Origin of the sequence: Longimicrobium sp. (assembly GCA_036377595.1) — a bacterium.
In the GTDB taxonomy this organism is placed as follows: Bacteria; Gemmatimonadota; Gemmatimonadetes; order Longimicrobiales; family Longimicrobiaceae; genus Longimicrobium.
Genome location: DASUYB010000133.1, coordinates 1 through 56343 on the forward strand (window position 1 = coordinate 1; position 56343 = coordinate 56343).

Consider the following 56343-nt stretch of genomic DNA (forward strand, 5'->3'; position numbering starts at 1 on the left):
AGCTTCGCGTCGCTGGCCGAGCTCGAAGCGACGCTGAGCAAGCGTTGCTGCGAGCTCGGCGAGCAGACCGAAATCATCCGAAGTACCACCTGCTTCCGGTGGTGGCCCACGGACGCAAATGCGTCAACTGTATAGCCGGATCTGGTATGAGAGATTCGAAGCATTCAGGACACCGCGCTCATTCGCGCCGAACGAGAACGGGCCGCGCCTCCGTCGGGAAGCGCGGCCCGTCCATCTTTGCCGAATCCGTGACCGTCAGCCGGCGGCGACGGGCTCGGGGGCGACGGCGCGGTTCAGGCGGTTGCGCAGCTCGTCCTCCTCGATCCCCAGCATCGTGGCGGCGCGGCCGTGGTCGCCGTCCACGAAGGAGAAGGTCTTGAGCACCAGCGTGCGCTCGGCCTGCTCCAGGCTGGTGCCCACGGGCAGGCGCACCTCGCGGTCGTCGCTGGTGATCAGCTCGTGCGCGCGCAGGTCGCCCAGCGTCACCTGGTCGGTGCGCGCCAGGATCACCGCGCGCTCGATGGCGTTCTTCAGCTCGCGGACGTTCCCCGGCCAGCGGTAGGTGTTGATGAACTCCAGCGCCTCGGCCGCGAACCCCTTGAGCGGCTTCTGGTTCTCCTCGGCGAAGCGGCGGAGGAAGTGCTCGGCCAGGATGCGCACGTCGCCGCGGCGCTCGCGCAGCGGCGGCAGCTGCAGCGGGATGACGGCCAGGCGGTGGTAGAGGTCGTCGCGCAGGTCGCCGTCCTCCAGCGCCTTCTGGATGTTCTTGTTGGTGGCGGAGACCACGCGGATGTCCACGTGGATCTCCTTCTTGCCGCCCAGGCGGCGGAAGGAGCGCTGCTCCAGCGCGCGCAGCAGCTTGACCTGGATGTCGGGCTCCATCTCGGCCACCTCGTCCAGGAAGAGCGTGCCGCCGTCGGCCAGCTCGAAGCACCCGGGCTTTTCGTTGATGGCCCCGGTGAAGGCGCCCTTCTCGTGCCCGAACAGCTCGTTCTCCAGGATCTCGCGGGGAAACGCGGCGCAGTTGATGGCGATGAACGGCCCCTTGGCGCGCCCGCTCTTGTCGTGGATGGCCCGCGCGACCAGCTCCTTCCCCGTGCCGCTCTCGCCCACGATGAAGATGCTGGCGGCGCTGGGGGCGGCGGCCTCGACCATCGAGTAGATCTCGCGCATCTCCTCGCTCTGGCCGATCAGGTCGCCGAAGCGGGTGAGGTTCTTGAGCTTCTCCTCGAGCTGCTTGTTGGCCTGCTTGACCCGGTACGCCTCGAGCGCCTTGGGCAGGAGCGCCTTCAGCCGCTCCACGTTCAGCGGCTTCTCCAGGTAGTCGTACGCGCCCTGCCGCATGGCCTGCACGGCCGTGTCGACCGAAGCCGAGCCGGTGATGATGATCATCTCCGAGGGCACGCCGGCCTCGCGCATCTTGCGGAACAGCTCCAGCCCGTCGAGCTCGGGCATGCGCAGGTCGGCCAGCACCACGCCGTAGCCGCCCTGGCTCACCATCTCCCACGCCTTCTTTCCGTCGGTGGCCGTGTCGACCTCGAAGCCGTCGTCGGCCAGGAGCATCTGCAGACCATCAACGATGTGGCGCTCATCGTCCGCCACGAGGATCTTTTCTGCCATTGCGGGCCGTGCTTCAGCTGGGTGGTTTGTGACTGAGACGTGTAGTATACCCGCCGCCGCCGCAAAGGGTCAACCCGTTGCGGCGGAAGCATCTGCGCGGCGCGTGGAGCGCCGCGCGACCGTCATTCTACGCCCGCGCGAGCGGAAGCGCGAACACCAGCGCCGGCGCGCCCTCGGCCTCGCCGGCGTCGACCCGCCCGCCCACCGATTCGGCCAGCGTCCGCGCGGCGGCCAGCCGCGTGGCGGCGGCGTCGCCGTTCAGCGCGGCCACCACGGAGCCGCTGTCGGCCAGCGCCAGCCGGCTCTCGCCGCCCTCCTCGGCCACGGTGATGCGCAGCGTGGCGCCGCGCTGCATCCGGTCGATCACCTCCAGCACCAGGTTCAGGATCACCTGGCGGCTGGGCTCGCGGGGGACGAACACGCGGGCCATCCCCCCCCGCGGGCGGTAGTCCACCTGGATGTCGCCATGGCGCGCCTCGAGGAGGATCAGCTCCATCACCTCCTCGGTGAGCTCGTTCAGCGTGGTGTTCTCGGCCCCGCGCCCGGGGCGCGACAGGCGCAGGAGGAGCTCGATGCGGCGGTTCACCCGCTCCAACTCGCCCGCCAGCACGCCGATGTAGCGCTGCACCTCGTCGGCGCTGTCGGCGCGCGCCACGCGCCGCTTGAGCACCTCCAGGTTGATGACCATGGAGTGCAGCGGGTTCTTGATCTCGTGGGCCAGGTCGTCGGCCAGCCGCTCCAGCAGGTCGAGCTTGTTGGCGCGCAGCGTGGCCGGGTCCGCGGCGGTGCCGGGGTCCTGGGTCTGCGCGGGGGCGTCGGCCGGGTGGAGGCTGGGGGTTTCGGTGATCACGGATCTCGGGTGTACGGCGCCCCGTGGCCGCGCACCCGTGAGGGTGCCCGACCGGCCGGACGTCGTCGTCAGCTCGTCTCAGGAGTTTCCCGCCGCCAACAAACGCCCGTTCACATCAGAATCGGGCTTTCCTGCCTGTCTAGCACAAACCGTTCCCACGGAACCCGCGTTTCCCGCGCCGGAGCAAACGGTCTCTGGTGGCGCCGCTACACTGCTTTCCCAGCTGCCCCCTGCGACCAGCTGAAGGACCTGGGGGGTTGCGCATCCGCCGGGCGAAGCGAATTCTATTCGCACCCCGCCAAGAAGTGCGCTTAGAATACATTTCATACCATTAACTTGCTCTGAAATTAGTTCTAGAGCACGTGCTCGCCAATGGCCGTATGAATCCTGAAGCGAGGATCAATGGGCGTAACGAACATCTGGCACGTGCTCAACCTCCGCTCCATGCCGTTCTTCCAGGACGCGCTGGAGCCGGGCACGGGAGTCCGCTATCCGCTGTCGCTGTTCGTGGGCCGCCGGCGCGAAGCGCGGACCGTGCTCAGCGAGATCGGCGGATCGCCGCACAGCCGCACGGCGGTGCAGGGTGCGCCCGGCGTCGGGAAAACCACGCTGGTGAACTACGTGAAGGCGGAGCTGACCGCCGACGCCTACATCGCGGACGCGAACCCGATCAGCGTGGTGAGCGCCGCGACCGCCGAACACCTCCTCCTGTCGATCCTCACCTCGGTTCACGATGCCCTCGTGGCTCGCGACGAGACGCTGGCGTATCTCGAGCCCATGCGGAAGGTGAGGCAGCTCCTCGGCATCGAGCGGTCCCGCACCTTCAACCTGAACCTCGGGTTTGCGCACATCGGCACCGCCGGCGCCGGAACCGGGCAGCAGCGCCATACGGGGCCGGGGGCGCTCACCGTGCAGCCGCAGCGGCTCCTGCGGGAGCTCAGGGACGTCGCGACGGATCGGCTCCAGACGCCGGGCGTGCTCATCCACCTGAACAACCTCGAGAACGCATCCGAAGCGGACCAGGCGAAAGCGGCGCAGATCATCCGCGACCTGCGCGACACCGGCCTGATGTTCGACGGGTTCCACTTCCTCCTGGTGGGCACCGACGACGCGATCCGGACCGTGGTGGCCGCGCAGGAGCAGCTCCGCAGCGTGTTCTACAACCCCGGCGCGCTGCTCCCCCTCACTCCGGCGGAAGTGGACGAGCTCCTCGCCGCCCGCTACGAGCATCTCCGCGTGGACCCGGACCGGCCCTGGCTCCCGCCGGTGGAGACGGAGGCGGTGCACGAGCTGTACGGCCTCTTCAGGGGCAACCTGCGGGGTACGCTCCACGCGCTGAACCAGGCGGCCAAGGAGCTGGTGGGGCACGGGAACCGGCCGACCGACCCGATGACGGCGAAGGAGATGCGGCCCGTGCTCGCCGGGGTCTACGCCCAGAAGATGGCCGCCGACCTCACGCCCGCCGAGCTGTCGTTCGTGGACCGCATGCTGCGCGGCGGCGTGCACTCCGCGGTCACCCAGGCACAGGTGGCGAAGGCGCTCGATACGAGCCAGAAGACCGTGTCGGAGATGTTCGGCGCGCTGCGGCGGAAGGGCTACATGATGGAGTCGGACGCACCCCGCGTCGCGCGGGGACCCGGCCGCCCCGCCCTGAGCTACGAGCTCACCGCCCCGGCCCGGATCGCGTTCGGCGAGTTCGCGGCCTAGGACGGAGGCGAGACGCCTGGTGAAAAACGGCACCGGCACGCATGCGTTGCGTGCCGGTGCCGTCGCGTCTCGCTGAAGAGCTGCCGATCGGCAGTGCCTCGCCCGCTCAGTCCGACAGGTCCCAGTCGTCGGCGGCGGCCTTCATGCGCATGGCGGCGGGGCCGCTGCGGCGGAACTCGGGGAGCGGCACGATGCGCTTCACCATCTCCTGCGTGTCGTTCACGCGCAGCTGGCGGAAGAGGAAGGCGAAGGTCTCGCGCAGCACGCCGCGGATCTTCTCGCGGTCGCCCTCGGGGAGCTCCCACAGCTCGCGCTTGAACGCGCCCAGCGCCTTCTTGCGCGCCTTGTAGATGAACTGCTCCTCGGTGTCGCCCGACTTGCGCTCGTCCTGGAAGTTCTGGCGGCAGTGCTCGTACATCCGCTCGCGCAGCTCGGCGGGGACGGCGTCGTAGACCAGGTTCTGGAAGTTGGTGGCCAGGTGGATCTCGGCCGTCTCCACCTCGGGGAACTTGCCGAACGCGCTCTGCGGCAGGGTGCTGGCGCCGTGCTGCACCGCGCCCGCCATCCCGTACTCGTCGCGGGCGATCCGAGACAGCGTGCGCAGCGTCTCGAAGTCGATGGCCACGTCGGCGATGCTCCCGTCGGCCAGCACCACGCCACCGTGCGTGGTCCCGCTCTGCACGCTGATCTTGCTCAGCCCGTCGATCTGCCCGCCCACCGTTTCCGCCAGCCGCGCCAGCTCGCGGTTGTAGCCGTCCATGTAGGCGCGCAGCTCCTCGGGGGTGCTGTTCTCCGTCCCCACCTCGCCGATCTCGCCGCCGATGGAGACGGTGATGCCGTCCGGCTGGTAGTGGCGCACGTACGCGGTCAGCTCGGCCGAGAGGCGGTAGTTCGTCGCCTGCTGCGCGTCGAGCCCCTCCTGCGACAGGTCGACCAGCGTGGACGTGTCGATGTCGATGTTGTAGAAGCCGGCGTGCAGCGCCTCCTTGATGAGGTCCTTGACCGCGCGGACCTCGGCGTGGGCGTCGGCCTTGTACTTCTTGGCGTTCACCTGGAAGTGGTCGCCCTGCACGAAGAGCGGGCCCGTCCATCCTTCCTTGATGGCCGCCGCCGTCATCACCGCCACGTACTCGTGCGGGCGCTGGTCGGTGTAGCCGATCTCGCTGCGGGCGATCTCGAGGATCATGGCGCCCACGTTCAGCTCGCGCGCGGCGGAGAAGAGCGCCCGCGCGCTGTCGAACGAGCTGGCGCGGATGTTCATCGCGGGAACGGTGAAGCCGTGCACCTCGCCGCGGCCGCGCGCCATGTACAGCTCGTGGATCGACGCGGGCGCCACGCCCACCGCGCGCCCGGCCTCGGCGATCAGCCAGCGGGCGGTGTCGCGCACGTCGGCGTCGGCCTCGAACACGGCGGCGTGCGCCAGCCGGTCGATGCCGCCCCGCCGCAGCGCGTCGGCGTCGACCAGCGAGAACGCGCCGTCGGCGACGCGCACGGAGCCGGCGACCTGCGCCAGCAGCGCCTGCACCGCCGCGCCGGAGAGGATGGCGAGGTCGTCGGCGGGAGTCGTGACGGTGGCCACGGGGATCTCCTTCGGTCTATGGATGAACGGAATTCGTCACTTGCGAATCTGCCGAGGATGCCTCGGGAGGGCGCCCAATCTGCACGCAATCGCCGTGCTGCGGCAAGTCGGGAAAGGGTCAATCACACGGAGGGAACGGAGGGAGCGGAGGAACTCATCTCATCTCCATCATCCCTCCGTTCCCTCTGCTTCCTCCGTGTGACTTCCATGGTCAGGGAGATCTGGTCTGGCGATTGCTTTCTCTGCCGCGTATGAGAATCGGGAGGATGGCGATGGGCGCCGCGGCGGCGGCCGGGGCGCTGGGGGCGTACGCGTTCCTCGTCGAGCCGCGCTGGCTGCAGGTGACGCGGACGAAGATCCACGCGCGCGATCTCCCGCCCGCGCTGGAGGGCTTCCGCATCGCGCTGCTGACGGACCTGCACGCGGGGGAGGGAACGCCGCTGTCGGTGGTCCGCCGCGCCTGCCGGATGGCGGTGGCCGAGCGGCCGGACCTGATCGCCGTGACGGGAGACTTCGCCGCGGACGACGCGCCCGGGTTCCGCGACGTGCTGTCGGCGCTGGCCTGCCTGGACGCGCCGCACGGGGTGTACGCCGTCCCCGGCAACCACGACCACATCGTGGGGATCGAGCGCTGGCACCAGGACGTGGGCGAGCACCCCGTGGTGCGCGACCTCACCAATCGCGCCGTCATCCTCGACGTGGGCGGCGCGCGGCTGTGCGTGGCGGGGGTGGACGACTACTCGATGGGCCAGCCGGACATGGGCGTGCTGCCGCCGCCGGACGAGCGCGACTTCACCCTGCTGCTGGCGCACGACCCCGACCAGGCGGAGCGCGCGCGCCGGGTTTGCGACGCGGTGGACCTGATCGTGAGCGGCCACACGCACGGCGGGCAGGTGCGACTCCCCTTCGTCGGCGCGCTGAGGAACTCGGCGGAACGCGAGGATCTGTACGAGCAGGGGCTGCGCCGGAGGCCGTGGACGCAGGTCTACACCTCGCGTGGGGTGGGCACGGTGCACCTGCCCGTGCGCTTCCTCTGCCGGCCCGAGGTGGCGGTGCTGGAGCTCACCGGCCGACCGCGCCCCGCGCGCCACTTCTGATCGGGAACACCTTTTGCTAGGCGGAAGGGTCCCAAACAGTTCCGGAGCGCCGTCGGACGGGACGACGCACCCGGCAGCCAAGGACCGGTTCCGTCCCCGCGGAGGCAGGCATGGCAAGACAGACTGGGATCGTGGAGTTCTTCAAGGACGACAAGGGGTACGGCTTCATCCGGCCGGATGGCGGCGGGAAGGACGTGTTCGTTCACCACTCCGTCATCCAGATGGAAGGCTTCAAGTCCCTGAAGCGTGGCGACCGGGTGGAGTTCGAGATCCAGGAGGATCCGAAGGGCCCCCGCGCCGCCGACGTCCGCCGGGTGGAGGACGACGGCAGCGGCGGCGCCAGCGAAGGTGACGACGTAGCCGCCTGAGCCGTCCACGGGCCCCGCAGCGGGCCCGGACCGGGATCGGCGCTGCCCCGAAGGGCCGGCGCCGATTCGGCGTTCATGCGCCCCTTTGCAGCAGGTTTGTAGAGATACAAGTTACCTGTCGTATATCCGCTGGTCGCGCTTATCGGCCGCAGTCTTCGCAGCACTAATCGCTTCGCACAGCTGTTCCATTCCACCTTCACCATAAAGCATGATACAGTGCCACTTCGCCAATTGCCTTGGGATCTCACATTCTTCCAACATTACAGGAATGACGAATATAGCACCGAAGGGTTGCCGGTCTGCAACTCGTAACGCCTTATGGATCTCCGTTTGTACAATTCCAACCTTTTCCGCACTTCTTCGGCTCAGACAAACTACAAAAGCGACAGAGGCTTCAATTGCCATTTCTATTTCCTCCCACCAGTCTTGACCACCGATTAGTTTCTTTTCATCCATCCATGGATCCAAATCACGCTCTGACAGAAATTTATAAATATCGCGAACCTGTTCCTTGTCTTCAATAGCATGACAGAGAAAAGCGTAGTGCCGTTCTCTAGTATGGGAAATACGAAGAGGAGCAGCACGCAGGTTTTCACCATTGTTAAGCCGAGCATCTCCAACGGATTCTATGAGGCCAGAAGCTAGATTGTTATTGACCGGGGATTCCTCGGGTGACTTAGTGTGTAGCTTAGCTTCCAAATCAGACTTCTTAACTGATAGCAGGGGTGCACGTCGAACGCGAACCATCAACCAAGGTACTAGGATTCGGCGTACAGTTTCTAGCAACTCCCTCCGCAGTTTCGTGTATGATTCCACCGCAGCTTGCGCGCGGCTTCGTTCTCTAATCAACTGTTCATTCAACTCTTCCAAGAAGCGCAATTGCTGTCCCAAGAGGTCTCCCCGCCCAAGGAAAGCCGCTGCTGCAATGAAAGTATTGAACGTATAAGCGATCACGGCACCTCGGATTAATGCACTCGCAGCCCAATAGGTAATTTTGATGTCAAACAACGCAAGAGTCACAGCAAACGATAGAACAACCACGAATAAGGTGGTGGGAAGGGCGAGCAAAAACAGCACGTTTCGAAGAACGCGATGACGTCGCGGGATTGTGAATTGCTCAGTGATAGCATTATAAGCAGCCCGATATGCCGGCTCGAAGGCTGTGTGGATATTGAGCTTCGCTGCTTTTACCACTTCAATTCCAGCCTCTATCTCCGCTAACTCGTTCTTTGCCTCCTTGCAGACCCGCTGCCGTAGACGTTCAGGAGTAATCCTCCTCCTATCGATTTCTGCAGCGAGAGTCTTTTGCAGCAATGCAAGGTTAATCAGCCGTGACAATGATGGAACCACCTCCGCCTGTGCACCACGACCGCTTAGTTCCACAACAGTTTTTTCCAACAGCGAGGGGGTGCTTCGGACGCTTTCACGTTCATTCCAGAGATCAACCAGAGCATTATTGTCTAATTCGTGCCAGTTATATGGAGGACGCCCAAGATGGCGCTCATTAAAATACAACACTGCGACCACCAAAGGCCATCCAAAGAAAAGGATTACTCCGAGTCCCAAATACAACAGCCCGTTGAGAAGCCGCTGCCCTGAAGTAAGCAAAAACGCGCCAATCCAACGTAAGATTCTCCGGGCCTTTGAAGGGCGAGGGTCGATTCGTCTGAGCATCAGCGGATCACAATCAGTCTTCGCCTGAGTAACGCCGAGGTAGCCTATTAGGCTATAAAATAGTCTGTCGTACCCTGTGTTCAAGTAGCTGATGTGGGGTAACCATGCTTTCTACGCCCAGTGGTATTCCGATTAGACACTGGGATAAAGCACGATCTTCCCGAACTGGCCGCCGGCCTCCATGCGCTCGTGCGCGGCGCGCGCTTCGTCCAGTGGCATCACCGTGTCGATGATGGGGTCGAAGGCGCCGGAGAAGGCGGCCTGGAGCATCGCCTCGAACTCCGCCTTCGAGGCCATGGTGGAGCCGAGGATGGACACCTGCTTCCAGAACACCGCCCGCAGGTCGATCTCCACCTTCGGCCCGGTCGTCGCTCCGTAGGTGACCAGGCGCCCGCCCTGCGCCAGCGAGCGCAGGCTCCCCTTCCACGTCGCCGCGCCCACGTTCTCCACCACCACGTCGACGCCGCGCTTGCCGGTGTCGGCGTGGACGGCGGCGGCCCAGTCCTGCTCCGCGCGGTCGTATACGAACGACGCGCCCAGCGCGCGCACCCGCTCCATGTTCTCCGCGCCGCTGGTGACGGCGAACACCCGCGCCCCCATCCCCACCGCGATCTGCACGGCGGCCACGGCGGTGCCGCCGGACGCGCCGAGAATCAGCACGTCCTCCGCCGGCTGCAGGCGCGCGCGGGAGTGGAGCGCGCGCCACGCGGTCATGTACGAGATCGGCAGCGCGGCCGCGGACGCGAACGAGTAGCCGTCCGGCAGGCGGTAGACGTGGTCGGCCGCGGCGGCCACGTACTCGGCGAACCCGCCGTTGGTGTGCTCGCCCAGGATGCGGAAGCCGACGCACATCGATTCCTGGCCGCGCCGGCACCACTTGCAGGTGCCGTCCCACAGCGACGGGTTGATCACCACGCGCTCGCCCACGCGCGCGGCGTCGACGCCCGCGCCCACCTCGGCAATCACCCCGGCGATGTCGGAGCCGCCGATGTGCGGCATGGTGGTGTCGATCGGCAGGCCGCGGCGGATCCACAGGTCCAGATGGTTCATCGCCGCGGCCTTCACCTGCACCAGCACCTCGCCGGGGCCGGGGCGCGGCGTGGGAACGTCTTCGATGCGGACCACCTCGGGGCCGCCGTGCTCGTGGAAGATGGCTGCGCGCATGACTGACGGTGCTGAGTGCTGAGTGCTGAGTGCTGAGTGCTGAGTGCTGAGTGCTGAGTGCTGAGTGCTGAGTGCTGAGTGCTGAGTGCTGAGTGCGAGGTGAAGGTAGCGGCCGCCGCCGCTCGCCGCCTCTCTCCGTCGATGACAATCGACGCAAGTCGAAAGATCTGTTGCAGTTACCTCTCCCAGCAGTTTGGGAGAGGTCGAAAAAAGGAGCAGGCGAGACGGCAGTGTTGTCTCGCCTGCTCCTTTTTTCGGGTGAGGGCCCAGCGCGCCGGAGCTACTTCCCCGCCATCGTGATGCTCCCCGTCATCGTGGGGTGATAGGCGCACTTGTAGGTGCCTGCCTTGCCCACCCGCACCACCGCGGACCCGTTCGCGGGGATGTTGCCGGTGTCCCACGACCGGTCGGCCGCGGTGGCGGTGTGCGGCACGGCGTCGTGGTTCAGGAAGAGCACCTCGTCGCCCTCGCGCACCGCCTCCGCCGCGGGGACGAAGAGGAAGTTGCGGATCACCACCGTGTGGCGCTCGGGCTGGTGCTCGCGCGCGCCGCACCCGGCGAGCGCCAGCAGCGCGGCCGCCACGAGCGCCGGGTGCGGGCGCGGCGTGCGCATCATCCCCCCGCCAGCTGCGTCTGCAGGTCCTTCGCCATCTGCAGGTGCGCGGCGACGGCCGGGCGTACCTGCTCCAGCAGCGCCTTCAGCTCCGCGTTCTGCGCGCTGGGGATCAGGGTGCTGTCGATGGCCTGCAGCACCGTCTCGTGGTACTCCACCTCGCTGTCGATGTAGGCGCGGTCGAACGCCGTCGGCGCCAGCTCGTTCAGCCGCTGCCGCGTCTGCTGGCCGCCCGCCGCCAGCTGCCGGCTGGTGTTGTTCTCCTCCGGCGTCAGGTTCAGACGCCCCGCCAGCGCCACCGCCTGCTGATTGACGCCGCCGTGGTCCGTCACCATCCGTTGCGCGAACTCCTTCACCTTCGGGTTCTGCCCCTTCTCGCGCGCCAGCTCGCCCGCGGCGCTGTCCGTGGCGTTCGCGGAGACGACGATCGCCGCGATCTGCGCGTCGCTCACGGTGGACGGCTGCACCCCCGGCGGCACGCCCGGGGCGGCCGGCGGCGGGGGCGGCGGGGCGACGGCGGTGGTGTCGGTGCCGCCGGTGTCGTTGCCGCCGCTCTTGGCGCACGCGGCGGCCAGCGCCACCAGCGCCGGCGCGGCAAGGGTCAGGGCGATCATCCGGGTGCTGCGGCTCATCTGCGTTTTGCCTCCGTCTGGCGTGGTGCTGCGTGGGAACGGCTGTGATACGGGACCAGCATGCCGGCCGGATCTCCCCTGCACCACGCCCGGCGTGCGTGGAGATGAAAGTAATCGCCCCTCCGAGTTTGTCAACAATACCCTTGACTTACTAGACAAGATCGGGAGATTGGATTAGACTTGAAGGTGGAAAGGAGGGTGATTTGCAGCCGAACCGGTGGAACGAACGGCTCCTGGGGAGCACGCGCGGCCGCGTGATCACGCTGCTGCGGCGGCGCGAGCGCACGGTCAACGAGCTGGCCGACGAGCTCGGGCTGACCGACAACGCCGTGCGCACGCACCTGGCCGCGCTCGAGCGCGACGGCCTGGTGGCGCTCGTGGGCGTGCGCCGGGCGATCGGCAAGCCGGCGCACGTGTTCGCGCTGACGCCCGACGCGGATTCGCTCTTCCCCCGCGCGTACGGCGTGGTGCTGCGCACGCTGCTCGACGCGCTGCGCCGCTCGCTGCCATCCGAGCAGGTGGACGCGCTGATCGCAGAGGTCGGGCGGATGCTCGCCGCGCCCTTCCCGCGCGCGGACGGCGGGCTCGCGGATCGCGCGGAAGCGGCGGTCGCGGCGCTGTCCGCGCTCGGCGGCGTGGCCGAGGCGCGGGTGGACGGCGCGCTGGCCACCATCCGCGGCTTCGGCTGCCCCCTGCGCGAGGCGGTGGACGACCATCCCGAGGTCTGCCGCATCGCCGCCGCGCTGCTCAGCGAGATCGTGGGCCGCGAGGTCACCGAATGCTGCGACCGCGGCGAGGCCCCGAGCTGCCGCTTCACCTTCGCGGCCTGAAGTCTTCAAGAAAAGGACGAAAAGACTTGGTCTCACGCAGAGTTAGCAGAGTCAGCAGAGAGAACAGCCGCAGCCAGCCGCAGTTCTCTGCTAACTCTGCTAACTCTGCGCCTGCGTGAGACCAGATCTTTTTCTGAATCTGGTACTACCGCAGGTCAGTCGCGGTAGAGCCGATACCGCTCCTGCGTCTGGCGCCACGCCCGCAGCTCGTCGTCCCAGCGGCGCTGGATGGTGCGGGGATCGTCGCCGCGCTGGAAGGCGGCCATCGCCCACTTCGATCCCAGCATCTGCGTCATCCCGGGCGGGTCCTCGATCTTGAACTGCTGCGGGTGCAGGCGCTTGATCTCGGTCAGCAGCGCCAGCGTGGTGAACGGGGCGTCGAAGCGCTCGCGGTCCGTCACCGTCAGCCGGACCATGTGGTGCGGCTGCGAGCCCTGCGGCGTCACCGTCACCGAGTCCAGCCGCACGCCGGCGAGGTCGTACTTCCGCACCGCGGCCAGGACGGCGCCCGCGTTCATCCACGGCGCGCCCAGGTAGCTGAACGGCGCGTCCGTCCCCCGCCCCACGGCCAGGTTCGTCGCCTCCGCCAGCACCAGCCCGCTGTACTTCAGCGCCGCGTCCAGCGAGCGGATGTTGGGCGACGGGTTGATCCATGGCAGCCCCGTGCGGTCGAACCACTCGTCGCCCTCCCAGCCGTCCGCGCGGATCACGTGCAGGTCGGCGCCCACGCGGAAGCGGTCGTTCACGTAGCGCGCGACCTCGCCCACCGTCATCCCGTGGCGCAGGGGGACGGGATAGAGCCCGGTGATCGCTTGGCCGATGTGCTCCGTCCTGATCTCCATCGCCATCATCGGCCCCTGCGCCCTGGCGGTGATGGGGTTCGGCCGGTCGAGCACGACGAAGGGGATCCGCTGCGCCGCCGCGGCCTCCATCGCCAGCGCCATCGTCCACACGAAGGTGTACGGCCGCGCGCCGATGTCCTGGATGTCGAAGAGCAGCACGTCGATCCCCCGCAGCATCTCGGGCGTGGGCTTCTGCGTGCGCCCGTAGAGCGAGAAGACGGGGATGCCCGTGGCGCTGTCGACCTGGTTCTCCACCCGTGCGCCGCCCTCGTACGTCCCCCGCACCCCGTGCTCGGGGCCGAACAGCGCGACGAGACGGATGCCCGGCGTCCGCGCGAGGAGATCGACCGCGTGCTGCCCGCGCGAGGTGACGGCGGTCTGGTTGGTGATGAGCCCCACGCGCTTCCCCCGTACCAGCGCGAGCGAGTCGCGCACCAGCACCTCGAGTCCGGGAAGGACGGGGGACGCGGCGGTCCGCGCGGATCCCGCGGCCGGCGCGGGCGCGGGGAGGCTGTCGGCGCCGGCGTCGCGCTGCGGCGGCCCCGCGCTGCGGCACGCGACGGCGACGGTGACGGCGAGGGCCGCGAACAGGCGGTGGGCGTGTTGGCGTTGCATCTGTTCCGCGATAAGTTGGGCGCCCGTCCGCGGCGTCCGGCGCCGCGGCGGCTGGCACGTTCCACGCAGGTGCCGGGGCCGCCGGCCCATGGCACGTCACGGAGCGGGCGGCGCTGCGAAACGCGGGCCACGCGCGGGCCGCGACGATTCCACGGGCCGGGGCACACGGGGAGAGGGTCGGCTTGAGCGAGACGTACCGTCCGGCGCGGCCGGACGAGCTCGAAGAGGTGGCGCGGCTGGAGGCGCACTCGTTTCCCGCGCCGGGGCGCGGCCACCGCTGGTGGATGGAGTTCCTGCGCAACGGGCCGCACGGCGGCCTGGAGGCGCTGTGGGTGGCGGAGGAGAGCGGCCGGCTGGTGGGCGCCTGCCAGCTGCTGTGGCTGCGCCAGTGGATCGCCGGCGCGGCGCTGCCGGTGATGGGGCTGGCCGGCGTCGCCATCTCGCCCACGCACCGCCGGCGCGGGCTGGCGCAGCGGATGCTGACGGCGGGGTTCGAGCACGCCCGCGAGCGCGGCGACGTGGCCTCGGCGCTCTTCCCGTTCCGCGCCTCGTTCTACGAGGACCTGGGATACGGGCTGGCCGGCGAGGCGCACCAGTACCAGCTCCCCCCCGCACTGCTGCCCGACGACAAGACGGAGCGGCTGAAGGTGCGGCTGGTGGACACGCCCGACGACCTGGTGGCGATGAAGGCCGTCTACGCCGAGGCCGCGCGCCTCCTGCAGACCGGGCAGCTGGACCGCAGCGACCGGAGCTGGCGGGGATCGTGGGGCGACGACGAGCAGGCGGCGGTGGTCTACTGGAACGACGACGGGGTTCCGGAGGGATACTGCATCGTCCGCTACCGCGCCGACCTGCCGCTGGACCGTCGCTACCTGGAGGTGGAGGAGCGCGCCTGGCTGAGCATCGCGGCGCAGCGGGGGATCTACGGGTGGCTGAGCACGCTGGGCGACCAGTGGCGCGAGATCGCCTACCGCGCGCACCCCGAGGAGGGGTTCGGGGACCGGATCAAGGAGCCGCGGCTCCCCCTGCTGCAGGCGCCCAGCTGGCGGCTCTGGTTCCCCTCGGCGACGCTGGTGCGCGGGCCGATGTTCCGCGTGCTGGACGTGAAGGACGCGCTGGAGGCGCGCGTGCTGGCCAGCGAGGCGGAGCTGACGCTGAAGCTGGAGGTGGAGGACGCGCACATCCCCGAGAACCGCGGGCCGTGGCGCGTGCGCATGGAGGGCGGGGCGATGCGGGTGGAGCGCTGGATCTCCGGCCGGTGCGACGCGGAACTGGCCATGCCGGTGCAGACGCTGTCGCGGATCTACATCGGCGCCATCGCGCCGTGGCAGGCGCTGTCGGGCGGGCTGGCCACGCTGAACGGCGCCGACATCGTGAAGATGCTGGACCGCGCGTTCGAGGTGCCGAAGCCGTGGACGTTCGACCGGTTCTGAAGTGCTGAGTGCTGAGTGCGGGATCCGTGGTTCAGCCTCGCGCAGTTTGCGAGGCTTCCCAGGGTTGTAGCTGCGGCTTCAGCCGCCCGTGACGATGGCGGCCGCGCGCAGCCGCCCAGATCCTGCAGTGGGAAGCAGTTCCGTAGGTGGTCACCGACGTGGGGAACCGGATGGGAGGAGCGACGATGCGGAGATCCGGCGGGACCTGGGCGGCGCTGGCGGCACTGGCGCTCACCGCGTGCGGAGGCGGCGGAGACGCGAACCGCCCGCAGGGGGGCGACGAGGCGCCGCCCCCGGGCAACTACAACACCTTCGGCGGCGGGCCCGTCGGCGGCACGCTGGTCGTCCTCAGCGAGGGCGACGCCGACAACCTCAACCCGCTGACCTACGACAGCAACCCGGCCTATCAGCTCGTCCACCTGATGTTCCGGGCGCTCGGCCGGCGCGACAGCACGCTCAGCAACTACACCCCCGACTTCCTCGAGCGCTGGGAGCAGCGGGATCCGACGACGGTCGTCCTGCACGTCCGCCCCGGCATCAAGTGGCACGACGGCGTGCCCACCAGCGCGGCGGACGTGGTCTACACCATCCAGATGCAGAAGGACTCCACCGTCGCCTCCACCCGCCAGCAGGACGTGGAGGCGGTGACGTCCGTCCGCGCGCTGGACAGCATGACGGTGGAGGTGAAGCTGGCCAAGAGCGGGCCGTCCACCTTCAACTCGCTCCTCGAGGTCGTCCCCGTCCCCAGGCACCTGCTGGACAGCATCCCGCCGGACCGGATGCGCTTCGCGTCGTTCAACACGCGGCCGGTGGGGAACGGGCTGTTCACCTTCGTGCGCTGGAACAAGGGGCAGGAGGTGGTGGTCGACGCCAACCGCTCCGCGCCGCAGCGGCCGTCACTCGACCGCATCATCGTGCGCGTCGTTCCCGAGCCCAGCGCGCGGCTGACGGCGCTGATCAACGGCGAGGGCGACCTGGACAAGGTCACCGCCGACCAGCGCCAGCGGCTGCAGAGCGCGCCGAACGTGCGCCTGGCCAGCGCCGCCCGCGTGCGCCCCGGGTGGATCGTGTGGAACCAGGACAAGGCGCCGGGGAACGATTCCATCGTCCGCCGCGCCTTCCTGATGTCCATCAACCGCCAGCAGCTGGCCCAGGCGATGTTCGGGCCCGACGGCGAGCCGGCGCTCTCGCCCATCCCCGCCAAGCTGCGCGAGCACAGCGCCGACGTGCGGCCGATCCCGTACAACGTCGCGCAGGCGGGGCAGCTGCTGCAGCAGGCCGGCTGGGTCGACGGCAACGGCGACGGCGTGAGGGAGAAGAACGGGCAGCCGCTGCGGCTGGAGATCGAGTACAGCTCGGCCGACCCGGTGCGCTCGGACATGCTGGTCGCGATGCAGGCAATGGCCAAGCAGGCGGGGATCGCGCTCGTCCCCCGCGCGTACGAGCGCACCACCTGGGTGGAGCGGCTGCGCCAGCGCCAGTTCGTGGGCTCGTTCTGGGGATGGGGATGGGGACCGGGGGTGATGGGGCCCAACGCGCGCGTGGTCTGGCACTCGGCCAGCATCCCGCCGGGCGGGGCCAACTTCGCCGGGTACCGCAACCCCAGGCTCGACGTGCTGATCGACTCGGTGATCGTGGAGGCCGACACCACGCGCTACCACGCCATGTGGCGGCAGATCGAGCAGACGGTGATCGACGACGCCGTCTACGCGCCGATCTTCTTCGACCCCGAGTACTACGGCGTGAGCTCGCGCTTCCGCGGCGTGAAGTTCCGCGGCCCGGAGTGGTGGGAAGACGTGATCTACTGGTGGATCCCGCCCAACCTGCTCACCGCCCGCGACCGCCAGACCGGGCAGCCGGCGCGCTGAACTGCAGAGATGAGAAGATCCGCCGCCCGCCTGGCATCCAGGCGGGCGGCGGATTCTTGTGTATTGCCAAGGAGGAAACAGCAAGCCTCACGCAGAGTCAGCAGGGTCAGCAGAGAACAACAGCTGTTTAACTGCTGACCCTGCTGACTCTGCGTGAGATCATTCTGTTTTCCGGATCTGGGCATGCACTGTGGCTTACCGCCCCGTCAGCCCGCTGGACGGCGTACGGTCGCGGCGGTCGCGCGGGGCGCGGGCGCTGCCGAAGCGCAAGTACAGCTGCGGCGGGCCGTCCTGCACCCCGAACCGCCGCTCCACCACCACCTCGAGCGTCGACAGGTCCACGTTCCACTTGTCGCGGAACACGCGGAAGCCGAGCCCGGCCGACACCGCCGGCGCCCCTCCCCACCGCGAATCGCCCTCGAAGCTGCCCGACAGGTACATTCCCGCCGTGGCCACCAGGTACGGCTCCGCGCGAGACTCCCTGCCGATCCCCACGAACTGCCCCGGGAACGCGCGCGCGAGCGTCAGCCGCGGCCCGGTCGCCACGCCCTCGACCACCTCGCGGGTGCCGGGGCTCACGCCGCCGCCCAGCTCCAGCCGCGGCATCCACTCGCCGCGGCCGCCCAGCGCCAGCATCCGCCCCCACGACACCATGATCTCGCGCCCGCGCTCGGGGTCGCCGGTCAGCTGCAGCGCGATGTTGACGGTGGAGTAGCGCGGCGCGGGCTCGTACTCGCCGACCGCGCGCTGGCCGTGCGCGGCGGCGGGGATCGCGAGCAGGAGGGAGAGGATGGATGCGCGGCGGAGATGCATCGTTTCCGGGCTGCGTCCGCGGGCGTTCGGGCGTGGGCTCGGCGGTGGGTGCCGCCGAGCGCGTTCTACACGCGCCGGCGGCGAAAGATCACTCCTCCGGAACGTCCCAGAAGCGATGGAGCTGACACGGCTGCTCGCCGCCCATCTCCTCGTCCTCCGGCGTCGTCTCCACGCGCACGGCCGGCTTCGGCGCGGCATCGCCCCGCTCGTCCTTCGACGCGTCTGGTGCGTCGGCGGGCGACGAAGCGCGAGTTTCTCGATCGTCCTGCATCTCCAACCCTCGATTCCGTAAGCGATGGTGGGTGATGCAGGAAAATACGCGCCAAAGGCCGGGATGATGACACGCGAAAGGGCCCGGCACCCTCCGCCGGACCCTCGGATTCGCGTCTCCGGGTGATGCGCTACGCGTTGCCGGTTGCGATCGGAGCCGGCGCGGCCCGTTTCGGGCACCGCGGAGACGAGTAGCGCAGCAGGTCCTGGATCACCGGGTCGCCGGGGACGAGCGCCTGGTAGGCGCGGCTCACGTCGAGTGGGTGCGCGTTGAAGAGCGTCCGGCGAAGCTGGGTCACCGTCTGCCGCCCCTGCTCGTCGTAGCGCACCACGAACATGTTCCCCCTCGACAGCGCGAACCGCCGGCCGCCGATGTGCACGCGTTTGCGCAGTGGGTCGTAGTCCGACGCGAAGGTGCGCTGCACGGTCTTCCGCCCGCCCGAGAACAGCTCCCACTCGTTCGTCAGCGCATACGCCACGTCGCCGACGGTCGACACGCGCTCGACGTTGCGGACCGAATCCGCGGGGAAGATGACGAGCACGTGGTACGCCGCCGCGTTGGGAGGATCCGACGGCCTGTCGGCGTGATGCCCGATGACGCTGAGCATGCGCGCGGGCTTGCCGCCATACTCCATGTTCGACGTGCCGTCGGGCACCACCGCGCCGTTCATCCGCATCAAGGCACTTTGCGCGTGCGGCGCGGCAATCCGCCCGAACACCAGGAGCGACACCGCCAGCACGATCAGCGCGGGCACCTTCGACCTGTTCATCAGCACCTCCCTGCGGGGTGGCGGAACGTTGGACGCATCTCCATACGTCGGCACGCGTTGCGCCGTTTCATCGGCACGCCGCTACGCGCGCCCCGCGGGCGTGGGCCGGCGCGCGCATGCGATCGCCGGCTGGGCGACGTGCGCGATCACCGGATCGGAGGGGACGAGCTGCTGGAAGGCGCGGAGGGCGCAGCGCGGGCTGATCGCGGTGAGCGTGCCCGCAAGCTGGCGGACGGCCAGGTGCCCCTGCTCGTCGAACCGCGCCACGAACAGGTTGCCGTGCGAGAGCGCGTACGACCGCTCCTCGATCCATACCCGCTGCGTCACCGCGTCGTACTTCGACGTGAGGGGGCGGTTCACGCCGTGCGGTCCCCTCCACGCCTGCACCTGGTAGACGGCGGTGTGCGTCAGCTCGTTGCCACCCGACGACGTGAGCACGTCCGACACCGAGTCGGCTCCGGGAAACACCAGCATCACGTGGTACGCCGCCAGGTTCGCCTGGCCAGACAGCCTGCTCCCCGCGCGGACGCCCTCGACGGTGAGCAGCCGCACCGGCTCGCCCTGGAAGAACGCCGTCCCCGAGCCGACCGGCACCACCGCGCCGTGCATCCGCATCCACTGCATCCGCAGCTGCGTCCGCAGCGGATCGCGCGCGCACCACACGGCGAACAGCAGCCCTGCCCCGATCACGAGCGCCGCCTTGGTCGACGCCTTCATCCGCACCTCCGAGTGGGTGGAGAACGACCGGACGCACGGACTACGACAGCACACCTCGCGCCGTTTCATCCCGGAAAGATGAACCGGCGATCTTCGAGATGTAGCGCGGTGATTCGGAGATCGAGGGGATCGCGGGGAGATGCGGAGGAGTGGAGATGGGACACGCGTGGGACTGCGGCGGTGGAGGACGCGCCCCGGTCCCGGGGACGGCATCCGAAGCGATGCGGAGGTCGCGGCGTATCCCGGGGGCGGATGGTCGGACTGTTTCGGACTCCGCTCCCGCAAAATGCGAGAGAGCGCACCCAAGTCGATGCGGATCAATGTGTTAAGTCGCTGCAATAGCGCGACATTGATCCGGTGTGCATAATGCCCGCGCGGACGGCGTGAACACGGCTCCACGCCTGCAACATCGTCCTCTCCGCAGGACGGTCAAGAATCTCCTAAGTCGTGGTTGTTGACAGGGATCGCTCAATGGAGTTACACTGGAAATCCCCCACACCGTAGTACTCCACGCCACACGTAGTGCATGCTCATGGCCTTCCCTGCCATCCTCCTGGTGGCGGCGTCCCTGTACGCCGTGCCGGGAACCGACTCGATGCGTTCGCCCGCTCCGGGGGGTGTGGGGCGCAGCGCGTCGCACGCGCTGACACCCGCCAACGAGGTGGGGATGAGCGCGACCGCCCTGATCCACGCCGAGGACGAGGTGTGGGAGGAGATGCAGCGCGGCGCCTTCCCGGGCGCGGCGCTGGCCATCGGCCGCGGAGGCAAGGTGGTGATGGAAGACGGCTTCGGCCGCCTGGGCCGCGGCGTGCTGGGCGACGAGGTCGACCCCGACCGCTCGGTGTACGACCTGGCCTCGCTGACCAAGGTGGTGGGCACCACCACGGCGGTGATGCTGCTGGTGGAGGACGGGAAGATGCGGCTGGACGACCCGGTCGCCACCTACCTCCCCGAGTTCTCGGGCTACGGCCGCGAGCGCGTGACCGTCCGCCACCTCCTCACCCACACCTCCGGGCTCCCGGACGGCATCGACGTTCCCGACGGGCTGACGCCGGTGCAGGCGCTGCGCTACGTGCTCGGCACCCCGCTGCGCTCCAGCCCCGGGATGCGGGTGGACTACTCGGACCTGGGCTTCGTGATCCTGTACGCCGCGGCCGAGCGCGCCGCCGGCGAGCCGCTGTACCGCTTCCTGGACCGCCGCGTGTTCGGCCCGCTGCGGATGCGCTCGACCACCTACTGGCCGGGCGAGGGGTGCATTCGCTGCGCGCCCACGTCGCGCGACATGGGCGACGCCTTCCGCGGCCACGTGCACGACCCCATCGCCCGGCGCCTGGGCGGGATCGCGGGGAACGCGGGGCTGTTCAGCACGGCGCACGACCTGGCGCGCTTCGCGGCGATGCTGGCGAACGGGGGCGAGCTGGACGGCGTGCGGGTGCTGCAGCGGAGCACCATCCGCACGTTCACGCAGCGGCAGCCCGGCACCGGCACCCGCGCGCTGGGGTGGGACACGCCCGGCCGCCCGGGGACGAACATGTTCGGCAACCGCGTTTCCGACCGCTCGTTCGGCCACACCGGCTATACGGGGACGTCGATCTGGATCGATCCCGACCTGGGGACCTGGGTGGTGCTGCTGACCAACCGCACCTACGACACCGAGGGGAACAACCGGATGCAGGCGCTCCGCCGCACGGTCGCCGATCACGTCGTCGCGGCGGCGGAGTACGGGCGGATGGCGGCGTCCGGCGGCGGGAACTGAGTTCTCCGCGACCAGACATCGCGTCCCTCCGCGCAGGCATCGGCGCGGAGGGACGCTCTCTTTTGCCTCACGCGGAGACGCGGAGGCGCGGAGAACTCAGCGTCGCCTCTGTTCTCCGCGGCTCCGCGTCTCCGCGTGAGGTCCACCCGGCTATGATCGCGCGCGGAGGAGGCGCGTGAGCGTGCGGTCCAGCGCCGCGGCGAAGGCCTGCTTGTCGCGGTCGCCGTAGGGGCGCGCGCCGCCGGTCTCCACGCCGGCGCCGCGCAGGCCGTCCATGAAGTCGCGCACGGCCAGCCGCTCGCCGACGTTCTCGGCGCTGTACTCCTCGCCGCGCGGGTCCAGCACCTTCACGCCCTTCTCCACCAGCGCGGCGGCCAGCGGGATATCGGCCGTCACCGCCAGGTCGCCGGGCGCGGCGTGCTCGGCGATGTGGCGGTCGGCCACGTCGGGCCCGCCCTCCACCCGCACCGCGCTGACGAACGGGTTCCCCGGCGGCGGCGCCAGCCGCTGGTTGGCCACCAGCACCGCCTCCACCTGCAGCCGCCTGGCCGCGCGGAAGACGATCTCCTTCACGTCGCGCGGCGCCGCGTCCGCGTCGATCCACAGCTTCATTGTTGCTCGAGGCGGAAATGCGCAGGCGGGTCAGGAGAGATCCAGGATCAGTTTGAGACCGGCATCCACCGCAGCCATCAGCCGCTCTGGGAGGCGGCCGATCCGGACGCCGAGGAACTCACGATCAACTGTGACGAGCTGCGACACGTTGATCACGGAGTCCTTCCGCAGACCGGCTGTCCTTGCGGGGACAAAGACGTTCCCCGGGACATCCGCGAGGCGGAGGCTACTCGTGAGTACGGCTCCGAGAACCGTCGCGATGTTGCTCCGATTGAAGGGGTCGGATTGGATGATGACGATCGGGCGTCGGTATCCCGGTTCGGAGCCACGTGGCTCCTCGAGGTCGGCCCACCAGACCTCTCCACGGTGAATCTCCATCGCCGCTGTTACCACTCTTCGCGGAGTAGCGTCCGCCGCTGCGCCCGTCGCATCGCGGGGTCGAGTGCGCTCGGCTCGGATGCATACACCTCGTTGATCCGCGCGGTTATGTCCTCAGCGATGTGCCTTGAAAGGTACTCGGCTACAGCGTTGGCGTAGAGTTCGCTTCGGCTCATACCGAGACGACCGGCGAGGGCATCGGCCGCGGAGAAGAGTTCGTCGGGAACGGAGATAGCGGTTTTCATGAGTGAAGTATAACTGAGTTATACCGCTGGTTCAATCTGCCACCCGAGATCATGCACCGGCGTTCCCACCTTCTCACGAACGGGCGTTTCTTGCATCTTAGGGGATACGACCTCCGGGCGTAATCCGCCCCCGCGGGTGCGTCCCGCCTGCGTCCTCGAATTCGCGTGGACGGACGGGCGCCGCCGCGGTGTCGTGCTCCCCCGCATCTTCCGCATGACCGACCTCGCCGCCGCGCCGGCGCCCGCCCTCTCCCTCCTCGCCGCGCTTCCCGACGGCGTGGCGGCGTACGACCGCGAGCTGCGCATCTCCTTCTGGAACGCCGCGATGGAGCGCCTTACCGGCATCCCCGCCGCCGGGGCGCTGGGCCGCCGCGCCACCGCCTTCATCCCCCATCTCCCTGACCCGCGAGACGAGGAGACGGCGCCGCGGGAGATCTCCATCTCCCTGAACGGCAGCGACTTCCGTGTCGAGGTGCGCACGGTGCCGCTGCGCGGCGAGGCGGGCGAGGTGTGCGGGGGGATGGCGATCGTGCGCGAGATCGCCGCGGGAGACGGGGAGACGGAGCAGGCGCTGCGGCGGTCCGAGGAGCGCTACCGCTCGCTGGTGGAGGCGGGGACGCAGATGGTGTGGACCACCGACGCGCGCGGGATGGTCGTCGACATGCCCTTCTGGCGCCACCTCACCGGGCAGACGGTGGAGGAGGTGCGCGAGGAGGGATGGTCGTGGGCGGTCCACCCCGACGACCGCGAGCGCGTGCTGGACGCCTGGTACCGGGCGCAGGAGGGGCGCACCGTCTACGAGGCCGAGTACCGGCTGCGGCTGCAGGACGGCTCGTACCGCTGGTTCATCGCGCGCGGGGTGCCCGTGCTGGAGCCGGACGGCGGCGTGCGCGAGTGGGTGGGCGTGTTCAACGACATCCACGACCGCCGCATGGCCGAGGCGGCGCTGCGCGAGAGCGAGGAGCGGTACCGCCTCGCGACTCTGGCCACGCGCGACGTGGTGTGGGACTGGGACCTGGCGACGGACGAGGTGCGCTTCGGCAACTCGATCCGCCAGGTGCTGGGGTTCCGCCCCGACGACGTGGACCCCGACGCGAACTGGTGGTACGACCACATCCACCCCGACGACCGCATGCGCGTGGTCGACGGCGTGCACGAGGCCATCCGCCGCCGCGCCGAGGTGTGGACCGACCGCTACCGCCACCTGCGCGCCGACGGCAGCTGGGCGCAGGTGGAGGACCGCGCCTACCTGCTCTATGGAGACGACGGGCGCCCGGTGCGGATGGTGGGCGCCACGCAGGACGTGACCGAGCGCGTGCGCGCCGAGGCCGCGCGCGAGAGCGAGCGCGTGCGCCTGCGCCGGGTGCTGGCGCAGATGCCCGCGGCCGTCTCGGTGCACGAGGGCCCGGAGCTCGTGTTCGTGGCGCTCAGTGATGCCATGGGCCGGCTGATCGGCCCGCGCGAGGTGATGGGGATGCCGGCGCGCGACGCGCTTCCCGAGCTGGCCCGGCAGGGGTTCGTGGACGAGCTGGAGCGCGTCTACCGCACCGGCGAGCCCGTCTCCTCCGCCGGCGTCTCCGCGTGGTGGGACGCGGACGGCGACGGCGAGGCAGAGGAGCACGTGGTGGACTACGCCTACGAGCCGCTGCTGGACGGCGAGGGGCGCGTGTACGGCGTGGTCAGCCACGTGGCCGAGGTCACCGGGCGCGAGCGCGCGGCCCGCGAGCTGGCCGACGCCCGCCGCGAGGCCGAGGCCCGCGCCGACGAGGCCGCGGGGCTGGCCCGCCAGCTGGCCGAGAAGGCCGAGGCGCTGCAGGTGCGCGTGGACGAGTCGCGCCGGCTGGCCGCGGAGCTGCGCACGGCCAACCTGGAGCTGCGCGGCGCCAGCGACCGCGCCGAGGAGGCGCGCCGGCGCCTGGCCGTGCTGGCCGAGGCCAGCAGCCGCCTGGCCGCCTCGCTCGACCATCGCGAGACGGTGCGCACCCTCTCCGCGCTGGCCGTGCCCGCGCTGGCGGACTGGTGCTTCGTGGAGGTGAAGGACGACGACGGCGGCATCCGGCTCCTCGCGGCCGGGCATTCGGACCCGGAGATGGTGGCGCTCGCGGCCGAATCGCTGCGGAAGCACCCCGTGGACCCCGCCGCGCCGCACGGCACCGCGCAGGTGCTGCGCACGGGCGAGCCCGAGGTGGTGTTCGACATCCCCCCGGAGTTCGCCGACCTGATGGCGCAGAGCGACGAGCATCGCGAGACCCTGCTCCGCGTCGGTTTCCGCTCGTACATCTCCGTCCCCCTGTCGGCGGCGGGGCGCACGTTCGGCGTGCTCTCGCTGGTACAGGCCGAGTCGGGACGCCGCTTCACCCCCGACGACGTGCCGCTGGCGAAGGAGCTGGCGCACCGCGCGGCCACCGCGATCGAGAACGCGCGGCTGTACGAGGAGGCGCTGGCCGCCAACCGCGCGAAGGCGGGCTTCCTCGCGACGATGAGCCACGAGCTGCGCACGCCGCTGAACGCCATGATCGGCTACGTCGACCTGCTGCTGATGGGGATCCCCGACCCGATCCCGGTCAGCGCGCAGGGGCACGTGGAGCGCATCCGGCTGGCGTCGCGCCACCTGCTGTCGATCATCGAGGAGATCCTCACCTTCTCGCGCCTCGAGGCCGGGCGCGAGCGGCCGGAGCTGGAGGAGGTGGACCTGGCCTCGCTGGCCAGCGAGGTGAGCGCCATCATCGAGCCGCTGGCGCGCGAGAAGGGGCTGCTCTTCCACGTCCCCGCCGAGATCGACCCGCCCACGCTGCGCACCGACCCGCGCAAGCTGCGGCAGATCCTGGTGAACCTGCTGGGGAACGCGGTGAAGTTCACCCCCGGCGGCAGCGTGTCGTTCGCGGTGGAGCGGGCGGACGGCGCGGTGCTGCTGCACGTGCGCGACACGGGCGTGGGCGTGGCGCCCGAGCACCACGAGCTGATCTTCGAGCCCTTCCGCCAGGTGGACGACGCCAAGACGCGCACCGTGGCGGGCACCGGCCTGGGCCTCACCGTCAGCCGCGAGCTCGCGCGCCTGCTCGGCGGCGACGTGACCATCGCGCCGGCGGAGGGGTGTGGGAGCGTATTCACGGTGCGTCTGCCGGTGTGAGGAAAAACGGCGAACTTGAAGGGGCTCACGCAGAGGAGCAGAGGCAGCAGAGAACTCACCTCCGCTGCCTCTGCTCCTCTGCGTGAGGCAAAGCAGTTTTTGACCTTGAAAGCGATGAACGGAGGGCTTGGATGAACGCCGGGTTTCTCGATCTCCACCCGTGGGACTTGAAGGTGGCCGAGGCGCGCGAGGTGCAGATCGCGCTGTGCGAGCGGCTGGTGATGGGCGCGCCGGCGGGGTTCGCGCCGCGGCTGGTCGCGGGCGCGGACGTGTCGGCGGACCGCTTCAGCCGCGTGGGGTTCGCGGGCGTGGTCACGCTCGACCTGGAGACGATGGAGACGGTGGAGGAAGCGAGCGCCGTCGTCGATCTCCGCTTCCCGTACGTTCCCGGCTACCTCTCCTTCCGCGAGCTGCCGGCGCTCGCCGCCGCGTGGGAGAAGCTGGAGCGCCGCCCCGACGTGGTGGTGTTCGACGCGCACGGCTACGCGCATCCGCGGCGCTTCGGGCTGGCGTGCCATGGCGGCGTGCTGCTGGACCTGCCCACCATCGGCTGCGCGAAGACGATGTTCATCGGCGAGCACGGGCCGCTGGGCGAGGCACGCGGATCGACCGCGGAGATCGTCGACAAGGGCGAGACGGTCGGCGTGGCGCTGCGCACGCGCGACGGGAAGCACCCGGTCTACGTCTCCGCCGGCCACCGGATGGATCTCGGCACCGCGGTGGAGCTGATCCTGCGCCTCAGCCGCTTCCGCCAGCCGGAGACGACCCGCCGCGCGCACCAGCTGGTGAACGACGCCCGCCGGGCGCACAAGCGGGCGGTCAAGGCGGACTCCCCGGTGGGTTGATCGCCGGTGGATTGAGGATGATGGCCGATCCGAGACCGTGAGCAGCAGTCCGCCATCTCCGGTGGGTTGAAACCCCCCGCTGGAAAATCGAGAAGTCCGCCTTCGCGGACTGCATCCGTACGGAACGAGTGTCGGTGTGTCGCGCCAGCATGGATCCCCGATCTCCCGATCCTCCAATCTCCCTCTCCCCTGTTCCCGCATCCCCTGCCGTTCGCGCGCGGGGCGTGGTATTGTAGAAGAGCAGGCCCCGCGGACCCTTCCCCACATCCCCGTCAACCGCCCCCTCGCGACCGCGCCGCATCGGTCAGAAACGAGCAGTCCGGCTCGTTCCAGTGCGGTCCCCGGAAGCGCACGGCAGCAACGGACGCTTCAGAATTGTCATCAGGAACACCTTCCCCGGAAGAGCGCTTGAACGTTACCCAGCTCTTCCTGCAGCACTACGATGGGCTGTACAGGTACCTCGTGCGGCTCACGGGCGACGCGGACCTGGCGGCCGACGCCGCCCAGGAGGCGTTCGTCCGGCTGGTCGAGCGCCCGCCGCAGGACCGGCACGTGCGGGCCTGGCTCTTCGCCGTGGCCACCAACGTCGTGCGCGACACCGCCCGGGCGCGCGCCCGGTGGATGACGCTGCTCATGGGATCTCCCGACCGCGCGCCGATGGGCGACGTGGCGCAGGGGCCCGACGACGCGGCCGAGAGCGCGGAGCGCCGCAAGCTGGTGCGCGCGGCGCTCGACCGGCTGAGCTGGAAGGAAAGGACCGTGCTCCTGATGAGGGAAGAGGGTGTCGCCCACCACGAGATCGCCGACGCGGTCGGCACCACGACGGGGTCGGTGGGCACCATGATCGCGCGCGCGCTGAACAAGCTCGCGGGCGAGCTCGCTCCAACCTCGGAGAGCCTGAGATGAGTCTGTTCGCAGCGTCCCGCCACCCCGGTGACGAGGACCTGATCCGATACATGGACCACCAGCTGGACCGCGAGGCGCACCGCATCATGGGCGCGCACCTGCGGACCTGTGCCGAGTGCACGGCCCGGCTGGAGGCCTATCAGCAGAAGAACGCGGTGGTGAAGGAGTGGCTGAGCCTCCTCCCCGCCGCCATGCCCGACGACGGCAAGCGCGCGGTGGCGCTGGCCGCCGTCGACCGCGCGCGCTTCCGCCGCCGGCGGATGGCGCCGCTCACCTCGCCGTCGCTGCGCGCCGCCGCGGCGGTGCTGCTGCTGCTGGGCGTGGGGCTGGGCACCGAGCCCGGCCGCGCCTTCGTGGCCGGCGGCGTGGTGCGCCTGGCCGGACGCGAGCCGGGCCCATTGGCCACGCGCCTGGTGGAATGGCTGGGGGAAGAGAGGGTGCTCCCCGCCGAGACGCCCACGCTGGCGCAGGCGCCCCAGCCGGTGATGGCCGCCCCGCCCAGCACCGACGCCGCCACGCGCACCGCGCCCGAGGTCACGCGGAGCGCGTCGCGCGCGGCGGAGGCGCCGCCCATCAAGCCGGGGATGTCGGCGCCGGTCACCTTCACGCCGCGCGGGCCCGACGTGACGCTGGTGTTCCACTCGGTGCAGGCCTTCGGCGGGGCCACGCTGCATTTCCGCCGGACGGCGCCGCGCGCCAGCGGCCAGGTGTGGGCGCACTACCGCGGCGAGGGGCTGATCCCCACGGCCGACGGCCTGGAGATCCGCAACACCCCCGAGTCGCGCGCCGACTACATGATCGTCATCCCCTCGCGCTACCGGATGATCCGGGTGCGCGTGGCCGACGGGCCCGAGGTGCGGGTGGCCATCTCCAAGAGCAAGCAGGAGTGGATCTGGACCATCCCGCTGCAGCTGTCGGTGCTGGAGGACCAGTAGCCACATCCCCTCACGAACAACCCACCCGCCCGGCGCGATTCCACCGCGCCGGGCGGTTCTTCATGTCCGACGAAAACCTTATCGACTGCGCGGCGAACGACGGCGCGGCCGCGGCATCCCTGCCCCCCACCCCCGCGCTGCGCGCGACCCTCCCCCCAAAACCGGCTGGGGGGAGGGTGAAAGGACATGGTTTTTCGCGCCGAACTCGCGTCCGCGCTGAGGTCTCCCCTCCCCTGCGCAGCGGGAGGGGCCGGGGGAGGGGGCCAGCCGGGCGGGCAGGATGCCCGTCGAAGCCGCGCAGATGCCGGAGCGACTACCTCTCCCGGTACGGGAGAGGTGGCGAGCCCAGGCGAGCCGGAGAGGGCGCCACGTCGGTCCGCGACTTCGCGTCCCGTCGCAACGAAGCCCCGCCGGTCGACCCGGCGGGGCTTTCGTCATGCCGACTGGAATCAGAGGTCGAGCCTCGGCGCTTACCGCTGCGGCTCGACCTTCAGGTGGTACTCGCCCTCGTTCTCGCCGCTGAGCGCCTTCGCGCGGATGGTGAAGGTGCCGGTGGAGGGGAGCGTGACCTCCAGCAGCGAGTTGGTGCCCTCGGGGCCGTCGTCGTTGGAGCTGATCTCGTTGAAGGTGCCGCCCTGCACCGTGCCGATCGACACGTAGGTGTCGAAGTCCTCCGACGACATCGTGATCTTCAGCCGCTCGCCCGAGCGCCCGTGGTAGGTCCAGTAGTCGTAGTACGAGCCGTCCTCGCCGGTGGGGTCGCTGTCGTCGAGGTTGCCGGTGACGTCGGTGTTCGGCTCGATCTCGCGCGGGGTGGCCGTGGTGGGGCCGGCCTCGCGCTCGGTGACCGCCAGCGTGTACGGGCCGGTCTCGCCCGCGTGCACCGAGTTGGCGCGGATCACGTACTCGCCGTCCTCGGCGATGGTGGCGCGGATGCGCGAGTTGGTGCCGCCGCCGCCGTCGTCGTCGGTCTGCAGCGACTTGAACTCGCCGTCCTCCATCTTCCCGAAGTGCAGGAAGGTGTCGAACGAGTCGGCCTGCATCTCGATCTGCAGCCGCTGACCGTGCGTGGCGCTGATCGTCCAGGTGTCGTAGTACGAGTCGTCGTCGAGGAGCGCGTCGGTGTCGGCCAGCCGCCCGCTCACGCTCTGCCCCACGCGGATGGGGCGCGGCGCCGCGGTGGTGGGCTGGGCGGCCGCCTCGAGCGACAGCGTGTACGCGCCCTTGCCGTCCTCGGACAGCGACTGGGCCACGATCATGTAGTTGCCGTCGTCGGGCACCTCGAAGCGCACGCGGGCGTCGGTGTCGCCGCCGCGGTCGTCGTCGGTGGCCAGCGCGTCGGTGATGCCGCCGATCGTCCGCGCGATGGTCAGGTAGGCGTCGAAGTCCTTGGAGCGCATGGTGGCCACCAGCCGCTGCCCCTTGCGCGCGGTGAAGTTGTAGACGTGGAAGCGGCCCTTCTCCGTCGTGTTGGGGTCGGTCTCGGCCAGGGTGCCGTTGATCGTCTGGCCCACGCGGATCTGCCGCGGGGGGGCCGAGCGCTGGGCGTGCGCGGGCAGGGCAGCCAGCACCGCGCACGCGGCGGCAGCCGCCGCCACGCACTGCATCCGTCTCATGGAGCTCACCGTTGTGGGAAGGGGTGTCTGGAGGGCGGAAGGGAGAGCCGGCGCCTGCCGGCTTCGTGTCGGGTCCTCGGTGTTGTACCCGGCGCCGCGCCAGTGTTGCCGCGCCGGGCCCGCGGTCCGGCAATCTATCGTTCAGCGTTGAAAAGAAAAGACTTTCATCCGTCGGCGCCCCCCGTGAAAACGCGAAAATGCGAGTCCCGGCGCCGCCTCGGTCTGCCGGGAGAATAGCGGTCGGCTGCACGGGGTGGCATCGGAACATCGCACACCGCGGCGCATCCACGAGATCGGCCGGGCGTGATGAATCGCGCCCCTACTTGTGGGATCGGGTGATTTTCCCGATTGCGGGACCTCTGGATGGAGCCGGGACGCCGCTGGCCCGACAGGGAAATGAAGCACTGCGACGATCGGCGCCCCAACCGCGATAGCTGCGCGCGTCGATATGAAAACGCCGGCCGCCATAGATTCCAAGGCCGATCCTGGCGCGCGCGCCTTCTCGCTGGTGAATGGCGCACAATGTGGAAATCAAACGATCACGCGTGACCGCGCGGTCCACGGGAAGCAGATCGATGGCATGGAATTCCTTGTGTGTACTGGCCGGCGCCCCGCCCACGCAGGTATTGAACGCCGGATCGCGATAAGCCGAAACGACGCGCACATCACCAATCGCGGGCTTGACGTGATCGCGGATGAAGCGCAACACCGGGACAATGTTCGCCCAGTCCCTGTCGGGTGGAGCGACAAAGGGCTCGACGAGGCACTTCGGTCTTAAACGGTCGGCGATCCACAGATCGTACGCAGGAACGACGCCTCCCACGCCAGCGGTGCTCAGCATTGCCTCGAAACGAGCAAAGGCTTCGGCCCTGGCGGGGGCCTCACTGCTCCATCGGCGGAACTCGGCCTCGGTCGCCACGGGACTGCGCGCCGCGACACACCCTGCGGCGAGCACCGTGAGCGACACGACCCATCGGGACCATCGGCGTTCGCGCATCAAATCCCCCTGTTCCAGCCGCTCCACGTTTCGCGCGAGCCACATCTGACGCGTCAGCCGTTCCGCCGCCCGCCGCCGTTCCCTCCGTGTGATGCTGTTTTGTCGAGATCGGGATCACTCCTCGTCTTCGTAGATCGCGCGCTCCTCGGCCTGCAGCACCTCGCGCAGCGCCTGCTCCCACGACACGCCCTCGTCGAAGGCGCGGGCCTGCGCGTCGTTCCAGATGCCGCGCAGCACCACGTCGGCCAGGGACACGGCGAGCCCCTCGCGAGTGCGCCGCAGCTCGGCCGCGCGCGTGGCGACGGGGAGGAGCTCGGGCGGGATGTCGGCCTGCGGGGGGAGGTACTTCGCGCCCGCGGTCTCCGGCGTGCGCCCCTCGCCCTTCTTGGCCTCGGGCGTCTTCACCGGCGACGTCCACCGCCGCGGCTCGCGGGCGATGCGCAGCGCCAGGCTCCCGTCCGCGAAGGGCTGCCACCACTCGATCAGCCCGCCCTCGAGCTCCTTCAGCAGCTTCTCCACCTCCAGCCGCACGGGCCCCTTGTGGTGCCCCGCGCGGCGGGCGCGCTCCACGATCAGCAGCAGGTCGGCGCCGGGCTGCTCGTGCGCGAAGGTCTGGATCCAGCGCAGCGCGCGGTCGCGGGCGGTCTGCGGCCCCTCGCCGTGCAGGTCCAGCCGCCGCGTGGGCGGGTAGTGCCGCTCCTCGTACTCGCGCGCGAGCTCGTTCAGCCGGGTCATGGACTGAACGTACATGCACGGACAGGACCGACAAGAACAGATGGCTCACGCGGAGGCGCGGAGACGCGGAGAGCGCGAACTGCCAACGATTGAATCACACGGAGGGAACGAAGGAAACGGAGAACTGCGATGAGTTCCTCCGTTCCCTCCGTTTCCTCCGTGTGATTCAGTTCTGTTGGGGTGTTCTCCGCGGCTCCGCGGCTCCGCGTGAGAAATCGAATCCCTGGAATCTCATGGGAACGGGGATTGCGCCTCCCGCCCGGCCTCTGGCAACCGGACGAAGGAGGAAGGGCGATGCGAGGCTACGACCGGGGATACGACTACGGGCTGCGGGGATGGCCGCAGGCGTCGCGCTGGCGCGAGCCGGTGCGGACGCGCTTCGCGGGCGGCGGCTACGGGCGCGACTACGGCACGCACGACTACGGCGGGCGAGGGGTGGGATACGATTCGCCGTACCGGCCGACGCCGCTCCCTAACCGGGTGACCGCGCGCTACAACCTGGACTACGTGCGCGAGCAGCATCCGGGCGAGCGGCCCGTCAACTACGTGCCCTACGGCGGCGACCGCATCGGCCGGATCGGCGACATGCGCGCGTACCACGGCCCGTACCAGACCGTCGGCGGCACGCGCACCTGGCGCGGCGAGTGGCCGATGGACTGGGAGCGCCACCACGACCGCTACGACTGGGGCTTCCCCAACTACCGCGCGGGCTACGGCCGCTGGTTCTGAGCTGCGGAATCCGGGAGAGATGGGCGAAGTGCGGAAAGGCGGGCGACGCGCCATCGTCGCCCGCTTCGGCGTGTGGTCCCGTGGACGCTACTTGCGGTGGGAGAAGTGCAGGTCGTTCACGTCCGACTTCTCGCGGCCGCTCCAGTGCACGTAGAAGCGCCAGGCCGCCACCAGGCTGAGGACGACCAGCACCGCCAGGATCGCGATTTCCGCGATCGACGCCCGGCCGCCGAGTGCGCTGGGTCCGGTGTTGACGATCTGCATCTACCCTCCCGTGCAGAGGTGCCCCTCATCCCGCCAGAGGATGTCCGGCGGGTAAAAAACGCCGCATTTCTCACGCCGCGCGGCCGCGCCTCCGGCTCACACCCCGCCCGCCGCGCTGGTCCACGCGCGTCCTGCGCCTCCGGCCGCGCCGCCGCTTCCACCCGTCCAGCGACAGCACGCCGTCGATCTCCACCTCTTCGACGTCGGTCGCGTCCGAATCGTTGGATCGGGCGGTCGCGCCGTCGTCCCGCTCGGCGCGCCGGGCGCGCGCCGCGGAGGCCGCACGCTCGCGCTCGCGCTCCAGCTCCTCCAGCACGCGCTCGGCCGAGACGTCCCACGCGAGCGAGAGCGTGCTCAGGAGCGTGGCCATCGCGCGCGCCAGCGGCTCGTCCAGCCGCGGCGGCGCGGGCGAGCGCACCACGGCGGGAAGGAGGCAGCTGGGCCCGTCGCCCGCGGCGCCGCGGTCGCGCCCGCGCTCCAGGCGCGAGCCGACGGCGGCCACGATGCGCCGCGCCGCGTACCGTCTGCGGTGCAGCCGGCGGCCGGAGCAGAGGTGCCGCAGCCGGTCGCGCCACGCGGGGCCGGCCGCCGCCGCGCTGTCGGCCAGCAGCCACAGCGCCGCGTACAGCTCGGCGAACACGCGCAGGTCGATCTGGCGGACGGTCTCGGGCGGAAGGGTGCCCAGGTACTCGAGGAAGGCGGAGATCCGGCGGGGCCGGTCGAGCAGGAAGAGAACGATTTCGCGGGAGCCGCGCCGGTGGTTGCAGCGGGCGCAGGCGGGAACGATGATGCGGAGGTCTTTTCTGCGGCCCCCTCGCGCCCGCGGGATCACGTGCTCGCGGGTGAGGGGGCGGTCCGGGGCGGCGGGTGCGCGGCAGTAGACGCAGCTTCCGCTTCGGATGCGCTCCTCCAGCTCGCGCTGGAGTGCGCCGCTGTGGTGCTTTCTCCTCACGTACACTCCCCCGGTGAGGGTGCGGCGGACGGAGCCCGCGGGCTCCCGACGCGGCGATCAGGGACCGGTCAGTCCAATAGAGAATCGCGGCCCGTCACGCGCTTGTGACGGCCGGGACCCGGTCCTCGCTCGCAAAGGTCAGGAAACAGTGCAGGGCTCCCGGACAGGAGACGTGCGGTGTGCCGGGTGGGGGATTCCGGCCGGGGCGGGTGGGCCATGCTGTGGCACGACGACCGCTGCATCGCAATATGTGGGGGTCGCCTCCGCGAGCGCCAGTGTTTTGTCCGACACCGGAAACGGAGTCTCTCACAGAGGGCACGGAGGCCACGGAGAACTGATCTCATCCTCCGTGGCCTCCGTGTCCCTCTGTGAGAGAAATACGAGAGGAGCCGGGACGCTACTCCAGGTCGATCCGCATCTTCACGCCCGCCTCGCCCACGGCGAAGCCGCTGTAGAACTCGCCGAACTCGCCCTCCAGCGCCGCCGCCACCTCCTCCGCGCGCCCGCGCCCCTCGGCGATGGCGAAGACCGACGGGCCGGCGGAGCTCATCATCGCGTACAGCGCGCCGTTCTCGCGCGCCACCCGCATCAGCCCCCGCACCACGTCGCGCCGCCAGAGGTCCTCCATGATCCGGTAGGTGCCGACCTCGTTCAGCTCCCAGCCGTGGGAGAGGAAGGCGCGCGCGTCGTTGCGCAGCAGCGCGGGCTTCATCCGCCGCTCCAGGAAGGCCACCACCCGGTCGTGGTACTCGCGCTGGTAGTCGATGCAGAACTGCAGGCTCTCGCGCTCGTCCGCGTCGCCGATGCCGTGCTGGCCGCCCTGCCCGAACCCCTTCACCCGGTCGCTCGCCAGCGCCGCCGTGTCGCCGCCCGCCGTCACCACGAACAGGCCGGCAGTGTCGGCGCTTCCCACGAAGCGCGCGAACTGGTCCACCCACACCAGCCCGCCGTACTGCAGGCACGCCTCGCCTACGCCGGTGTCGAACCCCCAGTAGATGTGCTGGTCGTCGATGTCGGCGTTCTCCACGAAGTTCTGGGTCAGGATGTCCCAGATCTCGGGGACGGAGAAGGGCGTGCCGAAGAGCGCGTTCAGCGCGGAGAGGACGGCGGTGTTGAAGGTGACGTTGGAGCCGAAGCCGCCGTGCACCCGGCCCACGCGCTGCGCGACCGACACCGACACGTCCGCGGGATCGTGCCCCACCAGCTCGCAGAAGAGCGCCGCCAGGTGCCGCGCCGTCGGCCGCATCCCGTCGCCGCCGCCCCCGCCCAGCGCCACCTCCACCTCGCTGCACACCCCCGAGGTGGAGAAGCCGAACCCCCCGCCGCCGGGGAGCATCGGCTGCATCTGGAAGAAGTCGATCACGTTGAAGTGCAGCCGCGCCGGCGCCCACACCCGCGCGCGGCCGTGCACCGGCGCCGCGTTCCGCCCCCGCCACTCGTCGCGGATGCGGAACTGCTCGCCGGGAAGGAAGTAGTCCATCGCGGGACCGTCGCCCATGGGATTTCGCCTCGCGGGTGGATTCCGGGTGATGATTCGGGAGATGGGGAACGGGACGATCGCTCAGCCGGGGAGGAGGGCCAGCTTGCTGGTGGTCTTGTCGCGCAGCGCCGGGCCCAGCGCGGCGCGGATCGCCTCCACGATGGGGGTGGCGCGGTCGTCGTGCGCCGAGTCGTAGTCCACCTCGATGATCGCCGGCTCGGGGAAGGGGGTGTGGCGCAGCTGGTCGACCTCCACCTTCACCCCGAAGTCCAGCACGCGCAGGAACCCCCGCGCGCCGCCCACGCCCTTCAGCTCGCCCGACTGCACGTGCGTCCCGCTCGCGTCCATGCTCTGGCCGGGGAGCACGGGAAAGGTGTGGCGCACCTTGTCGAAGCAGGCCACCTGCCCGTATCCCGCGTCGGCGTAGCGCGCCAGGAGACGCGCCAGGTCCGACTCGCGGTTCCGCTCGAAGGTCTGCACGTAGCCGCTCACCCGGCGCGGGGTCGACGGCTCGCCCCACCCCGTGGCGATGATCTCGAAGGCGATCTCGCGGCGGGGGTGCACGTGCTGGCGGACGCGGACGGAGACGCGGCGGCGGAGCAGCGCGCGGTCGGGGGTGTCGAAGTAGCGGTCCACCACCCGGCGCACCCGCGGCTCCACCCCCGTGGCCGCCCTGCACGCCTCGACGGCGCGCGCCACCGGCACCGCGGCGAACCAGGAGATCTCCTCCGGGCTGATGCTCACGAACAGGCTGGGCATCCAGTCGTCGGGCACCAGCAGCGCGTCCGGCAGCGCCATGCCGTTCACGGACGCGGTGCCGCGCTCGATCGGTGGCGCGCCGGACGGACTCATCCTTCTCCGGGGAACGGAGTGCGCGTGGATTGTCGCCTGGTTTGCGCCATCATAATCGCAAAAAGCTCAACAGAACAGGGGGACGGCGGACTCCTCGCCGCCGCTCCACACCCGCTTGAGCAGACCGCCCTCTCCCGAGCCCGATGCGCGCAGGTGGTTCTGCACGTATCGCACCCCGCCGATCACGCGGTCGTCGGGGATGTGCGTGTGCCCGAAGACGTGCACCGACGACCCCGCGCGCCGGAGCTGCGCGTCGATCTCCTCGCTTCCCGCCACCAGCGGCAGCCCCTTGAAGCGGAGCCAGCGCACCGGGGGAAGGAGGTCGGGGCGGGGGACGAAGTGCGAGAAGGTGACGACGGGGCCGTCGAAGTCGCGCAGGTGCGGCTCGTTCATCTCCGCGAACAGCCGGTCGATGCGCTCGGCGCCGCCCGGCCAGCGGCAGAAGTACAGGTCCGACCACGCTTCGAGCGAGTCGTGGTCCGCCTCGCCGGCCACGTCGAAGGCGGCGTCGTACCAGGAGAAGAGGGGGACGACCCAGGCGCCGCCCACCCGCGCGGGGGCGGTGCGCACGCCGATCGTCCGGCAGGCGTCGAGGACGGCGTGGAACTTCTCCACGCTGTCGCGCGGGTCGCCGCGCACCCACAGCTCGTGGTTGCCGGGGACGAAGAACACCTCGGCGAAGCGGGCGCGCAGCGACCCCAGCACGTCGGTGACGATGGAGAGGTCGTCGGCCACGTCGCCCGCCACGATCAGCGCGTCGCCGCGGTGCTCGTCGGCGGGGATGCGCTCCAGCAGCGCCCGGTTCTCGCGGAAGTCGGCGTGCAGGTCCGACACGGCCCAGATGCGCATCACCCGCCCGCCGTTCGCGTCAACGGCCCAGCGTCGGCGGGATGGTCAGGCTCACCTCCTGCCCCGGCGTCACGTAGATCTCGCTGATGGTGGTGCCGGTGCGGCTGCTGCCCACGGGGTCGACCAGGAACGCCAGCGCGCGCCCGATCCCCACCACGCTGTCGGGGATGCGCAGCGTGGTGGTGCTGTTGCCGTTGACCATCCCCAGGCGCCGGCGCGTGCCGCCGTACAGCGCGAAGACGTCGACGTCCAGCCAGGCCTGGTTCTCCACGCGCACGTAGGTGGCGGCGCGCGGGGCGGGCGCGTTGTTCCCCTTCCCCACGCAGGCGGCGGCGCCCAGCGCGGCCAGGAACAGGGCGAGGGTCAGCTTCACGGCGCGGCTCATCGGTCTCTGGCTCCTTCTCCGGATACGGGGGGTGATGGCGCGCCGGCCTACGGCGCGACCACCGGCGTCTGCCACGGGCGGAAGAGCGCGAGGGCCACCATGGCCAGGAGCAGGAGCGCGAACAGTGCCACCGCCGCCACCATGCATCCCCGCGCGCCGCAGCCGGAGCGCGGGTCTGCGGGCTCGGGCGGGAGCTTCACGATCCCGTCGGGAAGGTTCGGGTCCCGCTCCATCCTGGCCATCCGCTCGCTCCGTGGTCGTGGCTCGATGCCGGATGGTAACCATCCATCAAGACGTTCGACAAGCCGCGATTGTTCCCCGGCGCTCCGGTCCGCGGCCTCCGACCTGTGTTCATCCCCCGATCTGGAAAAGAATGCTCTCACAGAGGACACGGAGGTCACGGAGAACCGAATCGAGTCCTCCGTGACCTCCGTGCCCTCCGTGAGAGCCGTTTCCGTTCTCTCCGGGGTGATGCTACCAGGGCTGCGGGCGGACGGCGCGGACCACCACCTCGCGCTCGGTGGGCGAGAGCGCGACGGCGGAGATCACCCCGTGCCACGTCTCGCCCTTCGCGTCGCGCAGCTCGGCGGAGGCGGTGGCGCCGGTCTCGTCGCCCGGTGACGGGCGGACGGTCCAGCCGGCCTGGCGCAGGAGCCCGGCGTAGTACTCCACCAGCGCGGCGGGGGTGAGCGCGGTCTCCAGCCGCCCCGACGCCTCCCAGTCGTACTGGCTGCCGCCTCCGCCGCCTCCCGAGGTCTGCCGGGCGCCATCGGGAGCGGGGAGCGCCGGCAGCGGGATCTCGCGGAACGCCTCGACCCACTCGCGCCTGCACGACCCCGCGGCGCCGTTGCTCTCCAGCGTCAGATAGCCGCCTCCGTCGCGAACCGGAATCGCGGTCACGTGGACGGAACGGCCTTCGGGGGTGCAGAACTCCGTGGGAAACGCGGGGGCCGGCCGGCCGAGGAAAGCCAGTCGGTCGCTGGAGTTGGGCAGCCATCCGGCGCGCTGGAGCGCCTCGGAATACGCGGCGAGCACCCCGTTCACGTCGCCGGGGACGAACGCCACCCCCGTGGCCTCGTCGGCGTACGATGCGCCGCCCAGGACGCGCGCCCCGGGCGGGAGCGGCGCGGAGGCCAGCTCCGGCGGCAGCCGTCCGGCCGTGAACACCGGCTCTTCCACCTCCCCGTTCCCGCGGGGGTGCACCAGGAGCGCGCGGGCCAGCCGGCCGGGCACCGGCGGCCCCTGTGCGCGCGCGGCGGGGCCCCATTCCACCTCGCCGTGCCGCGGTTCCGTCGACGCGCCCGACACGCGCACCACGTAGAAGCGCTGGCCCTCGTCCACCTTTAGCACTGCCACCAGCGCGCGCCAGCTCCTCCCCCCCGCGTCGCGCATCTCCGCCCACGCGGTGGCGCCGCCGGCGTCGCCGCGAGGGTCGGCGGCAGTCCACCCCGCCTTGCGCAGCTGCCCGACGAGATCCGCCGCGAGCTCGGCGGGCGCCCGGGTGGAGCGCATCCGCCCTTCGGCATCGTGGTAGTCGGCGGAGCCACCGCCCCCGCTCCCCATCATCTCCACCCCCTCGGGCGCGTGGATCGGGGGGAAGGGCACGTCGCGGGGGAGCGGGCGCCGCACGCCCGAGCAGGGGAGCTCAGGCACGTTCTCCAGGACCGCCGACAGCTGGATCTCGCTCCCGCCCTGCGGGCGGGGCGTGGCCCAGGCCGTCAGCATCTCCCGGCCCGGCCCGCACAGGGCGAGCGTGGGCATCGCCGGGGAGGGGCGCAGCGACGGATCGTCGCTCGCGTGCCACCCCGCGCGCTCGAGCTGCGTCTTCCAGCCGGCGATCGCCTCGGCGGGCGGCTGGGGAACGGTGAGGAGCAGCCGGCCGCCGCTCCGTCCCGGCACGCCGCCCACCACCGTGGCCGCCGGGGGGAGGAGGCTGGCGGGGAACGACGCCGGCCGCCGGCCGACCACGATCTCCGGCTCTGGCTGGCCGCGTATCGTGAATGGAAAGAGCAGCGCGTGCAGCAACTCGCGGGGAACCGTGTTCCCGCCGCCCTGCGCCGACGCGGCGGGGGCGGCGGAGATGCCGAGCGCGAGGAGGGGAAGGAGGGCGATGCGTCTGCGCATGGAGATCTCCTGTCCAAGGAGCGGTGGTGGGATCACGTCACCGTGAGCATCCCCTTGGGCGCACGGACCGCGCCATTCCGCTCCGGATCTCCCCATCTCCCGAAAGACCGCGCCGCGCCTGCGATTCTCCCGTCCCTCCTCTCGATCCCCTCCCCCGTCGACCTCACGTTCCGGGACAGGAGATGGACAGCGTGCGGCGCTCGCTCCCCACGCGCCCTCGCGTCAACCCCGGCGGAAGATGCGGCGGTAGCCGCCGGCGATCAGCGCGGAGACGTCGGCCATGATGCGCGGGAGGTTGAGCCCACCAGGATACGCCAGGTATCTCGGCTCCCACTGCGGGTGGAATTTCTCCTTGTAGAGCCGCAGCCCCTGGAAGTTGTAGAGCGCGCCGCCGCGCTCGAACAGCCAGTTGCCCATGCGCGTCCACACCGGGGCCACGGCGCTCATCTCCAGCCCGGAGAGCGGCGCCATCCCCAGGTTGAAGCGCCGGTAGCCCTGCTCCTTCCCCCACAGCATCACCTGCAGCAGCAGCACCTCCATCACGTTCTTCGGCGCGGTGGAACGGTAGCGCATCAGGTCCACCAACAGCTCCGTCCCGTCCGCCCCCGGCCACACCGTCGCGAAGGCCTCCACCCGCCCCTCGCTCTCGATCACCGCCACGGGAAAGCGGCGGACGAACCCCTCGTCGAAGAAGCCGAGCGAGAAGCCCTTCTCCGCCACCGCCTTGTGCGCCAGCCAGTCGGCCGACACGCGGCGGATCTCCGGCAGCACCGCCTCCACCTCGCCGCGCGGGACGATGCGGAAGCGCATCCCGCTGCGCGCGAAGCGGTTGAGCACCAGCCGCAGCGGCTTCCGCTCGGCCCCCTCCAGCCCGAACGCGTCCAGCGAGACGAAGGCCTCTTCCCCCAGCTTCACGAAGGTGAGGCCGAAGTCGGCGTACTGGTGCAGCCGGTCCTTCCCCACCTGGTAGAACACGGGGATGCCGCCGAAGTCGTCGCAGCGGCCGAAGAACTGGCGGATGAGCGCACTGGTGCACGCCGGGTCGCCGATGGGGTCGCCCAGCGCCACCCACGTCTTCCCCTGCACGCCGTACATCAGGAACGCCTCGCGGCCGGGGCTGAAGAGCAGGCTCTTGTCCCCGAGGTAGACGAGATACGGCTGCGTGTGCGGCTGCGCGGCGACGAGCGTCCCCGCGTCCTCCAGGTCCTCCTGCGACGGCTGCACGACCTCGGGCGGCGCGGGGCGCATCAGCCGCAGCACACCGAAGGCGAGGAGAGCGACGAACGCGCCCACGGAAGCGCGGAGGAAGCGCGGCGCGTCGGCGCTGGCCGCGAAGCGCCACCACAGCTCGCTGCTGTACTCCACGTGGCGGAAGGCGAAGAACCCCAGCCAGATGGACGCGCCCACGACGGCCACCACGGAGGCGAACCAGCCGGGGGAGAAGCGCGCGGCGAAGAAGGCCGCGCGCCGGTCGAACGCCGGGCGGCTGACGCCGAGCGCGGCGAGGAGCGCGGCGAGGAAGAAGGCTTCCTCGTAGTCCACGCCCTTCAGCAGGCTCGCCGCGATCCCCAGCGCCAGCGCGCCGCCCGCCACGTACCAGGCAAAGCGCAGCCGCCGATAGACGCCGTTGGAGATGAACAGCAGCCCCACGCCGAGGACCGATCCCAGGAAATGCGAGGTCTCGATGACGACGAGGGGGATGTAGCGCGCCAGCCAGTGCACCCGCTCGCGCTCCACGGGCGTGGCGCCGGAGAGGAGGAGGACGACGCCCGCGAGGAAGGTGAAGACGGCCAGCACCTTCGGCGTCACCTGCCCGGTCAGCGCCCCGAACGCGCCGCCGATGCGCGCCAGCGCGTCCCTGCGCAGCCGCAGCTCGTCCGCCACGAGGAAGATCAGCGCGAGCGCGAGGGGGACGAGGTAGTAGATCAGGCGGTAGAGGAGGAGCGACGACACCAGCTCCGCGGGGACGCCGTAGCCGCGCAGCAGGAACGCCATCGTCCCCTCGAACACCCCCACGCCGCCGGGAACGTGGGAGATGAGCCCCAGCAGCTGCGCGGCGATGAAGGCCGACAGCACCTCGGCGAAGTCCAGCCCCGTGTGCGGGATGATGACGTACAGCACCGCGCCCGCGAGCGCCCAGTCCACCGTGCTGAGCACGAACTGCAGCAGCACCGTCCCCGGCGGCGGGATGGGCGCGCGGAAGCCGCCCAGCTTCACCGGCTTGCGCCAGAACACCGCCGCCAGCAGGTACGCCGCGGCGATCACCAGCATCAGCGCGCCGAGGGCGTGGACGACGAAGGGCCCGAGGAGCGAGACGATGTCGGGGTGGGGGTCGAACGCCATGCTGTAGCCGCCCAGCACCAGCAGCCCCAGCCAGAACGTCCCGTTGTAGAAGATGATGATGCGGGAGATGTCGCCCGCGGTGAGCCCCCAGCGCGAGTAGAAGCGGTAGCGCACGCTGGTGCCGCTGATCACCGCCCACCCCACGCTGTTGCTGATGGCGTAGCCGGTGAACGAGGCCAGCGCCACCTTCCACCACGCCTGCTTGCGCCCGATGTAGCGGAAGGCCAGCAGGTCGTACAGGCAGAGCACCGCGTAGTTCAGCAGCGTGAACGCCACCGCCCACCAGAGCGCGCCGTGCGGGAGCGACTTGAGGGTGGCGCGGATGGTGGCGTAGCTCACGCGCCGCAGGTCCGCCTGCAGCACCGCGATCCCCGCCGCGAACAGCGCCAGCGCGATCAGCGGCTGCACCCAGCGCCACACGCGCGAGCGGGTGCCGGCGTCGGACGCGGGCGGTTCGGCGGACGGCGCGGTCGGATCGGTCACGCGCGGCGGGGTTGCGGAGTGTACGCCCTGCGGTGGGCCGACGAATGTACGCCCGGCGCCGGAGCGGCGGAAGCGGGATGTTCCGCCAGGCTTTGGCGACAGCAATCAGACAAACAGAATGACTCACACGGAGGGAACGGAGGGAACGGAGGATGATGAGCAGTCCTCCGTTCCCTCCGTTTCCTCCGTGTGAGACCATTCCCGTAGGATCAGATCGAATGCACAGGCGTCCGTGCAATTCGCACGAAACCTCTACCAGCCCTCATCGTAGGCATGCTGAAGCTTCTTTCGGCGGCGCTGCACGAAGGGAATAACGTGCGGCGCAAGAATTGGCGATCGACTCCACCCAGGCTGGGAGACATACGAATGTCGTGGAGCCCCGTTCTCGACGCCGTCCCTCCGAAGAAGCGTGACCGCCGTCCGCTCGCGGTCAGGATGCGCGAACGCGTTCGCCAGATCGACGAAGCGGCCAGCCGGCGCGACGAGACCTACGCCTCGAAGGAAAACGGAGCCATCGTATTCCGGACGAGGCGAGTGGCATAAAGCCTTGCAGGACAGCCAAACCCGTCCGGGCAGAGCATCAGCTCTGCCCGGGTTTTCTTTTTGGCACCTCAGGAGAGAGATCCGGCCGCCACGCGCTTGCCGTCTAGGGTGAGCCCGAGTGTGCCCAGCTCCGCCGCCAGCACGGGATCGGCGACACGGATCTGGCCGGCGACGACGACGAGCGCGACGTCGTCCTCCGTCGCTTCGAGGACGGGGCGGCGGAAGACGGCGAGGTCGGCGGGGCTACCGACGGTCAGTGAGGGGATCGGGAGGCGCAGGCGGCGCGCGGCGGTGGCGCCGACGGCGTCGAGGAGGCGGGCGTCGTCCACCAGGCCCGTCGCACGGGCGGCGCGGAGCTCGTCGAGCAGGCTGCCGTCGCCGCTCAGCAGCGAGTCGCTGCCGAGCAGGACGTCCACACCGGGCGCGAGCAGCTCCGCCGGCGCGGTGCGGCCGAGGAGGAAGGCGTTGCTTGTCGGGCACCAGACGAGCGCCGCGCCCGACGCACGGAAGCGCGCGATCCCGTCCGCGTCGGGGCCGACGACGTGGACGGCGAGCAGGTTCTCGTCCAGCAGCCCCAGCCGGTCGATCTCGCGCACCTCGGCGGCGGAGAGCGCGTCGGTACCCTCGGCCAGGTGGATGGTGAGTGGCCGCGCCGGATCGGAGGGATCGGGCGCGGCCGCGCGGGTGAGATCGGGCTCGAAGCCGAGCGAGTGCGCGGTGCGGACGCGGGCGACGCGGATGGGGAAGCCGCGCTCGATATCCGGCTCCCACGCGTCGTGGTGGACGACGGTGGTGACGCCCGCGAGCAGGTTCTTCCACGCGCCGCGCAGCAACGCCTCGCGCCGCGGCACGGCGCGCGCCGCGGCGATCTCGTCCGCGAAGCGGCGGTGGATGTCGCGGCCCCACTCGTACGCGTTCGGATACGGCCCCGCGCCCAGCCGGCCGTAGTGGTTGCGGTGGAGATGGTCGTGCGCGTTGATCAGCCCCGGCCGCACCTCGCCGTCCGGGATGCGCAGCGTCACGTCGAACCGCCGGTCCGCGGGGACGATGACGCCGCCGTCCACCCCCACCGCCACGTTCGCCGCCTCGATGCGGAAGCGCATCACCGTGCGCAGGCGCGACGACCGGAAGCCTCACGCGGAGACGCGGAGGCGCGGAGTGCTCTCTCCGCGTCTCCGCGTCTCCGCGTGAGGCCTTCTGTTCTCGCCATCAGGCGTCGAGAGCGCGGCGGAAGGAGAGGGCGAGGACCACGGGGAGGCCTTCGTCCGCGGCGTAGCGGTCGAGGCGGCCGGCGGCGGCGTAGAAGGGGCGCAGCTCGGGGCCGATCACCCCGTCGCGCCAGTCGGCCAGCTCCAGCCCGGCGTCCGCCGCCGCGCGGACGTGATCGTCCAGCTCGTGGACGTGGTGCTCGATGTCGTGCACCGCGCCGCCTGCGTCGCGGAACGAGCGGGTGTGCCCCGCGCGCGCCGCGTCGGGGTGGAAGTCGGTGACGACCACCGTGCCCCCGCGGCGCACCACGCGCCCCAGCTCCGCGTACGCCGCGTCGAGCGCGGGGAGATGGCCGACGACCAGGCGGCACCACGCGACGTCGAACGTCCCTGCCGCGAAGGGGAGCGCGCGCACGTCCGCGGCGGCCAGCAGCGGGCGCATCGTCTCATCCTCCCGCGCCCCCGCGGCCAGCATCTCCCAGGTCAGGTCGGCGCCGGCGAGGAGCGCGGCGTCGGCGTGCGCGCGGAGGCGGCGGGCGGTGCCGCAGCCGGCGTCCAGCAGGCGCAGCCCGGCCGGCGGCGGCGTCAATTCGCTCACCAGCCGGTCGTCCACGAAGCTGATGGCCGTCTCGGCGTCGTAGCTGGGCGCCCACAGGCGGTACGCCTCGCGCGGGGCGAGCGGCGGCGCGACAGACGTGCTCACGCCATCACCGGCTCGGGCGCGGCGGGCGGGCGCAGGTGCCCGTACGCCTGCGTGTCTTCCGGCGCGGTCTGCGACCAGCGGCGGACGGTCCTCAGCAGCGCGGCGTCGCTGAAATCGCCCTTCTCCCAACGCCTCCGCGCCAGGATCCTGCCGAGCGCCTTCCCCCAGTCGCGCGTGCGGCGGTCGTGCAGCGAGGGAAAGCGGCTGTCCAGCACCAGCCGGAAGTTCTCCACCCGCGTCCGCAGGCTCCCGTTCATCCAGGGGACGTGCGGGTCCTCGTGCGTCATCCACTTCACCCACTCCGGCTGCGTCCACTCCTCCAGCGTGTCGGGCGTCATCGACACCGCGTCGACGTTCCCGTACGTCCCCCGGCGCTGCGGGGTAGGCGTGTAGAAGTAGGTGATCAGCTCCATTGACGGGTTGATCGCCTTCAGCCTGCGGATGAAGCCGAGCGTGGTGTCGATCTCCGACGCGGGGTCGTCGGGCCCGCCCAGGACGAACGAGAACTCGGGGATGATCCCGTGCTCGCGCGTCCTGGCGGCGATCTCCAGCGTCTGCGCGATCGTCAGCGTCTTGTTCATCTTCTTCAGCACCTCGTCGCTCCCCGACTCGGCGCCGTAGAACACCATCGTCAGCCCCGACTTCTTCAGCGCGCGCCAGGTGTCGTCCGACAGCCGCAGCATCAGGTCGACGCGCGCCTCGCACCACCAGCGGATCCCCAGCGGCGTCAGCCGTTCCGCGATCTCCAGCGCGTGGTCTTCCTTGAGGAAGAAGTTGTTGTCGTAGAAGTGCACGGCGTCCATGCCGTGGTTCTTCACCAGCCATTCGAGGTGCCGCGCGGTGCGCTCCGGGCGCCCCTGCTTCTCGCGGCTGCCGAACACGGAGATGACCCCGCAGAACTTGCAGCCGTACGGGCACCCGATGGACGCCTGGTACACCCCCGTCCGCCGCCCCAGGAAGGTGGGGAGGAGGTAGTCGTCGATCGGGATCTTGTGGTACGGGGGATCGGGAAGCTCGTCCGGCCCCACCCACGGGCGCTCCAGGTTGATGCGGTTCTCGCCGGACGCGTCGCGGTACATCAGCCCGGCGACGGTCTTGGGATCGCGCTCGCCGTCCATCACCTCCAGCAGCTCGCGGAAGGCGTGCTCGCCCTGGCCGCGGATCGCCCAGTCGATGTAGGGGGCGGAGATCACGGGCTGGGGATAGAGGGAGGGAAAGTTGCCGCCCCAGACGATGGGGATCTCGGGGAAGCGCGCCTTCACCTGCTTCGTCAGCGGCACGGCGGCGACCAGCTGCGGCCCCGGCATCACGGTGAAGGCGATCACCCGCACCGGGTCCGGCCCCCCGCGGCGCGCCTCGACGTGGCGCGTGATCTCGGCCAGCGGATCGATGCTGGGGCGGTTGCCGTCCACGATCTCCCACTCCGTCCCCTCCGGCAGCGCGGCGCCGATTGACATCACGGAGAGCGGGAAGCGGCGGTTCTTCGGTGCGGTGGCCCGCGGGTTCACGAACAGGATCATGGGACGGTGCACTCCCAGAGGTCGAAGCGCGACGGCGCGCGCCGCCGCCGGACGAAGGCGACGAGCGGCCGGATCTCGTAGGCCAGCGGATAGCGGACGCGGTGCCGGCGCCAGTGCAAGCCCAGCGGCGCCGACGCGGCGGCGAGCGAATCCGCGGTCAGGTACTCGATGAACGGCAGCGCGGTGAGCGCGTCCGCGCGCCCGCCGAAGCGCGCCGCGGCGTGGCGGCGCTTCTCCTCCACCATTGCCCTCCCGTCCTTCTCATGGCGATAGAAGGGCGAGTCGAGGATGACGATGCGCCCGCCCGGCCGAACCACGCGCTTCGCCTCGGCCAGCGCGGCGCGGAGGTCGAGCGCGTAGTGCAGCGCCGCGTTGAACACGGCGACGTCGAAGCTCGCGTCCGCCGCGGGGATGGCCTCGAAGCTCGCCGCCACCCGCCCGAACAGCTTCGGGAGATGGGGATCGTACCCGGCGGCGGCGCCCAGCCCGTCGACCGCGTCGTCGCGCACGTCCATCGCCGTCGCCGCGTGGCCGAGCAGCGAGGCGCGGTAGCAGAGCCAGCCGTTCCCCGCGCCGAGGTCGAGGAGGCGGAGGGGACGTCCTGCCGCGCGCGCCATCGGCCGCAGGACGCGGCGCTCGAACGCGTCGTAGGTGCGCGAGCGGATGGCCCACTGGCTCGCTGTCGGCCCCTCCGCGAGGTACGGCAGTGCCAGCAACTCGGCGACGCCGCCCGCACCGCGCCCCTCGGCCGCGCGGTGGGCGCCGTACTCCGCGCGGAAGCGGGCGAGCGCCTCGGCCTGCGCCGTCATCGCGAGTCCTCCGCCGGCGCGGGCGCGTCCGTCCGCTCCAGGTGGAAGAGGACGTGGTCGCCCAGCAGCGCGAGCGGCGCCTCCACCGCGCGATCCATCATCTCCAGAAATGAAAGGAGATGGGGATGTCGGGAGATCCACGGCTCCGCGGCGCTGGGGGGAACGAAGACGCCGATGCCGCGCGTACGCCGCCGCCGGAACCAGGGCGCGAACGCGCGCGCGATCTCCCGCGGGCGGTGATAGCGCACGGTGAACTCGCGCCCGCCCAGCCGCGCGGCCACCTCCCCGCGCGAGAGGCGGCGGAATCCCGCCCGCGGGCGGCCGAGGATCGTCTCCGTCACTATCTCCCCCGGCGGGAAGGGGCCGAAGAGCACCAGCAGCGCCGGCGCGCCGGGCCGCAGCAGCCGCGCCAGCCCCCGCGCGACGGGGCGCAGGTCGGTCACGCAGTTCAGCGCGGCGAAGTTGGAGAACGCGCCGTCGAACGGCACCTCGCCCGCGGCCTCGCGCGCCGCGGCCAGCGCCTCCATCTCCTCCGCGGGACACACCTCCGCCGTCGCGGGGGCGGCGCGGCCGGCCAGCTTCCGCGCGGCGATCTCCACCATCGCGGGCGAGGCGTCGGTCAGGTGGACCGAACGCCCGTGGTCCGCGAGGTACGACGCATCCTCCCCCGTCCCCCCGCCCAGCTCCAGCACGCGCGCGCCGGCCGGGAAGGCGCGCAGCAGTTCGCGCCGCACCGCGCGGCGCTGGGCCGCGACGCTCAGCCACGCGCCGAAGCGCTCGTCGAACTTCGGCGCCACGGTGTCGAACGCCGCCGCGGCGGGCGGCAGCGCGCGCGTCTCCATCACGCCGGCGCCCCCGCCAGCTCGGGCGCGCGCTCCCCGGGCTCGTCCGCCGTCAACTGTGCCCACACGAGCTCCATCGCCGCGCGGTCGGCGCCGGGGCGCGCCTCGTCGTGCAGCGCGTCGCGCAGGCGGCGGTAGAAGGCGGTGGAGTAGGTGCCGTGGAAGAGCATCGCCAGGTCGTTGGTGTCGCTCCAGTTCTGCTTCACCCCCAGCTGCGCCTGCACCTTCTGGTGGAACTTGGTCCCCGGGAGCGGATAGGCCACCGACACGCCGATGTCGTCGGGGCGCTCGTCGCGCACCAGGTCGCGCGTCATCAGCACGTCCTCCCACTCCTCGCCGAGATAGCCCAGCTGCAGGAACCAGCAGGCGCGGATCCCGTGCTCCTTGAGCGTCCGCGTAGCGGTCCGCACCTGCTCGATCGTCGACCCCTTGTCCATCGCGTCGAGGATCTTCTGCGACCCCGACTCCACGCCCAGCCACACCTCCTCGGCCCCGGCGGCCTTGAGCGCGGCCACGGTGTTGGGGCGCATCAGGTTGACGCGCGTCTGGATCATGAAGGGGATGCGCGCGTCGCGGATGCCGATCTCCTCCGCGAACTCGGCGATCCACTCCGCCGTCAGCCCCCAGATGTCATCCGCGAACCAGAGGTGGTCGGGCGCGACGCTCTCCTTCAGCCGGCGGATCTCCTCCGCGGCGCTGGCGGGCGAGCGCTGGTCGTAGCGGCGGCCGAAAAGGGGCTTCGCGCACCAGTTGCAGCCGTACGGGCACCCGCGCGAGGTCACCACGTTCCACGACAGCCGCCCGTGCGCCCCGGTCCACGCGCGGCGGTAGACCTCGGCGTCGACCAGGTCCCACGCGGGGAACGGCAGCGCGTCCAGGTCGCGCACGGCCGGACGCGGCTTGGTCCGCCACGCGCGCGCGTCGCCGTTCGCCAGCGCCAGCCCGGCGACGTCGCCCAGCGGCGCATCGGGGTCGGCGAGCCACGCCTCGGCCAGCTCGGGAACGCCGCTCTCCGGGTCCCCCAGCAGCACGGCGTCGGCGCCCGCCGCGAGGTAGATCTCCGGGTGGTCGCTGGGGTCGGAGCCGTTGATCACCACGCGGGCGCCGGCGGCCTTCGCGGCGCGCACCATCTCCAGCGCCGCCTCGCGCATCCGCAGCGTGCACATCTTCGTGAGGAAGTTGAAGCTGTCCTCGACGATGGCCACGACGCGGGGCCGCACCGCATCCACCATCTCCGCGAACTCGTGCGGGCCGGCGGAGAGCATGGCGTCGAACAGGGCGACGCGGTGGCCGCGCTCGCGCAGCACGGCCCCGGTGATGAGCGTGGCCAGCGGCGAGTAGGGCTTCATCTTCTCGACCTGCTTGGGGTCGAGGAGAAGGAAGTACGAGTGGGCGACGAGGATCGGAGCGTTCTGGGCCAACGCGGCCTCCCGGAAGTGGACGGATCGCAAGGCGGTCTTGGAGAACGGTTCCGGCGCGCGGCCGGACATCATTGTCGCGCTGTCGCGGGGCGGGACAGCTCCCCCGCGCGGATGTGCCACGCCGCGACGGGTGCGGGCGGAGAGGAGACGACGGCCCCGCTCGCGCCCAGGCACGCAGGGGCCGGGTGCGGGCCGCGCGTCGGTCTCCCCCGACGGAGCGGAGAAAGGAGCCAACTCCTTGTCCGGCAGCCGCTTGGGCTGCCGTGGCGCAGCGCCGTCCGGGCCGCCGGCGCCTGGATCGGGTCACCTCCGGGCGATGGCCGTTGTCACGGGCATTCGATGTGACGTAGATCGGTTCGAACACCCGAACAAGGCAACCGCCGCGCCCGGCACCCTTCCCCCGCCCGCGACCCATGCCCCGCGTCTCCCGCCGACGTAGCAGGCACGTAGCACCTACGGTTCGCGTGCGCGGGGCCGCCGTCAAGGCTCTTGAAACGTCCGTGGCACGAAGCGGGGTCTCATCGCACGGAAGGGGACGATGCGTGTCGTCCAGGTGAGCTGCCACCGCGATCCGCTGCGCCGCGGCGGCGCGGAGCTGCTGGAGACGTGGACGGCGCTCCCGCTGGCCGCGCGCGCCGCCGCGGACGCCGGGTGCGACGTAACCGTGGTCCACGCCGCGTGGCGTGACGAGGAGATCACGCGCGACGGCGTGCGCTACCGCTTCGTGGCCGAGCCGGAGCTCCCTCCGCGCGTTTCCCGCCGCCTCCAGCCCCGCCTCGTGGCCGCCGTCCGCGCGCTCCACCCCCGCGTGGTGCACCTGCAGGGGATGGGGATGCCGCAGGCGCGCTGGCTGTGCGGCAACGGCGCGGCGGTGGTGGTGCAGGACCACTCCGAGCCGCCGAAGACCGGGTGGCGCGGCGCGGTGCAGCGCTGGGCGCTGGCGCGGGTCGACGGCGTGCTCTTCACCGCGCGCGAGCAGGCCGAGCCCTTCTTCGCCGCGGGGGCGCTGCGGGCCGAGACGCCGGTGTTCGAGGTGCTGGAGTCCACCACCGCCTTCACCCCGGGCGACCGCGAGGCGGCGCGGAGGGAGACGGGGATCGGCGGCGACCCGTGCCTGCTCTGGCTGGGGCACCTCGACGCCAACAAGGACCCGCTGACGGTGCTCGAGGCCGTCGCCCGCGTCCGCGAACGGCTCCCCGCGCTGCGCCTGTGGATGTGCTACGGCACCGCGCCGCTGGAGGCCGCGGTGCGCGCGCGCCTGGCCGCGGAGCCGGAGCTGGCCGCGCGGGTGGCGCTGCTGGGGCCGGTGCCGCACGCGCGGGTGGAGCAGCTCTGCCGCGCGGCCGACCTGTTCGTGCAGGGGAGCCGCCGCGAGAGCTGCGGCTACGCGGTGCTCGAGTCGCTGGCCTGCGGCGCCACTCCTTTGGTGACCGACATCCCCGCCTTCCGCCGGCTGACGCGCGGCGGCGCCGTGGGCGGCCTCTTCGCGCCGGGCGACGCGGACGGGCTGGCGCGGCTCATCCTGGCCTTCGCCGCGCGGTCGCAGGCGGAGTTGCGGGCGCGGGCGACGGCGCACTTCGCGGCGCACCTGTCGCCCGCGGCGCTCGCGCGCGAGCTGGGGGCGGCGTACGCCGCGGTGGCCGGGAGGCGGCCGTGAAGGTGGCGATGGTGGTGCCCGGCGGGGTGGACCGCGGCGGCACGGAGCGGGTGATCCCCGTGCTGCTGGGGATGATCGGCCGGGTGGCGCGCGAGCACGAGCTGCACGTCTTCGCCTTCCACCAGGAATCGGAGGCGGGGACGTGGCCGCTACGGGGCGCCACGGTGCACAACGCGGGGCGGCCGCGCTCCGCCGCCCGCGCGCTCCGCGACCTGGTGGCCGAGCACCGGCGCAGGCCGTTCGCGGTGATGCACGGCGTGTGGTGCGGCCCCGGGCTGGTGGCCGCGGCGGCCGGGCGGCTGCTGCGCCGCCCCGCCCTCGTGCACCTGGTGGGCGGCGACGCGGCCGCGCTCCCCGAGATCGGCTACGGGCTCCTCCGCACCCCCGGCGGGCGGCTGCGGCTGCGCACGGTGGCCGCGCTGGCCGCGCACCTGACCGCCAACAGCGACTACAACGTGCGCCTGATGGCCGCGCGCGGCGTCCGCGCCGAGCGGGTTCCGTACGGCGTGGGCGTGGACGAGTGGCCCCCGCTGCCCCCGCGGCGGCGACGCCCCGGCGCGGAGGCGCGGCTCCTCTTCGTCGGCTCGCTGAACCGGGTGAAGGACCCCTGCACGCTCGTCCGGGGGATGGCCGCGCTCCGCGCCCGCGGCGTGGCCTTCCGCCTGGACGTGGTGGGCGAGGACCTGCTCGGCGGCGAGGTCCACCGCCTGGCGGCGGACCTCGGCCTCTCCTCCATCGTCCATTTCCACGGCTTCCTCCCCCAGGCGCGACTCCGGCCGCTGATGGAGCGCGCCGACGCGCTGCTGGTCACCAGCCGCCACGAGTGCGGCCCCATCGTGGCGCTCGAGGCGGCGCTCTGCGGCGTGCCCACGCTGGGGACGCCGGTCGGGCACCTGGCCGACTGGGCGCCGGAGGCCGCCGTCCCCTTCCCCGCAGGCGACGCGGACGCGCTGGCGGAGACCGCCGCCGCGCTGCTGGGCGACGAGGAGCGCCGCCTGCGCGTGGCCTTCGCGGCGCAGCGGCGGGCGCTGCACGACGACGCCGACCGCGCCGCCGCGCGCGTGCTGGACATCTACCGCGAGCTCACCCGAACCCGGGAGCGCACGTCGTGAGTCCCGAGCCCACCCTCCTGGCCATCCGCCTGGCGCCCGCGCGCCACTTCGCCGCCGTCACCCTGCCCGTGCTGGGGGTGCCGGTGCGCTTCGAGTCCAACTCGCCCGAGGTGGTGCGGGTGGCCGAAGAGTCGTTCGGGTGGTGGCGCGTGCTGGAGCGCGACCCGTCGCTGAGCGTGGGCGGCGGGCGCGCGTGCATCCGCATCCGCGTGCGGCCGGGGGGGCGAGGGGTGGGGATGGGATGCGAGGTGGACCACGGCGTCCCCCGGCGCGACCTGCTGATCGTCTCGGGCCCCGCCGTGCGCGGCTACGCGGATGCGCTGCGGCGCGAGGCCGTGGCCGAGGTGGACGAGGCGCTGGTGGCCGAGGGGCGCCACTTCCGCACGCTGGTGCTGGAGGCGATGGCGCTGTTCCTGGTGACGCGGCAGGACCGCGAGCCGCTGCACGCCGCGGCGGTGGTGCGTGGGGATACGGCGCTGCTGCTGGCCGCGCCCAGCGGCGTGGGGAAGAGCACCACGGCCTACGCCGCGCGGCGGGCGGGGTTGAGGGTGCTGGCGGAGGACGCCGTCTTCCTGCAGCTGCGCCCCTTCCGCGTGTGGGGGATGCCCGGCGCGATGAACCTGCACCCCGCGTCCGCGCGCTTCTTCCCCGAGCTGGCGGGCGTGCCGCCGACGCGGATGGTGAACGGCAAGCACAAGCTGGCACTGTCGCTGCGCGGCACCGACGGCGCGGCGGAGTGGCCGCTGGCCGGCCCCGTCGGCGTCTGCCTGCTCGCGCGCGGCGGGGAGGCGGAGGTCGAGCGGGTCGGCGCGGAGGAGATGACGCGGCGGCTGACGTCGGGGCTGGAGCCGGGGTTCAGCCACTTCACGGGGACGATCCGCCCCCGCGTGCGCCGGCTGGTGGAGCGCGGCGGCTGGCGGATGACGCTCCCCCCGCACCCGGCGGATGCGATCCCCCTGCTCCACCGCATGCTGGACGAGATCGACGCGTAGGGCCGGCCACCGAAAACTCAAGTATCCAAAACAGAAAGTCTCACGCAGAGTTAGCAGAGTCAGCAGAGAACTGCAGTTTCCTGCAGCTTTTTCTCTGCTAACCCTGCTAACTCTGCGTGAGATCAAGTCTTTTAGAATCTACATCCCCGACCCCGTCATCCTCGGCCGCACCTGGGCGAGGACGCCGGGGACGTCGTCGGCCAGCACCACCGCCAGCTCGCCCTCGCCCAGCAGCGAGAGGGCGCGCGCGACGGCGTCGGCCTCGGTCTCCACCTGCTCGATCTGGTCGCCGCGCAGGCCGGCCTCGCGCAGCCCCTCCACCAGCAGCCCGGCCACCTCGCCCGGACGGCGGCCGCGCAGGTCGTAGTCTTCCTTGACGATGGTGTAGTCCAGCCCGCTGCAGAGCGCCGCCACCGCGCGGATGTCCTCGTCGCGCCGGTCGCCGGGGACGGCGATCACCCCGATGCGGCGGCGCGCGGGGATGTCGGCCACCATCTGCATCAGCCCCGCGACCGCGGCGGGGTTGTGCGCGTAGTCGACCAGCACGCGGGTCTCGCCCACGCGCAGCAGGTTTAGGCGGCCGGGGGTCATCGACGGGCTGGGGAAGAACGACAGCAGCCCGGAGCGGATGGTGTCGTACCGCACCCCCTGCACGTACGCGGTGGCGATGGCGGCCAGGATGTTTCCCTGCTGGAAGCGCGCGGCGCCGCCCATCATCAGCGGCACCTCGTTCACCCCGGCGATGGGGATGCGCAGCCGGCCGCGGCGGATCACGAACGTCCCCTCCTCGATCCGCGCCCCGATCCCCCCGCGCGCGATGTGCTCCTCGAACTTCTCGTTCCCGCCCTCCGGCATCACCGAGAAGAAGACGATGTCGGCCCCCGTGCGGTCGCGCATCGCGTAGACCAGCGGGTCGTCGGCGTTCAGCACCGCGTGCCCCTCGCGCTTGACGACGGCGGGGATCACCGCCTTCACCTCCGCCAGCTGCTCCAGCGTGTTGATCCCCCGCAGCCCCAGGTGGTCGGCCGAGACGTTGAGGACCACGCCCACGTCGCACTCGTCCCACCCCAGCCCCGCGCGCAGGATCCCGCCGCGCGCCGTCTCCAGCACCGCCACGTCCACCGTCGGGTTGGAGAGGATGATGTTGGCGGAGAAGGGGCCGGTCATGTCGCCCTCCATCACCAGCCGGTTCTGGAGATAGACGCCGTCCGTCGTGGTGAACCCCACCGTCTTCCCCGTCTGCCGGAAGAGGTGCGCGGTGAGACGGGTGGTCGTGGTCTTCCCGTTCGTTCCCGTGATGGCGATGACGGGGATGGTGTAGCCCGCGCCCGGCGGGTAGAGCATGTCGATGATCGGCGCGCCCGGGTTGCGCGGCTTCCCCTCGGTGGGATGCGTGTGCATTCGCAGTCCCGGCGCGGCGTTGACCTCGATGATCACCGCCCCGTTCTCGCGGAAGGGAACGGAGATGTCGGGGGAGAGCACGTCGATCCCCGCGATGTCGAGCCCCACGATCCCCGCCGCCATCTCGCACGCGGTCACGTTGTCGGGATGGATCTCGTCCGTGCGGTCGATCGACGTCCCGCCGGTCGACAGGTTCGCCGTCGCGCGGAGATAGACCTGCGCCCCCGCCCCGGGGACGGAGTCGAGCGAGAGCCCGCGCGTGCGCAGATAATCCTCCGTCACCCCGTCGCTCGGCAGCCTTGTGAGCGTCTTGGTGTGCCCCCGTCCCCGCCGGGGGTCGCGGTTGGCCTCGTCGATCAGCGCGCGGATGGAGCTGCGCCCGTCGCCGATCACGTGCGCGGGCACCCGCTCCGCCACGGCGACGAGCCTCCCGTCGACGACCAGGATACGGTAATCGCGCCCGCTGACGTACTGCTCGACCACGACGCGGCGCCCGTACGCACTGGTGACCGGCCAGGCGGCGCGCACCGCCTCCTCTCCGTCCAGCCGCCCGGAGATGCCGCGGCCGTGGCTGGCGTCGAGCGGCTTCAGCAGCACGGGGTAGCCGATCTCGCGGGCCACCTCGATCGCCCCGTCGAGCGTGGACGCCGTGTCGCCCTGGGGGACGGGGAGGCCGATGTTGCCGAGGACGCGGCGCGTGTCGTCCTTGTCCTGCGCGATCTCCACCGCGATGGCGCTGGTGTAGTCGCTCATGGCGGCCTGGATGCGCCGCAGGTTCTTCCCCAGCCCCAGCTGGACGAGGGAAAAGGAGTTGAGGCGGCGGACGGGGATGCCGCGCCGCACCGCCTCGTCCACGATGGCGGCGGTGGACGGGCCCAGGCGCACGGCCTCGAGCAGGTCGTGCAGGTCGTGCACGGTGCCGTCCACGTCGAACGGCTCGCCCGCGATGCAGGCGCGCACCAGGCGGACGGCGTCGCGCACCGCCTGCATCCCCACGTCCTCCTCCTCGTAGGCCACGATCAGCCACCACACGCCGGGGTCGCCGCTCTCCACCACGCGGCCGAAGGAGACGTCGCACCCGGCCAGCGTCTGCAGCTCCAGCGCGACGTGCTCCAGCACGTGGGGGAGATGCGTGCCTTCGTGGAGGCGGGCGAGGAAGCCGCCCTCGCCCGGGCGCGAGCAGGGATGGTCGCGCAGCGTGGGGACCAGCTCCACCAGCCGTTCGTTGAAGCCTGGGAGGTCGGTCGACGGGACGTCCTCGAGCGCGCCCAGCGTCAGGTCGCAGGCGATGACGGGGGCCAGGCGCCAGAAGTTGGGCCCGCGCAGCGGCCGCAGCCGCGAGATGCGCAGCTCTTCGGGGTCGAAGGCGGCCAGGCCGGCCGCGGACTGCGTCTGTGTGTCGGACATGGGGGAGGTGGAGAAGCCGGGGGGTGGCCGCGCGCGCGTCAGCCGCGCGCGCTCCGGAGCTGCCGCCACTCCTGCGGATCGCGCACGCCGCCGCCGCGCGCGGGCGCCGCCTTCTCCGGCGCGCTCGCCTTCTCCGGCTCGCAGTCGATGCGGCGCGGGGCGGCGCGGCCCGCGTCGGCGTGCGCGGCCTCGGAGGCGGCCTGCGCGCGGGCTCCCGGCTGGGTGGTGTTCACGGAGATTTCCTGCGGCTGCTTGGCGCCAGCGTGGGGCGTAAGACGTTGCCCCGATTCAGGGTGCGCGAAGGGCGCAGAGAGCATGCCACCCCCGGCGCACTCCGTCGCCTTGCACGAAGAAAACGATGAAATCACACGGAGGAAATGGAGGAACTCAGGTCAGTCCTCCGTTCCCTCCGTTTCCTCCGTGTGATCACTGCCGTTGGAATGGCTAGGGATGCACGGAAACACGAAGGGCGGCCCGATGCCGGGGCCGCCCCTCGATCTTCATCTCCCGAAAAGAACGCTCAGCGGCGCGCGGCCGCCCGCTGCTGCGCCAGCTGCACCGCGTTGAAGACGTTCACCACGCCGCCCGAGACGGAAAGGCTGGCGAACGGCACGCGCGAATCGCCCTCGCCCGGCCGCACCACGTTCTGG

The 56343-nt window shown here is 71.0% G+C and carries 52 protein-coding genes (1 of these 52 only partly in view); 16 read left to right on the forward strand and 36 right to left on the reverse strand.

Going from position 1 to position 56343, the window contains the following annotated elements; translation table 11 throughout:
* Positions 1 to 255 precede the first annotated feature (255 nt).
* Positions 256 to 1620 carry a sigma-54 dependent transcriptional regulator gene (locus VF092_23825; GenBank protein HEX6750343.1) on the reverse strand — a complete coding sequence of 455 codons (1365 nt, stop codon included), beginning with the start codon at positions 1618 to 1620 and terminating at the stop codon, positions 256 to 258.
* A 127-nt stretch (positions 1621 to 1747) separates the two neighbouring features.
* Positions 1748 to 2470, reverse strand: a complete 723-nt coding sequence (locus VF092_23830; protein ID HEX6750344.1) for a histidine kinase dimerization/phospho-acceptor domain-containing protein — start codon at positions 2468 to 2470, stop codon at positions 1748 to 1750.
* 402 nt (positions 2471 to 2872) lie between these two features.
* Between VF092_23830 and VF092_23835 the strand changes: the two genes are divergently transcribed.
* A complete protein-coding gene (locus VF092_23835) occupies positions 2873 to 4177 on the forward strand; it encodes an ATP-binding protein (protein ID HEX6750345.1) in 1305 nt (434 codons plus the stop codon).
* 106 nt (positions 4178 to 4283) lie between these two features.
* Here the strand turns inward: VF092_23835 and VF092_23840 are convergent, their stop codons facing one another.
* On the reverse strand, positions 4284 to 5756 hold the full coding sequence (locus tag VF092_23840; GenBank protein HEX6750346.1) for a class II fructose-bisphosphate aldolase: 1473 nt from the start codon (positions 5754 to 5756) through the stop codon (positions 4284 to 4286).
* Between the two features lie 272 nt (positions 5757 to 6028).
* Between VF092_23840 and VF092_23845 the strand changes: the two genes are divergently transcribed.
* Together VF092_23845 and VF092_23850 are read left to right on the forward strand one after the other, a co-directional pair.
* Positions 6029 to 6853: a metallophosphoesterase gene (locus VF092_23845; protein ID HEX6750347.1), complete on the forward strand. Its 825-nt coding sequence runs from the start codon at positions 6029 to 6031 to the stop codon at positions 6851 to 6853.
* 110 nt (positions 6854 to 6963) lie between these two features.
* Positions 6964 to 7221, forward strand: a complete 258-nt coding sequence (locus tag VF092_23850) for a cold shock domain-containing protein (protein HEX6750348.1) — start codon at positions 6964 to 6966, stop codon at positions 7219 to 7221.
* A gap of 111 nt (positions 7222 to 7332) precedes the next feature.
* Here VF092_23850 and VF092_23855 read toward each other — a convergent pair whose 3' ends face one another.
* From VF092_23855 to VF092_23870, 4 genes are all read right to left on the reverse strand, one after another.
* Positions 7333 to 8895, reverse strand: a complete 1563-nt coding sequence (locus tag VF092_23855) for a toll/interleukin-1 receptor domain-containing protein (GenBank protein ID HEX6750349.1) — start codon at positions 8893 to 8895, stop codon at positions 7333 to 7335.
* Positions 8896 to 9027: 132 nt separating this feature from the next.
* A complete protein-coding gene (locus VF092_23860; GenBank protein HEX6750350.1) occupies positions 9028 to 10059 on the reverse strand; it encodes a zinc-binding dehydrogenase in 1032 nt (343 codons plus the stop codon).
* Positions 10060 to 10339: 280 nt separating this feature from the next.
* Positions 10340 to 10675, reverse strand: coding sequence for a hypothetical protein (locus VF092_23865; protein ID HEX6750351.1), 336 nt, complete (start codon positions 10673 to 10675; stop codon positions 10340 to 10342).
* Positions 10672 to 11304: a DUF4142 domain-containing protein gene (locus tag VF092_23870; GenBank protein ID HEX6750352.1), complete on the reverse strand. Its 633-nt coding sequence runs from the start codon at positions 11302 to 11304 to the stop codon at positions 10672 to 10674. Before VF092_23870 ends, VF092_23865 begins: the two co-directional genes overlap by 4 nt.
* 203 nt (positions 11305 to 11507) lie before the next feature.
* Here VF092_23870 and VF092_23875 point away from each other — a divergent pair, with 203 nt between their 5' ends.
* Entirely contained in the window at positions 11508 to 12134 is a 627-nt protein-coding gene (locus tag VF092_23875; GenBank protein HEX6750353.1) for an ArsR family transcriptional regulator, read from the forward strand.
* Between the two features lie 155 nt (positions 12135 to 12289).
* On the opposite strand, the gene VF092_23880 is transcribed toward VF092_23875, so the two are convergent.
* Positions 12290 to 13591, reverse strand: coding sequence for a DUF1343 domain-containing protein (locus VF092_23880; protein HEX6750354.1), 1302 nt, complete (start codon positions 13589 to 13591; stop codon positions 12290 to 12292).
* A gap of 182 nt (positions 13592 to 13773) precedes the next feature.
* Between VF092_23880 and VF092_23885 the strand changes: the two genes are divergently transcribed.
* On the forward strand, positions 13774 to 15024 hold the full coding sequence (locus VF092_23885) for a GNAT family N-acetyltransferase (GenBank protein HEX6750355.1): 1251 nt from the start codon (positions 13774 to 13776) through the stop codon (positions 15022 to 15024).
* A gap of 185 nt (positions 15025 to 15209) precedes the next feature.
* Entirely contained in the window at positions 15210 to 16892 is a 1683-nt protein-coding gene (locus VF092_23890) for an ABC transporter substrate-binding protein (protein HEX6750356.1), read from the forward strand.
* 195 nt (positions 16893 to 17087) lie between these two features.
* Here the strand turns inward: VF092_23890 and VF092_23895 are convergent, their stop codons facing one another.
* The 4 genes from VF092_23895 to VF092_23910 all read right to left on the reverse strand — a co-directional run bounded on the left by VF092_23895 (position 17088) and on the right by VF092_23910 (position 19462).
* Positions 17088 to 17705, reverse strand: a complete 618-nt coding sequence (locus tag VF092_23895) for a hypothetical protein (protein HEX6750357.1) — start codon at positions 17703 to 17705, stop codon at positions 17088 to 17090.
* 88 nt (positions 17706 to 17793) lie between these two features.
* Positions 17794 to 17976: a hypothetical protein gene (locus VF092_23900; GenBank protein ID HEX6750358.1), complete on the reverse strand. Its 183-nt coding sequence runs from the start codon at positions 17974 to 17976 to the stop codon at positions 17794 to 17796.
* Positions 17977 to 18106: 130 nt separating this feature from the next.
* Positions 18107 to 18745 (reverse strand): hypothetical protein, encoded by a 639-nt coding sequence (locus VF092_23905; GenBank protein HEX6750359.1) that lies wholly within the window; start codon positions 18743 to 18745, stop codon positions 18107 to 18109.
* An 81-nt stretch (positions 18746 to 18826) separates the two neighbouring features.
* The gene (locus VF092_23910) at positions 18827 to 19462 is read right to left on the reverse strand and encodes a hypothetical protein (GenBank protein ID HEX6750360.1); all 636 of its coding nucleotides are present in this window, start codon (positions 19460 to 19462) and stop codon (positions 18827 to 18829) included.
* A 667-nt stretch (positions 19463 to 20129) separates the two neighbouring features.
* On the opposite strand from VF092_23910, the gene VF092_23915 reads away from it, so the two are divergent.
* Complete coding sequence (locus VF092_23915; protein ID HEX6750361.1) at positions 20130 to 21218, forward strand: serine hydrolase domain-containing protein; 1089 nt, start codon at positions 20130 to 20132, stop codon at positions 21216 to 21218.
* A 150-nt stretch (positions 21219 to 21368) separates the two neighbouring features.
* Here VF092_23915 and VF092_23920 read toward each other — a convergent pair whose 3' ends face one another.
* From VF092_23920 to VF092_23930, 3 genes are read right to left on the reverse strand one after another with little or no spacing between them, the layout of a single operon-like run.
* Positions 21369 to 21830, reverse strand: a complete 462-nt coding sequence (locus tag VF092_23920) for a YaiI/YqxD family protein (protein HEX6750362.1) — start codon at positions 21828 to 21830, stop codon at positions 21369 to 21371.
* Positions 21831 to 21860: 30 nt separating this feature from the next.
* Positions 21861 to 22208, reverse strand: a complete 348-nt coding sequence (locus VF092_23925; protein HEX6750363.1) for a type II toxin-antitoxin system PemK/MazF family toxin — start codon at positions 22206 to 22208, stop codon at positions 21861 to 21863.
* Positions 22209 to 22216: 8 nt separating this feature from the next.
* Positions 22217 to 22453 carry a hypothetical protein gene (locus tag VF092_23930; GenBank protein ID HEX6750364.1) on the reverse strand — a complete coding sequence of 79 codons (237 nt, stop codon included), beginning with the start codon at positions 22451 to 22453 and terminating at the stop codon, positions 22217 to 22219.
* 214 nt (positions 22454 to 22667) lie between these two features.
* Between VF092_23930 and VF092_23935 the strand changes: the two genes are divergently transcribed.
* The 4 genes from VF092_23935 to VF092_23950 all read left to right on the forward strand — a co-directional run bounded on the left by VF092_23935 (position 22668) and on the right by VF092_23950 (position 28269).
* Positions 22668 to 25583 (forward strand): PAS domain S-box protein, encoded by a 2916-nt coding sequence (locus tag VF092_23935; protein HEX6750365.1) that lies wholly within the window; start codon positions 22668 to 22670, stop codon positions 25581 to 25583.
* Between the two features lie 131 nt (positions 25584 to 25714).
* A complete protein-coding gene (locus VF092_23940; GenBank protein ID HEX6750366.1) occupies positions 25715 to 26428 on the forward strand; it encodes an endonuclease V in 714 nt (237 codons plus the stop codon).
* A gap of 408 nt (positions 26429 to 26836) precedes the next feature.
* Positions 26837 to 27334, forward strand: a complete 498-nt coding sequence (locus tag VF092_23945; GenBank protein ID HEX6750367.1) for a sigma-70 family RNA polymerase sigma factor — start codon at positions 26837 to 26839, stop codon at positions 27332 to 27334.
* Positions 27331 to 28269, forward strand: a complete 939-nt coding sequence (locus tag VF092_23950) for a hypothetical protein (protein HEX6750368.1) — start codon at positions 27331 to 27333, stop codon at positions 28267 to 28269. Before VF092_23945 ends, VF092_23950 begins: the two co-directional genes overlap by 4 nt.
* Before the next feature lie 470 nt (positions 28270 to 28739).
* On the opposite strand, the gene VF092_23955 is transcribed toward VF092_23950, so the two are convergent.
* The 3 genes from VF092_23955 to VF092_23965 form a co-directional block, all read right to left on the reverse strand.
* Positions 28740 to 29885 (reverse strand): PPC domain-containing protein, encoded by a 1146-nt coding sequence (locus tag VF092_23955; GenBank protein ID HEX6750369.1) that lies wholly within the window; start codon positions 29883 to 29885, stop codon positions 28740 to 28742.
* 319 nt (positions 29886 to 30204) lie between these two features.
* A complete protein-coding gene (locus tag VF092_23960; protein HEX6750370.1) occupies positions 30205 to 30927 on the reverse strand; it encodes a D-Ala-D-Ala carboxypeptidase family metallohydrolase in 723 nt (240 codons plus the stop codon).
* Positions 30928 to 30996: 69 nt separating this feature from the next.
* The gene (locus VF092_23965) at positions 30997 to 31617 is read right to left on the reverse strand and encodes a hypothetical protein (GenBank protein HEX6750371.1); all 621 of its coding nucleotides are present in this window, start codon (positions 31615 to 31617) and stop codon (positions 30997 to 30999) included.
* 294 nt (positions 31618 to 31911) lie between these two features.
* Between VF092_23965 and VF092_23970 the strand changes: the two genes are divergently transcribed.
* Positions 31912 to 32346, forward strand: coding sequence for a hypothetical protein (locus VF092_23970; protein ID HEX6750372.1), 435 nt, complete (start codon positions 31912 to 31914; stop codon positions 32344 to 32346).
* 87 nt (positions 32347 to 32433) lie between these two features.
* On the opposite strand, the gene VF092_23975 is transcribed toward VF092_23970, so the two are convergent.
* From VF092_23975 to mprF, 9 genes are all read right to left on the reverse strand, one after another.
* Entirely contained in the window at positions 32434 to 32610 is a 177-nt protein-coding gene (locus tag VF092_23975) for a hypothetical protein (GenBank protein ID HEX6750373.1), read from the reverse strand.
* 70 nt (positions 32611 to 32680) lie between these two features.
* The gene (locus tag VF092_23980; protein HEX6750374.1) at positions 32681 to 33562 is read right to left on the reverse strand and encodes an HNH endonuclease; all 882 of its coding nucleotides are present in this window, start codon (positions 33560 to 33562) and stop codon (positions 32681 to 32683) included.
* 397 nt (positions 33563 to 33959) lie between these two features.
* Entirely contained in the window at positions 33960 to 35060 is a 1101-nt protein-coding gene (locus VF092_23985) for a hypothetical protein (protein HEX6750375.1), read from the reverse strand.
* Between the two features lie 63 nt (positions 35061 to 35123).
* On the reverse strand, positions 35124 to 35894 hold the full coding sequence (locus VF092_23990) for a CYTH domain-containing protein (GenBank protein ID HEX6750376.1): 771 nt from the start codon (positions 35892 to 35894) through the stop codon (positions 35124 to 35126).
* 66 nt (positions 35895 to 35960) lie between these two features.
* Entirely contained in the window at positions 35961 to 36743 is a 783-nt protein-coding gene (locus VF092_23995) for a metallophosphoesterase (GenBank protein ID HEX6750377.1), read from the reverse strand.
* Between the two features lie 19 nt (positions 36744 to 36762).
* The gene (locus tag VF092_24000; GenBank protein HEX6750378.1) at positions 36763 to 37128 is read right to left on the reverse strand and encodes a hypothetical protein; all 366 of its coding nucleotides are present in this window, start codon (positions 37126 to 37128) and stop codon (positions 36763 to 36765) included.
* Positions 37129 to 37175: 47 nt separating this feature from the next.
* The gene (locus VF092_24005) at positions 37176 to 37370 is read right to left on the reverse strand and encodes a hypothetical protein (protein HEX6750379.1); all 195 of its coding nucleotides are present in this window, start codon (positions 37368 to 37370) and stop codon (positions 37176 to 37178) included.
* 232 nt (positions 37371 to 37602) lie between these two features.
* Positions 37603 to 39252, reverse strand: a complete 1650-nt coding sequence (locus VF092_24010) for a hypothetical protein (GenBank protein HEX6750380.1) — start codon at positions 39250 to 39252, stop codon at positions 37603 to 37605.
* A 222-nt stretch (positions 39253 to 39474) separates the two neighbouring features.
* The gene (mprF, locus tag VF092_24015; protein HEX6750381.1) at positions 39475 to 42078 is read right to left on the reverse strand and encodes a bifunctional lysylphosphatidylglycerol flippase/synthetase MprF; all 2604 of its coding nucleotides are present in this window, start codon (positions 42076 to 42078) and stop codon (positions 39475 to 39477) included.
* A 273-nt stretch (positions 42079 to 42351) separates the two neighbouring features.
* Between mprF and VF092_24020 the strand changes: the two genes are divergently transcribed.
* The gene (locus tag VF092_24020) at positions 42352 to 42621 is read left to right on the forward strand and encodes a hypothetical protein (GenBank protein HEX6750382.1); all 270 of its coding nucleotides are present in this window, start codon (positions 42352 to 42354) and stop codon (positions 42619 to 42621) included.
* Between the two features lie 68 nt (positions 42622 to 42689).
* On the opposite strand, the gene VF092_24025 is transcribed toward VF092_24020, so the two are convergent.
* The 6 genes from VF092_24025 to VF092_24050 form a co-directional block, all read right to left on the reverse strand.
* Positions 42690 to 43724 (reverse strand): amidohydrolase family protein, encoded by a 1035-nt coding sequence (locus VF092_24025; GenBank protein ID HEX6750383.1) that lies wholly within the window; start codon positions 43722 to 43724, stop codon positions 42690 to 42692.
* A 106-nt stretch (positions 43725 to 43830) separates the two neighbouring features.
* On the reverse strand, positions 43831 to 44532 hold the full coding sequence (locus VF092_24030; protein ID HEX6750384.1) for a methyltransferase domain-containing protein: 702 nt from the start codon (positions 44530 to 44532) through the stop codon (positions 43831 to 43833).
* Entirely contained in the window at positions 44529 to 46052 is a 1524-nt protein-coding gene (locus tag VF092_24035) for a radical SAM protein (protein HEX6750385.1), read from the reverse strand. Before VF092_24035 ends, VF092_24030 begins: the two co-directional genes overlap by 4 nt.
* Positions 46049 to 46861, reverse strand: a complete 813-nt coding sequence (locus VF092_24040) for a class I SAM-dependent methyltransferase (protein HEX6750386.1) — start codon at positions 46859 to 46861, stop codon at positions 46049 to 46051. Before VF092_24040 ends, VF092_24035 begins: the two co-directional genes overlap by 4 nt.
* Complete coding sequence (locus tag VF092_24045) at positions 46858 to 47703, reverse strand: class I SAM-dependent methyltransferase (protein ID HEX6750387.1); 846 nt, start codon at positions 47701 to 47703, stop codon at positions 46858 to 46860. Before VF092_24045 ends, VF092_24040 begins: the two co-directional genes overlap by 4 nt.
* The gene (locus VF092_24050) at positions 47703 to 49124 is read right to left on the reverse strand and encodes a radical SAM protein (protein HEX6750388.1); all 1422 of its coding nucleotides are present in this window, start codon (positions 49122 to 49124) and stop codon (positions 47703 to 47705) included. The genes VF092_24045 and VF092_24050 overlap by 1 nt, the downstream gene beginning before the upstream one ends.
* A 538-nt stretch (positions 49125 to 49662) precedes the next feature.
* On the opposite strand from VF092_24050, the gene VF092_24055 reads away from it, so the two are divergent.
* From VF092_24055 to VF092_24065, 3 genes are read left to right on the forward strand one after another with little or no spacing between them, the layout of a single operon-like run.
* Positions 49663 to 50781 (forward strand): glycosyltransferase family 4 protein, encoded by a 1119-nt coding sequence (locus VF092_24055; protein HEX6750389.1) that lies wholly within the window; start codon positions 49663 to 49665, stop codon positions 50779 to 50781.
* Positions 50778 to 51893 (forward strand): glycosyltransferase family 4 protein, encoded by a 1116-nt coding sequence (locus VF092_24060; protein ID HEX6750390.1) that lies wholly within the window; start codon positions 50778 to 50780, stop codon positions 51891 to 51893. The genes VF092_24055 and VF092_24060 overlap by 4 nt, the downstream gene beginning before the upstream one ends.
* A complete protein-coding gene (locus tag VF092_24065) occupies positions 51890 to 52885 on the forward strand; it encodes a hypothetical protein (protein ID HEX6750391.1) in 996 nt (331 codons plus the stop codon). The genes VF092_24060 and VF092_24065 overlap by 4 nt, the downstream gene beginning before the upstream one ends.
* 138 nt (positions 52886 to 53023) lie before the next feature.
* On the opposite strand, the gene cphA is transcribed toward VF092_24065, so the two are convergent.
* The 3 genes from cphA to VF092_24080 form a co-directional block, all read right to left on the reverse strand.
* Positions 53024 to 55693, reverse strand: a complete 2670-nt coding sequence (gene cphA, locus VF092_24070) for a cyanophycin synthetase (protein ID HEX6750392.1) — start codon at positions 55691 to 55693, stop codon at positions 53024 to 53026.
* Between the two features lie 38 nt (positions 55694 to 55731).
* Positions 55732 to 55926, reverse strand: a complete 195-nt coding sequence (locus VF092_24075) for a hypothetical protein (protein HEX6750393.1) — start codon at positions 55924 to 55926, stop codon at positions 55732 to 55734.
* A gap of 287 nt (positions 55927 to 56213) precedes the next feature.
* Positions 56214 to 56343 carry the final stretch of a S8 family peptidase gene (locus VF092_24080; protein HEX6750394.1) on the reverse strand. The gene runs 1499 nt beyond the window's last position, so only the last 130 of its 1629 coding nucleotides appear in the window; the start codon falls outside the window, past its right edge; the stop codon is at positions 56214 to 56216.

Excerpts from the sequence above, each read along its gene's own strand:
- VF092_23985 (HEX6750375.1), bottom strand. The coding sequence starts at position 35,060 with ATGGGCGACGGTCCCGCGATGGACTACTTCCTTCCCGGCGAGCAGTTC.
- VF092_24035 (HEX6750385.1), bottom strand. The coding sequence starts at position 46,052 with ATGATCCTGTTCGTGAACCCGCGGGCCACCGCACCGAAGAACCGCCGC.
- VF092_23900 (HEX6750358.1), bottom strand. The coding sequence starts at position 17,976 with ATGCAGGACGATCGAGAAACTCGCGCTTCGTCGCCCGCCGACGCACCA.
- VF092_23920 (HEX6750362.1), bottom strand. The coding sequence starts at position 21,830 with ATGAAGCTGTGGATCGACGCGGACGCGGCGCCGCGCGACGTGAAGGAG.
- VF092_23855 (HEX6750349.1), bottom strand. The coding sequence starts at position 8,895 with ATGCTCAGACGAATCGACCCTCGCCCTTCAAAGGCCCGGAGAATCTTA.
- VF092_23845 (HEX6750347.1), top strand. The coding sequence starts at position 6,029 with ATGGGCGCCGCGGCGGCGGCCGGGGCGCTGGGGGCGTACGCGTTCCTC.
- VF092_23915 (HEX6750361.1), top strand. The coding sequence starts at position 20,130 with ATGAGCGCGACCGCCCTGATCCACGCCGAGGACGAGGTGTGGGAGGAG.
- VF092_23975 (HEX6750373.1), bottom strand. The coding sequence starts at position 32,610 with ATGCAGATCGTCAACACCGGACCCAGCGCACTCGGCGGCCGGGCGTCG.
- VF092_23925 (HEX6750363.1), bottom strand. The coding sequence starts at position 22,208 with ATGGAGATTCACCGTGGAGAGGTCTGGTGGGCCGACCTCGAGGAGCCA.
- VF092_23965 (HEX6750371.1), bottom strand. The coding sequence starts at position 31,617 with ATGACCCGGCTGAACGAGCTCGCGCGCGAGTACGAGGAGCGGCACTAC.
- cphA (HEX6750392.1), bottom strand. The coding sequence starts at position 55,693 with ATGTCCGACACACAGACGCAGTCCGCGGCCGGCCTGGCCGCCTTCGAC.
- VF092_24010 (HEX6750380.1), bottom strand. The coding sequence starts at position 39,252 with ATGCGCAGACGCATCGCCCTCCTTCCCCTCCTCGCGCTCGGCATCTCC.
- VF092_23910 (HEX6750360.1), bottom strand. The coding sequence starts at position 19,462 with ATGAAGGCGTCGACCAAGGCGGCGCTCGTGATCGGGGCAGGGCTGCTG.
- VF092_24045 (HEX6750387.1), bottom strand. The coding sequence starts at position 47,703 with ATGGAGACGCGCGCGCTGCCGCCCGCCGCGGCGGCGTTCGACACCGTG.
- VF092_23905 (HEX6750359.1), bottom strand. The coding sequence starts at position 18,745 with ATGAACAGGTCGAAGGTGCCCGCGCTGATCGTGCTGGCGGTGTCGCTC.
- VF092_23930 (HEX6750364.1), bottom strand. The coding sequence starts at position 22,453 with ATGAAAACCGCTATCTCCGTTCCCGACGAACTCTTCTCCGCGGCCGAT.
- VF092_23895 (HEX6750357.1), bottom strand. The coding sequence starts at position 17,705 with ATGCATCTCCGCCGCGCATCCATCCTCTCCCTCCTGCTCGCGATCCCC.
- VF092_23850 (HEX6750348.1), top strand. The coding sequence starts at position 6,964 with ATGGCAAGACAGACTGGGATCGTGGAGTTCTTCAAGGACGACAAGGGG.
- VF092_23880 (HEX6750354.1), bottom strand. The coding sequence starts at position 13,591 with ATGCAACGCCAACACGCCCACCGCCTGTTCGCGGCCCTCGCCGTCACC.
- VF092_24000 (HEX6750378.1), bottom strand. The coding sequence starts at position 37,128 with ATGAGCCGCGCCGTGAAGCTGACCCTCGCCCTGTTCCTGGCCGCGCTG.
- VF092_23940 (HEX6750366.1), top strand. The coding sequence starts at position 25,715 with ATGAACGCCGGGTTTCTCGATCTCCACCCGTGGGACTTGAAGGTGGCC.
- VF092_24025 (HEX6750383.1), bottom strand. The coding sequence starts at position 43,724 with ATGCGCTTCCGCATCGAGGCGGCGAACGTGGCGGTGGGGGTGGACGGC.
- VF092_23950 (HEX6750368.1), top strand. The coding sequence starts at position 27,331 with ATGAGTCTGTTCGCAGCGTCCCGCCACCCCGGTGACGAGGACCTGATC.
- VF092_23890 (HEX6750356.1), top strand. The coding sequence starts at position 15,210 with ATGCGGAGATCCGGCGGGACCTGGGCGGCGCTGGCGGCACTGGCGCTC.
- VF092_24005 (HEX6750379.1), bottom strand. The coding sequence starts at position 37,370 with ATGGCCAGGATGGAGCGGGACCCGAACCTTCCCGACGGGATCGTGAAG.
- VF092_24020 (HEX6750382.1), top strand. The coding sequence starts at position 42,352 with ATGCTGAAGCTTCTTTCGGCGGCGCTGCACGAAGGGAATAACGTGCGG.
- VF092_23860 (HEX6750350.1), bottom strand. The coding sequence starts at position 10,059 with ATGCGCGCAGCCATCTTCCACGAGCACGGCGGCCCCGAGGTGGTCCGC.
- VF092_23960 (HEX6750370.1), bottom strand. The coding sequence starts at position 30,927 with ATGTGGCTCGCGCGAAACGTGGAGCGGCTGGAACAGGGGGATTTGATG.
- VF092_23870 (HEX6750352.1), bottom strand. The coding sequence starts at position 11,304 with ATGAGCCGCAGCACCCGGATGATCGCCCTGACCCTTGCCGCGCCGGCG.
- VF092_23935 (HEX6750365.1), top strand. The coding sequence starts at position 22,668 with ATGACCGACCTCGCCGCCGCGCCGGCGCCCGCCCTCTCCCTCCTCGCC.
- VF092_23835 (HEX6750345.1), top strand. The coding sequence starts at position 2,873 with ATGGGCGTAACGAACATCTGGCACGTGCTCAACCTCCGCTCCATGCCG.
- VF092_23955 (HEX6750369.1), bottom strand. The coding sequence starts at position 29,885 with ATGAGACGGATGCAGTGCGTGGCGGCGGCTGCCGCCGCGTGCGCGGTG.
- VF092_23970 (HEX6750372.1), top strand. The coding sequence starts at position 31,912 with ATGCGAGGCTACGACCGGGGATACGACTACGGGCTGCGGGGATGGCCG.
- VF092_23995 (HEX6750377.1), bottom strand. The coding sequence starts at position 36,743 with ATGCGCATCTGGGCCGTGTCGGACCTGCACGCCGACTTCCGCGAGAAC.
- VF092_23865 (HEX6750351.1), bottom strand. The coding sequence starts at position 10,675 with ATGATGCGCACGCCGCGCCCGCACCCGGCGCTCGTGGCGGCCGCGCTG.
- VF092_24040 (HEX6750386.1), bottom strand. The coding sequence starts at position 46,861 with ATGACGGCGCAGGCCGAGGCGCTCGCCCGCTTCCGCGCGGAGTACGGC.
- VF092_24055 (HEX6750389.1), top strand. The coding sequence starts at position 49,663 with ATGCGTGTCGTCCAGGTGAGCTGCCACCGCGATCCGCTGCGCCGCGGC.
- VF092_23990 (HEX6750376.1), bottom strand. The coding sequence starts at position 35,894 with ATGAGTCCGTCCGGCGCGCCACCGATCGAGCGCGGCACCGCGTCCGTG.
- VF092_23825 (HEX6750343.1), bottom strand. The coding sequence starts at position 1,620 with ATGGCAGAAAAGATCCTCGTGGCGGACGATGAGCGCCACATCGTTGAT.